The following is a 56,778-nucleotide window of genomic DNA, read 5'->3' on the forward strand; positions in this document are numbered from 1 at the left end:
CGACCGCGGCGGCGCTGGGGGTCGAGCTGGGCCTCAGCCCGGCAGGCGTGCGCCGCCACCTCGACGCGATGTTCGCCGAGGGCCTGGTCAGCGCACGCGAGCAGGTGATCCGCGGCCCGCGCGGCCGGGGACGCCCCGCCAAGGTCTTCTCACTCACCGACACCGCCCGCGACGGGCTCGGCCGGCATGCCTACGACGGCCTGGCCACGGCCGCGCTGCGCTGGATCGCCGAGCGCGGCGGCGAGCGCGAGGTGGCCGCCTTCGCCGCGGCCCAGATCTCGGTGCTGGAGCAGCGCTGCGAGGCGGCCGTACGCGACTCGGGTGACGATCCTCTCGCCCGCGCGGAGGCGCTCGCGGAGGCGCTGACCGCGCAGGGATACGCTGCGAGCGCGTCCACGATCGCCACCGGCGGGCAGCTGTGCCAGCACCACTGCCCGGTCGCGCACGTCGCCGCCGAGTTCCCGCAGCTGTGCGAGGCCGAGACCGAGGTGATCGGTCGCCTGATCGGCACGCACGTGCAGCGGCTCGCGACGATCGCGCACGGCGACGGGGTGTGCACCACACACATACCTCCGAAAGTGTTCCGTCCCGGAGCGCCGCCTGGCGGCGCTCCGGCTCCGGCGGGACGAACCGAGCTTGTTCAGATCCACGATGGCGTCACGATGAGGACGGACTCATGACCGAGCAGATCACCACGACCGAGGACCAGCTCGCTGGCCTGGGCAAGTACGAGTACGGCTGGGCCGACCCGGACCTGGCCGGCGTCAACGCGCGACGCGGTCTGAACGAGGCCGTGGTGCGCGACATCTCGGGCAAGAAGAGCGAATCCGACTGGATGCTCGACCTGCGGCTCAAGGGTCTGCGGCTGTTCGGCCGCAAGCCCATGCCGAACTGGGGCGCGGACCTGTCGGGCATCGACTTCGACAACATCAAGTACTTCGTGCGCTCGACCGAGAAGCAGGCGGCGAGCTGGGAGGACCTCCCCGAGGACATCAAGAACACGTACGACAAGCTCGGCATCCCCGAGGCGGAGAAGCAGCGCCTCGTGGCGGGTGTCGCCGCGCAGTACGAGTCCGAGGTCGTCTACCACGCGATCCGTGAGGACCTGGAGCAGCAGGGTGTGCTGTTCCTGGACACCGACACGGCGCTGAAGGAGCACCCGGAGCTGTTCAAGGAGTACTTCGGCACCGTCATCCCGGTGGGCGACAACAAGTTCGCCGCGCTGAACACCGCGGTGTGGTCGGGCGGCTCGTTCATCTACGTGCCGCCGGGCGTCAACGTGGAGATCCCGCTGCAGGCCTACTTCCGGATCAACACCGAGAACATGGGCCAGTTCGAGCGGACCCTGATCATCGTCGACGAGGGCGCGTACGTGCACTACGTCGAGGGCTGCACCGCGCCGATCTACTCGTCGGACTCGCTGCACAGCGCGGTCGTCGAGATCATCGTGAAGAAGAACGCGCGCTGCCGGTACACCACGATCCAGAACTGGTCGAACAACGTCTACAACCTGGTCACCAAGCGCGCCGTGTGCCACGAGGGCGCGACCATGGAGTGGGTCGACGGCAACATCGGTTCCAAGGTCACCATGAAGTACCCGGCCGTGTTCATGGTCGGCGAGCACGCCAAGGGCGAGGTGCTCTCGGTGGCGATGGCCGGTGAGGGCCAGCACCAGGACGCGGGCGCCAAGATGGTGCACGCGGCCCCGCACACCTCGTCGACGATCATCAGCAAGTCGATCGCCCGGGGCGGCGGCCGCACCTCGTACCGCGGCCTGGTCCAGGTCATGGAGGGCTCGCACCACAGCAAGAGCACGGTCAAGTGCGACGCGCTGCTGGTCGACACCATCTCCCGCTCGGACACCTACCCGTACGTCGACATCCGCGAGGACGACGTGTCCATGGGTCACGAGGCGACGGTCTCCAAGGTGAGTGACGACCAGTTGTTCTACCTGATGAGCCGGGGCCTGTCCGAGGACGAGGCCATGGCGATGATCGTGCGCGGCTTCATCGAGCCCATCGCCAAGGAGCTCCCGATGGAGTACGCCCTGGAACTGAACCGACTGATCGAACTGCAGATGGAAGGCGCCGTCGGCTGATGAGCACCGAAGTTATCGCACCGCCCAAGACCAAGTCGCAGGCGTTGCGCTCGTTCCACGTCGCCGACTTCCCGGCCCTGACCGGTCGCGAGGAGGAGTGGCGCTTCACTCCGCTCAAGCGGCTGCGGGGCCTGGCGGCCGGCGACCTCGCGGCCTCGGCCGCGCCCAAGCACGAGTACGGCACGCTGCCCGAGGGCCTCACCGTCGCCACGGTGCCGACCTCGGACTCCCGGATCGGCGGGGTGCTGACCCCGTTCGACCGGATCAGCGCCTGGGCCTTCGAGAACGCGGCCGACGCGCTGCTGGTCGAGGTCGCCAAGGAGACCGTGCTGGCCGAGCCGTTCACGCTGCGGCTGGCCGGGCTCGGTGCCGAGGGTGCCGCGGCGGCGCACACCTACCTGTCGGTGGGGGCGTACGCCGAGGCGACGATCGTGCTGGAGCAGACCGGCAGCGTGACGCTCGCCGACAACGTGGAGATCGCGGTCGCCGACGGCGCGAAGCTGACCCTGGTCACGGTCGCCGACTGGGCCGCCGACGCGGTGCAGGCGCAGCACATCAAGGTCAAGCTGGGCCGCGACGCGAAGATCCTGCACGTGCAGGTGTCGCTCGGCGGTGACCTGGTGCGCCAGTTCACCAGCGTCGACTACACCGGCCGCGGCGGCGAGGCCGAGCTCTACGGGCTCTACTTCGCCGACGGCGCGCAGCACATCGAGCACCGCCTGCTGGTGGACCACTCGGTGCCGGACTGCCGCTCGTACGTGGGCTACCGGGGCGCGCTGCAGGGTGAGGGCGCGCACACGGTCTGGGTCGGCGACGTGCTGATCCAGGACCAGGCCACCGGCACCAGCACCTACGAGGTCAACCGCAACCTGCTGCTGTCCGACGGGGCGCGGGCCGACTCGGTGCCGAACCTGGAGATCGAGACCGGCGAGATCGTCGGCGCGGGCCACGCCTCGGCGACCGGCCGCTTCGACGACGAGCAGCTGTTCTACCTGATGGCCCGGGGCATCCCCGAGTCCGAGGCGCGCAAGCTCGTGGTCCGCGGTTTCTTCGCCGAGCTGCTCGGCAAGATCCCGGCCGAGGACCTGCGGGAGCGCCTGGGCACGGCCATTGAGGAGCGGCTGGAGAAGGCGGGCTCATGAGCGAGCGCAGCGAGCGAATCATGACGCCCGAACCCGCCGCCGACGAGCGCAGCGAGGAGAAGGCGTGACCGATTTCGTCAGGGCTTGTGCCGCCGACGACGTCGCCAAGGGCGCGGCGCTCGCGGTGGACCTCGCCGGCACCCCGGTGGTCGTGGTGCACGCGGAGGACGACGGCTTCTACGCCGCGTACGACGAGTGCTCGCACGCCGCCGTGGCGCTGTCGGAGGGCGAGGTCGACGGCTGCACGCTGGAATGCTGGCTGCACGGCTCGCGTTTCGATCTTCGTACCGGTGCGCCGACCGGCCTGCCCGCCACCGAACCTGTTCCCGTCTTTCCCGTCGACGTCCGTGACGGCGACGTCTACGTCAGCCTGACGCCAAGCAATGGAGTAACCCGATGAGCAAGTTGGAGATCCGCGACCTTCAGGTGTCGGTGAAGCTGCCCGAGGGCGAGCTGAAGCCGATCCTGCACGGGGTCACGCTGACCGTGGAGTCGGGCCAGACGCACGCCATCATGGGCCCGAACGGGTCCGGCAAGTCGACCCTGGCCTACTCGATCGCGGGCCACCCGAAGTACGAGATCACCGGTGGCACGGTGACCCTGGACGGCCAGGACGTGCTGGCGATGACCGTGGACGAGCGCGCCCGCGCGGGCCTGTTCCTGGCCATGCAGTACCCGGTCGAGGTCCCCGGCGTGTCGGTGGCCAACTTCCTGCGCACCGCGAAGACCGCGATCGACGGCGAGGCCCCCAAGCTGCGCACCTGGGCCGGCGAGCTGAAGGGCTCGATGGAGAAGATGGGCATGGACCCCGCCTTCGCCCAGCGCAACGTGAACGAGGGCTTCTCCGGCGGTGAGAAGAAGCGGCACGAGATCGTGCAGCTGGAGCTGCTCAAGCCGAAGATCGCGATCCTCGACGAGACCGACTCCGGCCTCGACGTCGACGCGCTGCGGGTCGTCTCCGAGGGCGTGAACCGGGTCAAGGAGAACAACGACAGCGGTGTGCTCCTGATCACCCACTACACCCGGATCCTGCGCTACATCAAGCCGGACTTCGTGCACGTCTTCGTCGCCGGCAAGATCGTCGAAGAGGGCGGCCCGGAGCTGGCGGACAAGCTCGAGGCCGAGGGTTACACGCGCTACGGGGCGGACGCCGACGCGGCCGTCGCGGCTGCCTGAGGGAGCTGAGCAGACGATGACCGCATTGACCATCCCGGCCGGGATGCCGCAGTACGACGACAAGCCGCGCTTCGACGTGGAGCGCGTGCGCGCCGACTTCCCGATCCTCGGCCGGGAGGTCAACGGTCATCCGCTCGTCTACCTCGACAGCGGCAACACCTCGCAGAAGCCGCGCCAGGTCATCGACGCGGTCGCCCGCTACTACGCCGAGCACAACGCCAACGTGGCGCGCTCGGTGCACACGCTGGGCACCGAGTCGACCGAGGCGTACGAGGGCGCGCGGGCCAAGGTCGCCGCGTTCATCGGCGCGCCCAGCGTGGACGAGGTGGTGTTCACCAAGAACGCCACCGAGTCGCTGAACCTGGTCGCGCACGCGTTCGGCCCGCACGCGCGGGACCCGCGCTTCCGGCTGGGCCCCGGCGACGAGATCGTGATCTCGGAGATGGAGCACCACTCCAACATCGTGCCGTGGCAGTTGCTCTGCGAGCGCACGGGCGCGACGCTGCGGTGGTTCGGCCTCACCGAGTCCGGCCGGCTGGACGAGTCGAACCTCGACGAGCTGGTCAACGAGCGTACGAAGATCGTGTCGATCGTGCACATGTCGAACGTGCTCGGCACCGTCAACGCCACCGCGCGCATCACCGCGCGGGTGCGCGAGGTCGGCGCGCTGCTGATGCTCGACTGTTCGCAGTCGGTGCCGCACCTGCCGATGGACGTCGTCGACTACGACGTGGACTTCATCGCGTTCACGGGGCACAAGATGCTGGCCCCGACCGGCATCGGCGTGCTGTGGGGGCGCGGCGAGCTGCTCAACGTCATGCCGCCGTTCCTGGGCGGCGGGTCGATGATCGAGACGGTGAAGATGACCGGCTCGACGTTCGCCCCGGCCCCGGCCCGGTTCGAGGCGGGCACCCCGCCGATCGCGCAGGCGGTCGGGCTGGGCGCCGCGATCGACTACCTGAACGCGGTCGGCATGGACGCGGTCGCCTGGCACGACAAGGAGCTGACGGCGTACGCGCTGGACGCCCTGGACACCGTGCCCGGCCTGCGCATCTATGGCCCGAGGGTGCCGGTGGGACGCGGCGCGACCATCTCGTTCACACTGGACAAGATCCACCCGCACGACGTGGGTCAGGTGCTCGACTCGCTCGGTGTGCAGGTGCGGGTCGGCCACCACTGTGCCAAGCCGATCTGCGACCGTTTCTCGGTGCCCGCGCTCACCCGGGCCTCGTTCTACCTCTACACGACGACCGAAGAGGTCGACGCGCTCGTGCGCGGCCTGGATCAGGTGCGGAAGGTCTTCGCTTAGCCATGCAGCTCGACCAGCTCTACCAGGAGATAATCCTGGACCACTACAAGCGCCCGCAGGGGCGCGGGTTGCGCGAGCCCTTCGCGGCCGGCGTGCACCACGTGAACCCCACCTGCGGCGACGAGATCACCCTCCGGGTCGCCCTGGACGGGGAGACCATCAGCGACATCTCGTACGACGGCCAGGGCTGCTCCATCAGCCAGGCGTCCGCGAGTGTGCTCTACGAGCTGCTGAACGGCCGCAAGGTCGACGACGCGTTCGCGGTGCACGCCGCGTTCGTCGAGCTGATGGGCGGCAAGGGCCAGATCGAGCCCGACGAGGAGGTGCTGGGGGACGCGGTCGCGTTCGCCGGCGTCGCCAAGTACCCCGCGCGGGTCAAATGCGCGCTGCTGTCCTGGATGGCGTTGAAGGACGCGGTCGCGCAGGCCGTCGCCCTCGAGAAGGAGGAAGTGTGATGAGCGAGACCGACATCGTCGACAGCGCCGTGGAGTCCGCGCCCGTCGAAGCCGCGCCGGTCGAGGCCGCCGCGCCGAAGGCCGGCAAGAAGGCCGAGGTCGACGAGGTACGCGAGGCCATGAAGGACGTCGTCGACCCCGAGCTGGGCATCAACGTGGTCGACCTGGGCCTGGTGTACGGGGTCCACATCGACGACGAGAACACGGCCACCCTCGACATGACGCTGACCTCGGCGGCCTGCCCGCTGACCGACGTCATCGAGGAGCAGACCCGTGCCGCGCTGTGCACCGGTCCGGGCGGCGGCCTGGTCAACGACATGCGCATCAACTGGGTGTGGCTGCCGCCGTGGGGCCCCGACAAGATCTCTGACGACGGCCGCGACCAGCTGCGCTCGCTCGGCTTCAACGTCTGACCGACGTCTTTCGAAGGGCGTCCACCCCGCGGGGTGGACGCCTTCGCGCTTCCCGGCTCGAGGTCACCCGACGCGCGGGATAATGCGGTTGATCGACTCCCGGCAGGCGGAGGAGGCTCGCGGTCATGCACATCGCCACCCTCGACCAACGACCCGACCTGGTCTCCGCCCTGTGGGACATGCCCACGGCCTGGCCGGAGTTCATGCTCCACGACCCCATCTCGAACCTCTACTACGGCCTGGCCGTCCAGGAGTGGCCGGAGTACATCCTGGTCGCCGAGGACCCGGACGAGCCCGGCAGGCTCGTCGCCAAGGCCCACAGCGTGCCGTTCATGCTGCCCGAGGGCGACGAGCTGCCGCTCGACGGCTGGGACGGCGCCCTGCGCCGCGCCCTGCAGGCCCGGGTGGCCGGCGTGAAGCCGAACCTCGTCTCCGCGATCGAGATCGCGGTGCGCCCTGACCGGCAGGGCACCGGGCTGTCCGCGATCATGCTGGCCGCGATGCGGGACAATGCGGCCCGGCTGGGCTTTTCCGACCTGGTCGCGCCGGTGCGGCCGAACGGCGCCAAGGACCCCGACGAGCCCATGACGTCGTACGCGTACCGCACGCGCGCCGACGGCCTGCCTGTGGACCCGTGGCTGCGGGTGCACGTACGGGCGGGCGGCGTCATCGAGAAGATCGCTCCCCGCTCGATGGTCATCCCGGGCACCTGCGCGGAGTGGCGGGAGTGGACCGGGCTGCCGTTCGACACCACCGGGCCGGTGCACGTGCCCAAGGCGCTGACGCCGGTGCACAACGACGCCGAGCACGACTGGGCCGTGTACGTCGAGCCCAACGTGTGGATCCGGCACCGTACCGGGGCCTGAGACATCGACCGGAAAACAGGTCGCGGGCAGGACGGCGGCGGCCCAGAATGTTCCGCATGACGACTACCTGCCTGCGCCTCGCGCCCCTGTCCGCTTCGGCGGAAGGACGGCGTCGACAGCAGCGTGGGCCCGTGGCCGGAACGAGCCGCCCGCAGTCGTGACCGCCGCCCTCGTGGCGGGCGTGCTGGCGGGTTACGGCGTAGCCGTGCCCGTCGGCGCGATCGCACTGCTGCTGATGAGTCTCACCGCCCGCACCTCGCTGCGGATCGGCGCCGCCGCCGCACTGGGCGTGGCGGCCGCCGACGGGATCTACGCCCTGATCGCCGTGCTCGGCGGAGCCGCCCTGGCCCGCTGGATCGAACCGATCGCCACGCCGCTGCGCTGGATCGCCGTGGTCGTGCTGCTGTACATCGCGGGACACACCGCGGTGGGGGCGGTGCGCCACTACCGCGACCCGGCCCGGGCCCGCGAGACGAAACTGCTGGACACCCCGGGCCGGGCCTTCCTGGCGCTGCTCGGGCTGACCCTGCTCAACCCGATGACCATCGTGTACTTCGGCGCGCTGGTCCTCGGCGGGCGGCAGGCGATGGACGGGCTCACCGGCCCGGAGGGCGCGGTGTTCGTGACCGCCGCGTTCCTCGCCTCGGCCAGCTGGCAGCTGACCGTCGCGGCGGGCGGCGCGCTGGTGGGCCGGGTGCTCGCCACACCCCGCGGACGCCTGGTCACCGCCCTGGTGTCCAGCCTGGTGATCTCAGTCCTCGCGGTGGCGCTCGTCGTGGCAGAGTAGGCGCCATGCTGCCTACCCCCACTGCTCTGCTGCTCGACTTCGGCGGGGTGATCGTCGAGTCCGGACGGTCACCCCGGCCGGAGGACTCCACATATCGGCACGCCGCACTCGTCCAGCGCGTCCACCGGCTCACCGGCGGCGTGGTCGGCGAGGACCAGATCCGCCACGCGCTGGACGAGGCGAAGAAATCCCGCGCGCAGATGCGCGAGAACACCGAGGAGTGCCTGGAGATCAGCCATGAGCAGCTCTGGGGGGAGCTCATCGCCGTCGAGTGGCCGGCGGTGGCCAGGGCCACGGTGCTGGTGCACGCCAGCGACCTGACCCGGCAGTGGGCGCGGCGGCCCGACTGGCGGCTGCGGCCGGGCATCTCCGACCTGCTGGACTTCACGGTGGGCCGGGGCATGCAGGTCGCCGTCGTCAGCAACACCCCCTGCGGCCAGGCCCACCGGGAGGCGCTCGACGAGTTCGGGCTGACCGGCGCGATCGCCGTCCAGGTGTACAGCGACGAGCTGGGCGTGTACAAGCCGCATCCGAGCATGATCTGGGCCGCCGCGCGGGACCTGGACGTGCCCGTGGCCGACTGCTGGTATGTCGGGGACCAGCCGCACCGCGACATCGTCTGCGCCCGGCGGGCCGGAGTGGGCGCGGCCATCCTCATGCCCGAGGGCGAGCCGCGCGAGGTCGGCGAGAACACGCCGGACGCCGTCGTCGCCGACGGCACCGAGCTGCTGGCGCTGCTCCGGCAGGCGCTGTAGGCGGGTCACCGGGCCGCCGCCGGATCCGGCACGCTAGTGGGGAGCGGTCGGGTGGCCGTGGCGCCGGGCCCGCCGCTCCGCCGCCGCCTGCATCAGGGGCATCAGCGCCAGGAGCGGCAACGCCAGGTTGGCCAGGAACAGGGCGGCGATCAGCGTGGCCACCATGGCGCTGGTCGCGATCACGCCACGGCGCACCGACCGCTGCACCGCCTCGGCCCGGCCGGGGCGCTGCAGGGGCACCCGGTCGCGGATGCGCAGCGACAGCAGCAGGCCGCTGAACGCGATGAAGACCAGGTTGGCCATGTACAGCAGGGTCGCGCCGCGCCCCTGGTCGACCTCGTAGGTCAGCACCGCCGTCGGCACCGGCAGGAACACCACGCCCAGCAGCCACAGGCTGTTCAGCAGCATGATGCCCTCGCCGGCGTCGACGAGGTTGTCGAAGACCCGGCGGTGCACCATCCAGAACAGCGACACCACCACGAAGGACATCACGAACGCGGCGAAGTCGCCGGCATGCTCGCGCACGAGGTCCCGGACGGTCTCGGTCTGCGCGTCCCGGGCGGTGTCGACCAGCGGCAGGATCAGCAGGGTCAGCGCGATCGCGACGACTCCGTCGGTGAACGCCGTCAGCCGGACCAGCGAACGGGACTCCTGCATCCCTATGGGGTACCACAACCGCCCTGGTCAGCTCAGGTGCTTGAGCGCTTCGCGGCGGGCCAGCCCGGACAACTGCGCCTGGTGTGCGGCCACGAGCGACGAGCCGGAACCGCCCGCGCCATGCCACCTCCTGCGTATTGGCCTGCGATGATCGCCCGTGGCCGGTGGAATACTGCCAATCATGGACAGTATCGACCTCGCCTCGCTGTGGTCCGCCGAGCCCGGCTACCTGAACACGGCCAGCTTCGGGCTGCCGCCGGACCGGGCCTGGGACGCCCTGCAGGTGGCGCTCGCCGACTGGCGGGCGGGTCGCACCTCCTGGGAAGGGTGGGGCGAGTCGACCGAGCGAGCGCGCCAGTCGTACGCCCGGATCATCGGGGTCGACGCGGCCGACGTCGCGGTCGGCGCGCAGGTGTCGCAGCTGCTGGCCCCGGTCGCCGCGGCCGTGCCCGACGGCGCGACCGTGCTGGTCCCCGAGCTGGAGTTCACCTCGGCGGTGTTCCCGTGGGCGGTGCACGCCGACCGCGGCGTGACCATCCGTACCGCACCGGCCGACCGGCTCGCCGAGCGCATCGACGCGAGCGTGGACGTGGTCTCGTTCGGGCTGGTGCAGTCGTCGGACGGGACGGTCGTGGACTACCCGGCGGTCGTCGCCGCGGCGCGCGCCGCGGGTGCGACGGTCGTCGTGGACGCCACCCAGGCGTGCGGATGGCTGCCCTTCGACGGCGCACTGGCCGATGTGGTGGTGACCGTCGCCTACAAGTGGCTGATGTCGCCGCGCGGCACGGGTTTCGTCTACCTGAACCCGGCGGTGCGCGAGCGCACCCGGCCGCTGGCGGCCAACTGGTATGCCGGTGAGGACGTGCACAGCTCGTACTACGGCATGCCGCTGCGGCTGGCCAAGGACGCCCGTGCCTTCGACATCTCGCCCGCCTGGCAGGCCTGGGTCGGCACCGCGCCCGCGCTGGAGGTCGTCGAGGAGATCGGCGTGCCGGCCATCCACGCCCACGACGTCGGTCTGGCCAACAGGTTCCTGGCGGGGCTGGGGCTGCCGCCGGGGGACAGCGCGATCGTGAGCGTGGACGTGCCCGGCGCGGACGCCAAGCTGGCCGCCGCGGGCATCCGCACCGCGGTGCGCAACGGCCGGATCCGGGCGTCGTTCCACGCGTACACCACGCCGGCCGATGTGGACGCCGCGTTGAACGCCCTGGTGGGCTGATGGTCGCCAAGCCCGCCGCGGGCGGGGGCCGCTGGGCCGACGTCGAACCGCGGCGACTGCGCCGCTGGCTGGACGGCTTCTACTCGCGCCACGACGGCGCGCAGGAGGAGGGCCTGAAACTGGTCGCCGCCAACGGCGACACCGCCGAGCTGATCCCGCCGCCGGGGCTGGGCGAGATCGCCGACGTGGACGGACTGCTGGCGGCGCTGGCCGTGCCGCGCCGGCTGGGGCTGCTACTGGCCCGGCGCAACGCGGTCGCGGTCGGGGTCGCCGACGGCGACGAGCTGATCAGTTCCAAGGTGGACACGTTCTACGTGCAGGGGCGCACCGCCGCGGGCGGCTGGTCGCAGCAGCGCTACGCCCGCCGCCGGGAGAACCAGGCGTCCGGCGCGGCCCGCGACGCCGCCGACATCGCCGCGCGCATCCTGCTGCCGTATGCGGAAAGCATGGCGGCCCTCGTCTGCGGCGGCGACCGCGGCACGGTCGACGAGATCCTCACCGACCGCCGCCTGGCCCCCCTGCTCCCGCTGCGCCACGAGCGCCTGCTCGACGTCCCCGAACCCCGCCACGCCATCCTGGTGGACGCCGTCACCGCCGCCCACGACGTCCGCATCCACCTGGTCCCCTGACCCGCAAAAGATCATCCGACCTGCCTGGCAGCTGTGCGAATCTTGAACCGTGATACGCCCGATTGCCTGGCAAGTCGGATGATCTGGAGCCCGTCCGGTCAGCTGGCGAAGGTGTTGCACTGGCGGGGGTCGCCGGTGGTGTAGCCGCGGTTGAACCACTGCTGGCGCTGCTCGGAGGAGCCGTGGGTGAAGGCCTCCTGGTTGATGTGGCCGGTGGCCTTCTGCTGGATGGCGTCGTCGCCGACCGCGGCGGCCGCTTCGAGGGCCTGGTCGATGTCCTGCTGGGTGATGGACTTGAACAGCGGCTGGCCGGTCGCGTCGGTGGTCTTGGCGGCCGAGTTGGCCCACACTCCGGCGTAGCAGTCGGCCTGCAGTTCCATGGCCACGGAGTACTTGTTGGCGTTGGCCGGGTCGCGCTGCTGGGCCCGGCGCACCTGCGCCTCGGTGCCGAGCAGGGTCTGGATGTGGTGGCCGTACTCGTGGGCCAGCACGTACGCCTGGGCGAACTGGCCCTTGGCGCCGAACCGGCTGGCCAGCTCGTCGTAGAAGCTCAGGTCGATGTAGACGTGGTTGTCGCCGGGGCAGTAGAACGGGCCGACACCCGCGGTGGCCGGGCCGCAGGCGGTGTTGACCGAGCCGGTGAAGAACCGGGTGGTCGCCGGCTGGTACGGCTGGCCGAGGTACTGCGGCATGGCGGAGCGCCAGTATGCCTGGATCGAGTTGATGTAGAGCAGGTTGCGGCAGGCCGGGTTGTCGAACCGCTTCGGGTTGGACTTGTCACACTGCTGCGCCAGGGCGCTGCTGTTGACGTCGTTGGGGCCCGGCTGCTGGCCCTGCCGCTGCTCGGGGGTCAGCCCGCCGACGCCGCTGAACAGGCTGGAGCCGCCGCCGGTGCAGATCAGGAAGCCGACGCAGAGCGCGCCGACCAGCAGCACCGCCATGCCGATCTTGCTGCGCATGAGCAACGGCAGCAGCCCGGCGAGGCAGCCCGCGCCGCCCATCCCGCCGCCCCCGCCGCCTCCGCCGCCCATGGGCGGGAAGTTGAAGCCGCCGCCGCCGCGCCCGCCCCCGGCGCCACGCATGTCCTCGACCTGTGACGGGTCGAGTTCGGCGTTCTCGTTGATGCTCACGTTCGCCAGCGTAGGCAGTTTTGTGGCGAATCACACCCAAATCAGGCCGTCCCAGGGGTAAATGCCATGGCAGGGCGGGTCGGGGTGCTCGGTAGACTGAAGGCTCCTTCCCGAAGCCACCCGGTGGCCCACCCCTGACCTGGGAGCAATTCATGATCACGGCCACCGGTCTGGAACTGCGCGCGGGCGCGCGCATCCTGCTGGGGGACACCACCCTGCGCGTGCAGCCCGGCGACCGTATCGGTCTCGTCGGGCGCAACGGGGCTGGCAAGACCACCACGCTGAAGGTCCTCGCCGGCGAGGGCACCCCGTACGCCGGCAAGATCGACACTCGCGGGCCGGTGGGTTACCTGCCGCAGGACCCGCGCACCGGCGACCTCGGCATCACCGCCAGTGACCGGGTGCTCTCGGCGCGCGGCCTGGACGTGCTGCGCAACGAGATGAAGGAGCTGGAGAGCAAGCTCGCCGACGACGAGCGCTTCATGCGCCGCTACGGCCAGCTCGAGGACCAGTTCTCGGCGCTCGGCGGCTACGGCGCCGAGGCCGAGGCGGCCCGGATCTGCTCGAACCTCGGCCTGCCCGACCGGGTGCTCCAGCAGACGGTGGGCACGCTCTCCGGCGGCCAGCGCCGCCGCGTCGAGCTGGCCCGCATCCTGTTCCGCGACGCCACCGAGACCGGTGGCGGCATCCTGCTGCTCGACGAGCCCACCAACCACCTCGACGCCGACTCCATCACCTGGCTGCGCGGCTTCCTCGGCGGCCACAAGGGCGGGCTCATCGTCATCTCCCACGACGCCACGCTGCTGGACGCCGTCGTCAACAAGGTGTGGTATCTCGACGCCAACCGCTCGGTCGTCGACGCGTACAACATGGGCTGGAAGACGTACCTGGAGGCGCGCGAGACCGACGAGCGCCGCCGCAAGCGCGAGCGGGCCAACGCCGAGAAGAAGGCCGGCGCGCTCATGGCGCAGGCCGACAAGCTGCGGGCCAAGGCCACCAAGACGATCGCGGCGCAGAACATGGCCAAGCGCGCCGAGAAGATGATCGCCGGGCTCGACGAGGTGCGCGCCTCCGACCGGGTCGCCAAGGTGCGCTTCCCGACCCCGGCCGCCTGCGGCAAGACCCCGCTGACGGCCGAGGGTCTGTCCAAGTCGTACGGTTCGCTGGAGATCTTCACCGACGTCAGCGTCGCCGTGGACCGCGGTTCCCGCGTGGTCATCCTGGGCCTCAACGGCGCGGGCAAGACGACCCTGCTGCGCATGCTCGCGGGCATCCTGGAGCCGGACACCGGCGAGGTCAAGGCGGGCCACGGCCTGCGGCTGGGCTACTACGCCCAGGAGCACGAGACCCTCGACGTCGAGCGCACCATCCTCGACCACATGCGCTCGGCCGCCCCCGAGCAGACCGACACGGAACTGCGCCGCATCCTCGGCGCGTTCCTGTTCAGCGGGGACGATGTGGACAAGCCCGCGGGTGTGCTGTCCGGCGGGGAGAAGACCCGGCTGGCGCTGTCCACCCTGGTCTGCTCCGGCGCGAACGTGCTGCTGCTCGACGAGCCCACCAACAACCTCGACCCGGTCAGCCGAGAGCAGGTCCTCGACGCCATCGCCCGTTACCCCGGCGCCATCGTCCTGGTCACCCACGACCCCGGCGCCGTCGCGGCCCTCAAACCCGACCGCGCCATCCTCCTGCCCGACGGCGACGAGGACGCCTGGTCCGACGACCTCCTCGAACTCGTCGAACTGGCCTGACCGCCCGCCTTGCCCTTCGCAACTCTTAAAAAGTCGCGGCCATCGGCACTCGCCGAGGCCGCGACTTTTTAAGAGTTGCCGCGCTTGAGGGGCCGCGGCGCGGGGGAGCGCGGCGCTTGGGCCGCCGGCGTTGGGCTACCAGGGCGTCGACAGCACGGCTTCGAGGACCATCGCCGAAAGCGCGCCGATGCCGACGAGCAGCACCGGTGCGGGGACCGGGTCGCCGCCGGGGCGTTCCGGGGCCACCGCGGCGATGGTGAGCCAGGGGAAGTACGGCAGCCAGGCGTGCTCCACGCCGCCGCGGGCCAGCCCCGCGCCGACCGAGAACAGCACCGCGCCGGACGCGCCCACCAGGAACGGCCAGCCGGGGGTGTTGCGCACCTTGCGCAGGCTCGCGTAGATGGGCGGCCCGGTCGCCAGCAGCAGCGCGCACACGCTGATCAGGCCCCACCACAGCGCGGAGCGATGTGGCTCGATGCGCTGGGCGAAGTCGGCGTACGCGGTGCCCAGCCCGTCGGTCCACGCGAAGCCGATCCGGGCCGCGCCGAGCAGCGGCAGCAGCGCCCCGAGCCCGGCGAACATGTTCAGGGCGGCCCGGCGGCGGGCGAAGTTCAGGAACACCACGGACAGCCCGAGCCACGCCACGGCGTACGAGAACAGCGCCGCCGTGCCCAGCAGCAGCCCGGCCAGCACCGCCCAGGCCGCGGCGCGCCAGCCGTGGCGGCGGGTGGCCCGCACCCCGGCCAGCGTCATCGCCGCGCCGATGGTGGCCACGACGGCGTCCATCGACACCGCGGTCCACACCGCGTACGGGGCGAGCGCCAGCACCGGCGCGTACGGCCGTGCGGCGGCCTCGCCGCTCATGTCGCGCACGGCCGCCAGCACCATCGGCACCGACAGCGCCCCGACGGCGGTCACCAGCAGCGCCAGCGCGAGATGGTCGGTGACCCCGAGGCGCTGCACGGCCCACAGCAGCAGCACCGGCGCGGGCGGATGCCCCCGGGTGGCCGCGGTGTGCTCGGCCGAGCGGCCGGTGAAGCTGCGCAGGTACGCCAGCGGGTCGTCGCCGACCTCCTGCACGTCGCCGAGGTAGCTGTCCGGGGTCAGCGAGCGGGTCAGCCCGTCGGCGCCGTCGACGAGGGCGAGCGAGACGGCCCAGGCGAAGAACGCCACCGTCGCCCCGCCGCTGACCGCCCACCACGGCAGTCGATGGATCCAGCCGCGCCAGGCGGCGCCGAGCACGGCCGTCGCGACGATGGGCGCCAGCAACGACATCGGCGACAGTTCGAGGCGATAGCGACCCAGGAACGGCGCGCTCGCGGTGCCCAGCCGGGCCCCGGCGCGCACCGCCAGCCAGGTCGCGAGCAGGCCGATGCTCACCAGCACGAACCAGCCGAACAGGTCTCGCCGTTCGCGGTTGCGGGTGCTCAGGGGGTCGACGGTGGTCACGGCGAGACACGCTATCGGGTACCCGACAGCACCGTGCGTGTCGGTTGGCATGGAATTGATATCTAGCGCATGATCGTCGGAGGCGGTCTAATAGGTTGGACCGCAAACCGCATCGTCCGGGACGTGAGGATTTCAACATGGCAGCCACCGGCACAGCTACCACCACCGAGAAGGGTCGCCGGATCGTCGGGACCGAACGCCAGACGCTCGCCAAGGACCTCGTGAAGCGCTACACGTCGGGTGAGTCCATCCGCGCGCTGGCCGCGTCGACTGGCCGTTCGTACGGATTCATCCACCGCGTGCTCACCGAGTCCGGAGTCGCGCTGCGTCAGCGCGGCGGAGCCCGTCGGCGCAAGAAGGCATGATTCACCCGCGCCACGCAGAGCTTGGGGAGCCGGTTGATGTCTGAGATGGCAGCGGCCGGCTTTCGCATCAGCCAGGACGGTCCGGTCGCGACGGTGACATTGGACCGCCCGGAGGTGCGCAACGCGCAGACCCCCGAGCTCTGGGCAGGTCTCGCGGAAGCCGCACGGGGGCTCGCCGGCGATGTGCGCGTCGTGGTCGTACGCGGGGAAGGGCGGTCCTTCTCCGCGGGCCTCGACCTGAAAGTGGTGCAGGGCGGCGAGTTCCAGCAGCTCGCCACCGTCAGCCCGGAGGAGTGCGCGGACCGGATCGCCGGTTTCCAGCAGGCCTTCTCCTGGCTCCGCCGGCCCGACCTGGTCACCATCGCCGCGGTGCAGGGCCACGCCATCGGCGCGGGCTTCCAGCTCGCGCTGGCCTGTGATCTGCGGATCGCCGCCGACGACGCCCTTTTCGCGATGGCGGAGGTGACGCTGGGGCTCGTGCCGGACCTCACCGGCACCAAGCGCCTGGTCGAGCTCGTCGGTTATGCCCGCGCGCTGGAGCTGTGCGTGACCGGCCGCCGGGTCAACGCCGCCGAGGCGGACCGGATCGGCCTGGTCAACCTCGTGGTGGGTCGCGACGAGCTGGATGCGGCCGCGGCCGATCTGGCCACCGCGGTGCTGGCGGCCCCGCGCGACGCGGTCGTCGAGATCAAGGCCCTGCTGGCCGCCGCGAGCGGCCGGGGCTTCCCCGAGCAGGAGCGCGCGGAGCGCGAGGCGCAGACGCGCCGCATCCGCGACCTGGCCGGCCTGGGCGAGTGATTTTCCGGCGGTATCGGTTCGCCATCCCTTTCCCGCACCGTGAGCCACTCTTTCGGGCGTCATACCAGTGGCTGATTCGTCATGGTGGAAAGACGGCCGTCCTCTCCTTTCCGGTGAGCGGGCGGCACCCGGTCGTGTGCCATTGTCTGCCCAGCGGAATAGTTAATGAGCCGGGCTAAGGAATTTTCGTCCGGCAGGGCACGTTAAGCGGCACGTCAGGTCTTTCACAGCGGGAGGTTCACCGGTGAGTTATCCGGGTGCGGGCGGGGGCATGGAGTCGCTGATGCGGTCCATGCGCCGGGGGCAGAGCGTCGAGAACCGCAAGATCGGCCGGCCCACCGCGAAGCGGATCCTCTCCTTCGCCGGGCCGTACCGCCGGGAGATCGGCTTCTTCCTGGTCACCATCGTGCTGGGTGCGGTCATCGGGGTCGCCACGCCGCTGCTGGCGGGCAAGGTCGTCACCGCGATCACCCCCGAGGACGGGGTCATGGCCCCCGGCGCGGGCCGGACCGTCGTCACGATCGCGGTGGTCATCGCACTGCTGGCCCTGGTCAGCGCCGGGCTGTCGCTGGTGGAGCGGTTCTACTCGGCGCGCATCGGCGAGGGGCTCATCTACGACCTGCGCACCCAGGTGTACGACCACGTGCAGCGCATGCCGGTGCAGTTCTTCACCCGGGCGCAGACCGGTGCGCTGGTCAGCCGGCTCAACAACGACGTGCTGGGTGCCCAGCGCGCCTTCACCTCGACGCTGTCCGGCGTCGTCGGCAACATCATCCAGCTCGTGCTGACCGTGGCCGTCATGCTGACCCTGTCGTGGCAGATCACCGTGCTGTCGCTGATCCTGCTGCCGGTGTTCATCCTGCCCGCGCGGCGGGTGGGCCACCGGCTGGCCGAGATCACCAAGGAGTCGTACGACCTCGGCGCGAAGATGAACGCCACCATGACCGAGCGGTTCGGGGTGGCCGGCGCGCTGCTGGTGAAGCTGTTCGGCCGTCCCGAGACCGAGTCCGGCCGCTTCGCCGAGCGGGCCGGGCGGGTGCGCGACATCGGCGTGCAGAGCGCGATGTACTCCCGCACCTTCTTCGCCGCCATGATGCTGGTCGCCTCACTGGCCCAGGCCCTGGTCTACGGGCTCGGCGGCTGGTACGCCGTGCAGGGCTCGCTGAAGGCCGGCGACGTCGTCGCCCTCGCGTTGCTGCTGACGCGCCTCTACGGCCCGATCACCGCGCTGTCCAACGTACGCATCGACGTGATGGGCGCGCTGGTCTCCTTCGACCGGGTCTTCGAGGTGCTCGACCTGCCGCCCGCGATCGCGGAGAAGGCCGGCGCGGTCGACGTGCCCCGGGGCTCCTCGAAGATCGAGTTCCGGGACGTGACGTTCCGCTACCCGACCGCCGCCGAGATCTCCCTGGCCTCCCTCGAGGACGTGGCGACGCTGGAGCGCACCGCGACCGCGCCGGTGCTGCGCGGCGTCACGTTCACCGTGGAGCCCGGCCAGATGGTGGCGCTCGTCGGCAGCTCCGGCGCGGGCAAGTCGACCACCTCGATGCTGGTGAGCCGGATGTACGACGTCACCGGCGGCACGGTGCTCGTCGGCGACGTCGACGTACGCGAGGCCACGCTGCAGTCGCTGCGCGACACCATCGGCGTGGTCACCCAGGACGCCCACCTGTTCCACGAGACCATCGCGGAGAACCTGCGCTACGCCAAGCCCGACGCCACCGACGACGAGCTGTGGGCCGCGCTGCGGGCCGCGCAGATCGAAACCCTGGTCCGGGCCACCCCCGACGGCCTGGACACCGTGGTGGGCGAGCGGGGCTACCGCTTCTCCGGCGGCGAGAAGCAGCGCATCGCCATCGCCCGCCTCCTCCTGAAGGCCCCGTCGATCGTCATCCTCGACGAGGCCACCGCCCACCTGGACTCCGAGAGCGAAGCCGCCGTCCAGCAGGCCCTGTCCACGGCCCTGGCCGGCCGCACCGCCCTGGTCATCGCCCACCGCCTGTCCACCGTCCGCGAGGCCGACCAGATCCTCGTCCTCGACGACGGCCGCATCGTCCAACGCGGCACCCACGAACAACTGCTCGCCTCCGGCGGCCTCTACGCCGACCTCTACCGCACCCAGTTCGCCACCACCGACTCCCCCCACCTAGCCGACACCCCCGCCTGACCCCCGCGTTCCACCATCGGGTTGATCATGAACTTATGGGCAGGTTCGACGGCGTGTCGTGTGCACAACTCCATGATCACCTGCGGCGGGTGGGGTGGGCCGGTCAGCGCAGGCGGTAGGTGAGGGTGCGGCCGCGCCAGCGGAGGAGCAGTTCGCCGGTGTGGAGGCGGGCGGCGGGGCCGCGGCGGGGGCGGGGTGCGGTTTCGCCGTCGTACGCCCACAGCAGCTCGCGGAGGGCGAGTTCGCGCGCGGCCGCCGCGTCGCGGGGCGGGTGGGCTCGGGCGTAGTCCCAGCCGTCGCGCAGCGAGCCCTGCGGCGCGCGTCCCGCAGCCCAGGCGGAGAACGTCCGCGCCCACTGTCCATGGCCCGCTGACGCGGCCAGCCGAGGCCACGTGCGCGCGACGTCCTCGGACCGCTTGCGCAGCAGTGCGGTCTGCGTCGCGGCGACCGCTCCGGCGTCGAAGCCCGTGGGCACACCGGCCCCGGCCACCAACGCGCGGACCAACTCCTCCTGCCGCCGCGCGAGACCTCCACCGACCGTGGCACCGCGAGGAGCAGTGCCGACCTCCCCGGCACCGTGCGGAGCAGTGCCCGCATTCGCGGCGTCGTGAGCAGCAGCGCCGACCTTCGCGGCGCTGTAAGGAGCAGCGCCGGCATCCGTGGCGCCGAGGTCCGTGCCGCCGGTCATCTGGCCGGGGTCCCGGTGATCGCGGGGTAGCCGGTTGCGGCGGACAGGGCGTCGAGTTCCGCGCGCAGGGCCGCGGCGGGCGGGTAGTGGCCGTCGCGCTCCAGCAGGATCGCGGGCGGGCGCTGCCGCGCGCACAGCTCGCCCAGCAGTTCGAGGACCTCGCCGGGCACCGGGTCGGTGTGCGTGTCGTGGTAGCGGCCCTCGTGCAGGCGGCCGCCGGCGACGTGGACGTACGCCATGCGCTCCAGCGGGAGCCGGGCCAGCAGATCGGCGGGGTCCTCGCCGCGGTTGAGCGCGTTGGCGTACACGTTGGCGATGTCGAGCAGCAGCAGCGCGTCGGTGCGTTCCAGGATCTCGGTGAGGAACTCGGCCTCGGTCAGCTCGTCGTCGGGCCACTCGAACAGCGCCGCGATCGGCTCCAACGCCAGCGGCACGTCGAGTTCGGCGGTGGTGCGGGCGACGTTGGCGACCACCGCGTCGACGGCCTCGCGGCTACGCGGCAGCGGCAGCAGGTGACCGGCCTCGACGCCGCCCGCGCGTACGTACGCGATGTGCTCGCTGACCAGCGGCGCGTTGACGGCGCGGGCCGCCTGGGCCAGGTGGTCGACGCGGTGCGGGTCGACGGGCTCGGCCCCGCCGAGGGACAGTTTCACACCGTGCGGCACCACGGCGACGCCCGAGGCGAGCAGCTTCGCCAGCGCCTCGGGCGGTGCGCCGGAGTGCGGCAGCGACTCGGCGATGACCTCGACGAAACGCAGGCCGGGCAGCTCGGCGACGAAGCCGGAGATCTCGGGGCGCCAGCCGATGCCGACGCCCCGCCCGGCCAGCGGGGTCATCCGCCGCACCCGCCTCCGCCGCCGCAGCCACCCCCGCCGCCGCAGGAGGAGCCGCTGCTGCACGAGGAGCTGCTGCCGCTGTCGCCGCTGCTCGAACCACCGCCGTCGGAACCGCCGTAGAAGGGGCCGTAGGCGCCTGCGCCGGAGGTGTCGTCGCGCTCCGGGACGCCGCTCTCACCGGCGAAGGCCGGGTCGGCGGCCCACAGCACGGCGGTGCCGAACAGGCCGACGGCCAGCGCGGTCTGCGCCGGTCCGTAGGTGTTCCAGGCCGGGCGGGAGGCGGGCCGCAGGTGGTTGAAGTGGCGCTTGGCCTGCAGCAGGGCGCGTTCGGCGGCCTTGGTGCGCCGCGGCTTGCGCAGGAACGTCACCAGGCCGACGATGCCGACCGGGATGGCCGCCAGCACCAGGAACGTGATCGGGCGGTCGTTGCTCACGCCGGCGATGATCCGGACCACGGCCAGCACGAACAGGGCCAGCAGCAGCAGCGGGCCACGCCGGGCGCGGGACAGCACGTCGGGGCCGACGGTGAGGCCGCCGCGGCGCAGCTCCTCGCTGACGGCGTCGAGCGCCCCGGCGACGGAGCGGTCCGTGTGCAACTGGCTGGTGCGCAGGCCGTTGCCCACGGCGTGCAGCACGGCGGCGTCCAGCGGGGTCGCGCCCGGGGGCAGCCCGCCGGTGCGGGTGAGCCGGCCGGTGTCGTCGGCCGCGACGACCTGGTGCTGGCGCAGGAAGGTCAGCGACGAGTACACCGCCAGCGCCGCGCCGCCGTTGAGATAGGCCGTGTGCTGCGGCGACAGCTGGTCCACCCGGACCTGGGCGGGGCCGGCGAACAGGCGGGCCCGGTGGATCAGCGTGCCCACCAGCACGACCGCCGCGGCCACCGCGAACAGCATCAGGAAGGTGGGGCCAGGGATGCCCCAGGTGTCCGCCATGGGAGCTCCTTCGACGAGGGAGCCCTCATGATGGACCATCGCCGCAATCAGCGGGAGACCAGGACGCTCAGGCAGGTGACGCAGCCTTCGAGCTTCTCGAACTCGCCGATGTCCACCACCACCGGCGTATAGCCCAGATCGGCCAGCAGCTCCGCGGTGCGCGGCGCGGACGCGGCCAGCAGCACCCGGTCGCCGCCGAGCGGCACCACGTGGCAGCCGCCCTCCTCCTCGACCGGCCGCACCGCGGGGAACAGCCCGGTCGGCACCAGGTGCGGCAGGACCAGGAAGGTGCCGTCGGGCAGCGCGGTCACCGCGGACTTCAGGTGCAGCACCTCGCCCAGCGGCACCGGGACGACGGTGCGGCCCATCGGCGCGAGCAGCGCCCGCAACTGCCGGATGCCCTCGGCGTTGGTGCGCCCGCCGCGTCCGACGTAGACGGTCGTGCCGACCTGGAGCACGTCGCCGCCCTCCAGGGTGCCCGGCTCGGCGATGCGCGCGGTGCGCAGGCCCAGTTCGAGCACGGCCTGCTCGACGCCGCTGATCTCGCCGCGGCGGGCCGGGGCCCCGGGGTGGGTCAGCACGGCGAGGTCGTCGACCACCACCACCGCGTCCTCGACGAAGACCGAGTCCGGGCAGTCGTCGGCGGCCGGGGCCGGGTAGACCTCCCAGCCGGCCGAGGCCAGCGCGTCGGCGTACGCGACGTGCTGGGCGCGGGCCAGGGACAGGTCGATGTCACTGCGGCCGAGGTGGGTGACGATGCCGTCGGCGAGCCGGGAACTCGGCTCGCGGACCAGGGCGGTTCTCATCTCTTACGTAGTACCAGGAACAGCACCAGCGCGACCACCACCACGGTGGCGCAGCAGACGGTGCTGCCGAGGATCAGATGCCAAGGTTTGAGAGCGCCCATGGGGCGGCACTGTAGCGCCCGAAAGCTCGCTTGAAAATATCTTGTCGATGCGTGGATCTCGTGACTAATGTCGGCGGTACACGGGAAAGGAGGTGGTCCAGCTTTGAGTAGCTACAGGACACGTGAGGTGGCTGCCCGCTAGGCGGCTGTCATCGACTGCACTTCTGTCGATACCTGAAGGTTCGACTGGAGCGTCGAGGCCGTGTGTCAGCGGCCCTGGCGAATCCATGGGAGCCACCCGATTCCCGGGGGGATGTCCGGTTTGTCCAGCCGGCCCGCGCACCCGCGCGGAACCCCCGGGTTTCGTCATGTTCAGGCCCGGAAATCCGATTCCGCGGTCAGCGGCGGCGCACGGTCTCCTCGATCAGGTCCAGCACCGGGCCGAAGTCGTCGGCCGAGCCGCCCATCGCCAGCCGCTTGACCAGCCCGTCGTACGCCAGCTCCAGGAAGTGCGCGAGCACGTCCAGCGGCACGTCCTCGCGCAGCACCCCCGCGCCCGCCTGGCGCTGCAGGCGCTCGCGGGTCGCCGTGTCGATCGCCTCACTGTGCTGCGCCCACCGCTTGGCGAACGCCGGGTCGGTACGCAGCCGCCGGGCCACCTCCAGCTGCGTGCCCAGCCAGCCGGCCGCGTCGGGGTCCTGGGCGTGGGCCAGCAGGTCCCGCATCACCTGGACCAGGCCGTTCGCGGCGACGGTGGCGGCCATCTCGACCGCGTCGTCCTCGGCGACGGCCAGGAACAGCGAGTCCTTGTCGCGGAAGTGGTGGAAGATCGCGCCCCGGGACAGCCCGGTCGCCTGCTCCAGGCGGCGCACCGTGGCGCCCTCGTAGCCGTAGCGGGCGAAGCAGGCACGGGCCGCGGCGAGGATCTCGTGGCGGCGCGCGTCGAGCTGATCCTGACTCACCCTGGGCACATGCCGATCTTCGCAGGTCGGCCCGGCACATGCAATCCGTACGTACGGCTTGACACCTGGTAGGGGCCGGGCCACTGCCGATGGTGGCAGATCTACGACGCAATGCGCGCGTGACCGCCGCATGGAAGAATCCTCCGCGGCCGGCGTGCGTTGAGCGTCGGGGACAGTATGGCGACACCGCGCGAAACGTTGCAGGCCAACAGTCTGCGACCCGCCGGGGAGGAAACGAGCTGTGGACCTGGAACAGTTGACCGAGACCTGGGTGCCGACCTGGGTGATGGTGCTGGTGGTGTCGATCCTGACGATCTCCCTGCTGATCGGCGTGCCGCTGGCGCGCTCGGCCGGGCGGCGGCGGGGCGTCCGGCTGGCCAACCCGGGGGCGTACGCCACCCGCGCGGACAAGGCCAAGGACACCGGCCTGTTCCTGGCCGCGCTGATCCCGACGCTGCTGGTCTGGCTCGCCGTGATGGGCGTGTCCTTCATCGGCCTCACCGGCTTCGCCAACGACGTCATGGGCTGGAACCACTGGACCAACATCCTGGTGCCGCTGAGCCTCGACGGCATCAGCATCTCCTTCGGCGCGTGGGCCTTCGTGGCGGTCAAGCGGGGGCGGCACCCCGGCCGGGCATACAAGATCGTGCTCGCCGCCGCGACGGTGTCGGCGACCCTGAACTTCGTGCACGGCCGCGACAAGTGGTCCATCTGGGCGGGCCTCTACCTGGCGTTCCTGTCGTTCGCGGGCATGGCGATGTTCCACGAGCTGCTCGACCAGTTCATGGCCGGCTACGACGACGAGGTGGCGCTCAAGACCCGCTACCCGCGCTTCGGCCAGCGCTGGTTCTACGCGCCGATCTCCACGTTCTCGGCCCGGCGGGCCTGGATCGTGCACCCGCCCGCGGAGGGCCTGCGGCCCAGCGTGCGCAACGCGCTGACGCACCTGGAGGACACCCGCGAGGCCAAGCGCCAGCGCCGCCTGTACGGCGCGCAGTTGGTGCGCGAGGAGCAGCAGGCGAAGCTGGTCGAGGTGCACGCCCGCGCCGAGGTGCGCCGGGCCCGCTCGGCCGGCTGGCGCTCCGGCGGCGCCACCGCGCCGCAGGTGTCCCACCAGCCGATGGCGCACCAGCCCATGCCGCACCAGCCCGTGCCGCACCAGAACGTGCCGCACCAGCCCATGCCGCACCAGAACGTGCCGCATCAGAACGGACATCAGAACGGGCACCAGTCGTTCCCGCCGCAGTCGGTGTACCAGCCGACGCCGCAGCCGGTCGTCGCGCCCGAGCCGCCGCCCGCTCCCCGCGAGCCGGAGCCCGTCCCGGTGTCCCAGGAGCTGGCGCCCGAGCGCGACGAGCGCGGCACGGTCCTGGGCCCGGATCTGCGGGCCACCCTGGAGTCGGTGTGGAGCGCCCCGACCGGCCGCGAGGCGATGGGCCACCGGCCGCTGTCGGACACCAGCGAGATCACCTCGCGCGGCATGCTCAACCACATCCAGGAGCCGGTCCAGCAGATGATCGTCGAGGTGCTGCGGCGCGGCGAGGAGGTCAGCGTGGGCTTCGTCCGCGAATGGGCGACCCGGGAGTACGGGCGCACACCGAGCGACAACTGGGCCCGCAACCAGATCAAGGCAGCTAGGCAGCGGGACACCATCGGCGTGGACGCGGATCTGGCGTGACCAGGCATCGATTTCGTTTCCGCGACGTTTCCCGCACAAAGGGGGGCTTCACCAGCGTGTCCTGAGTCACGTAAGGTGCCCGCGTGCCTCTGTTGCTGTTGGACCTCGACAACACACTGGTCGACCGCGAGGGCGCCTTCCGGATGTGGGGTACTCGGTTCCTGTCCGAGATCAGCGCCCCGCCGTACGACATCGACTGGCTGGTGGACGCCGACGCGGACGGCCTGACCTCGCGCTGGGATCTTGCTGACGCGATCCGTGACCGCTATCGACTGCGCAACTCCGTCATCGACCTGGTCGAGGAGTTGCACGAGGGGCAGATCGAGGCCACCCGGCTGGATCCGATGGTGGGCGCCGCGCTGCGGATCGCCGCCGAGGCCGGCTGGGTCCCGGTGATAGTCACCAACGGTGAGACCCGCCAGCAGGAAGCCAAGATCCGGCGTACCGGCCTGGACCGCTTCGTGGCCGACTGGGTGGTCTCGCAGGAGGTCGACTGCCGCAAGCCCAACCCGCGCATCTTCGAGATCGCCGCGGAACGGGCCCGCATGCGGCTGCGCGGCGCCTGGCTGATCGGCGACAGCCCCGAGGCCGACATCGGCGGCGCGACCACGATCGGCATCCCCAGCGTCTGGATCCACCGCGGCCGCCAGTGGACCGAACGCCGCTTCGGCCCCACCCGCATCGCCGAAGGCGCCATCCAGGCCGTAGCCGCCGTCCTCGCCGCCGACCCACCCCACCGCATGGCCCGCTGACGCCTTCTCGCGTTGTTCATGAACTTATGGCACGGGTCGACGGAGTGTCGCTGCCACAACTTCATGATCATTTCGTGTGGGCGGGTGTGACGCGGGTCGCTGGGGAAAATCGGTTGACAGGAAGTGGGGTCGGCGGAAGACTCGTCCGCGTTGTGCGAGATCCCGGAACTGATCCGGGTCGGGAGAGAAGGGGGTTGAGCCGAATGGTTGCCGTCGCTGTGCGCTGCGCACTTTCCGCCTCTTACTTCTTCTCTCCGACCGAGGAGCTTTTCCAGTGCGAGAGCACGACTTTCCGCGCGCCGGCCGCGTCAACCGCCGGAACCGTTTCGACGACGACGAACTGACCTTCGAGAAGTCGCACGCCGAGGAAGTCGAGTGGGACGAGACCCCCGACAAGCCCGAATTCGGTGACCGCTGGTCCACCTGGGACCTGTCGACGCCCACCGAGCGCGGGCCGTTGCCCCACCCCGACTGGCTCGTCACCGAGCTGGCCGCGGTCGACGTGGAACGCGGAGTGCTGAAGACCGGCAAGGAAGCCGACGTCTTCCTGCTGCACCGCCACGTTCCCGGCACCGACCGCGGCTGCCTGCTGGCGGCCAAGCGCTACCGCAGCCACGACCACCGCATGTTCCACCGCGACTCCGGCTACCTCGAAGGTCGCCGCGACAAGGAGTCCCGGGTCAACCGGGCCATGGCCAACCGCAGCGCGTTCGGCAAGGAGGCCATCGCCGGGCAGTGGGCGGCGGCCGAGTTCGGTGCGCTGGCGCGGCTCTGGGAGATCGCCCGGCAGCTCGACGTCGCTCCGTTCACGCCGTACCCGGTGCAGATCCTGGGCACCGAGGTGCTGCAGGAGTTCATCGGCGCGCCCGACGGCACCGCCGCGCCGCGGCTCGCGCAGGTGCGCACCGATGAGGCCGGTCTGGCCGACCTGTGGTCGCAACTGGTGCTGGGCCTGACCGTGCTGGCCCGCGCCGGGTACGCGCACGGCGACCTGTCGCCGTACAACATCCTCGTGCACGAGGGGCGGCTGGTCATCATCGACCTGCCGCAGATCGTGGACGTGGTGGCCAACCCGCAGGGCAAACGGTTCCTGGCCCGCGACGTGCACAACGTGGCGACCTGGTTCACCGCCCGCGGCCTGTCCGGGTTGGACGAGGCGGCCCTGACCGCCGAGCTCCTCGCCGAAGCGGGCATGCGTACCTGACCCGCGCACCCGACCGGTCGCGGCCGGTCCGCGCACGGCGCACGGCGCACGGCGCACGATCGTTGGACTTGCCTGGCAATCGGGCGAATGGGCGTTCAAGATACGCCCGAATGCCAGGCAAGTCGGCGGATCATGACGCCGCGCCCCGCCGGGGCGGGGTTGCGGTGGGCCGGGTCGCGGGATGCAGCGCCAGCTCGGCGAGGCGCCGCCGACCTTCGGGCCGCCTTCGGCCTGATCAGACCCGTGCGGGGCAGGCCGACGCTGGGCCTCGGCCGGGTCGTCCGGTCCCGCGGCGGCAGGTGGGTCAGCGGCGGCGGCCTCGGGGCTTGAGCTGGGCGTTGGGCAGGACGGGTGCCGGCAGTGGCGCGCCGTCGTAGCCGATGACCTCGCCGAAGCGCGGGTCGGCCGCCATCCACTGCTCACGCGCGGCGACCACGTCGTCGTGGCTGCGCCCGACGAAGTTCCACCACATCACGATCTCCTCCTCGAACGGCTCGCCGCCGAGCAGCAGCACCCGCGCCGGTGCGTCCGTGGCCAGGTCGAGCGAGGTCCGCTCGCGGCCGAGGTAGAGCAGCGTGCCGGGCTCCAACGGCACGCCGTCGACGCGCGCGGTGCCGTCGAGCACCAGCGCCGCGTACTCGAAATCGCTTCGCAGCGGCAGCGTGATCTCCGCGCCCGCGGCCAGTGCGGCTTCCGCACCGACCAGCGGGGTGTACGCCGTCGCGGGCGACACCGCCCCCGCCAGTTCGCCCATGATCACCGTCAAGCTGGCCCCCGACAGCTCGACGACGGGCAGATCGGGGTGGTGCTCGAAGGCCGGGGCGACCGAGCGGGCCACGTCGGGCAGCGCGACCCACAGCTGCACGCCGTGCAGCGGCGCGGTGCGCGGGACGGGCGACTCCTCGGAGTGCGAGATCCCGTGCCCGGCGGTCATCAGGTTGAGCTGGCCGGGGCGGATGTACGCCTCGCTGCCGAGGCTGTCGCGGTGCAGCACCTCGCCCTCGACGAGCCAGCTGACGGTCTGCAGACCGGTGTGCGGGTGGGGCGCGACGCGCATGTCGTGCTCGGCGGGGCCGTACTGGTCGACGAAGCACCACGCGCCGACCATGCGGCGCTCCTTGTGCGGCAGCGTACGGCTGACCGTCATGCCGCGCGGCCCGCCGAGCACGACCTCGCGGCCCGGGAGCCGCTCGTGGGCCGGCCCGTCCGGCACCGTCTCGTGCCCGCAAGCGGTCTCGACGGGCGCGGTCTCATCGTTGCTCATTCAACTAACTTACCCGCCTGGCCACGCCGAGCCTCGCTCCAGTCGCCCGCTACGCCCCAGCTCACAGCGCCGAAACAGAAGGAAGGGCACCTTCCACAACGCATAGCGTTAAGAAGGTGCCCTTCCGTTGGTCCTTGCGCGGGACGGGTCAGCTCGCGAGCATCCGGCGCAGGACGTAGTGCAGGATGCCACCGTGGCGGTAGTAGTCCGCCTCGCCGGGGGTGTCGATGCGGACGACCGCGTCGAAGGTGACACCCGTGTCGGTGGTGACCTTGACCGTCTTCGGGGTGGTGCCCGAGTTGAGGGCCTCCACGCCGGTGAAGGTGAAGGTCTCGGTGCCGGTCAGGCCGAGCGACTCGGCGGTGTGCCCGGCGGGGTACTGCAGCGGCAGCACGCCCATGCCGATGAGGTTCGAGCGGTGGATGCGCTCGTACGACTCGGCGATGACGGCCTTGACGCCCAGCAGCGCGGTGCCCTTGGCGGCCCAGTCCCGTGACGAGCCGGAGCCGTACTCCTTGCCCGCCAGGATGACCAGCGGGATGCCGGCGGCCTGGTAGTTCTGGCTGGCGTCGTAGATCGTGCTGACCGGGGCGTCCGCGACGGTGAAGTCGCGGGTGAAGCCGCCCTCGGTGCCGGGCGCGATCTGGTTGCGCAGCCGGATGTTGGCGAACGTGCCCCGGATCATCACCTCGTGGTTGCCGCGGCGGGAACCGTACGAGTTGAAGTCCTTGCGGTCCACCCCGTGCTCGGCCAGGTACTTGCCCGCCGGGGAGTCCGCCTTGATGGAGCCGGCGGGGGAGATGTGGTCGGTGGTGACCGAGTCGCCCAGCTTCGCCAGCACCTTCGCGCCCGCGATGTCGCTCACCGGACCCGGCTGCGCCGCCATGCCCTCGAAGTAAGGGGGCTTGCGCACGTAGGTCGAGTCACCGGCCCAGGCGAACGTGTCACCGGTCGGCGTCGACAGGCCCTGCCAGCGCTCGTCGCCCGCGAACACGTCGGCGTAGTCCTTGGTGAACATCTCCGCCGAGATGGACTTGTTGATGGTGTCCTGGACCTCGGCCGGGGTCGGCCAGATGTCGCGCAGGTACACCGGCTGCCCGTCGGCGTCGACGCCCAGCGGGTCGCTGGACAGGTCGATGTCCATGGTGCCGGCGATGGCGTACGCCACGACCAGCGGCGGGGACGCCAGGTAGTTCATCTTGACGTCGGGGTTGATCCGGCCCTCGAAGTTGCGGTTGCCGGACAGCACCGACACCACCGCGAGGTCGGCCTCGTTCACCGCGGCGCTGATCTCCTCCGGCAGCGGGCCGGAGTTGCCGATGCAGGTCACGCAGCCGTAGCCGACCAGGTGGAAGCCGAGCTTCTCCAGGTACGGCACGAGGGCGGCCTTGTGGTAGTAGTCCATGACGACCTTGGAACCGGGCGCCAGCGTGGTCTTCACCCACGGCTTGGCGCGCAGGCCCCGCTCGACGGCCTTCTTGGCCAGCAGCGCCGCACCCAGCATGACCTGCGGGTTCGACGTGTTGGTGCAGGAGGTGATCGAGGCGATCACGACCGCGCCGTGGTCGAGCTGGTACGTGGTGCCGTCGGCGGCGGTGACCGGCGTCGGCTTGCTGGCCCGGACGACGCTCTGCGCGGGGGAGTCCGAGGCCGGGAAGCTCTCCTTGCCCGCCTCGTCGTCGTCCTCGTCGTCGACGTAGTCCGGCAGCACGGCCCGGAACGCGGTCTTGGCGTTGGTCAGCTCGACGCGGTCCTGCGGGCGCTTCGGGCCGGCGATGCTCGGGACCACGGTCGCCAGGTCCAGCTCCAGGTACTCGGAGTAGGACGGCTCGATCGACGGGTCGTGCCACAGGCCCTGCGCCTTGGCGTACGCCTCGACCAGCGCGATCTGCTCGGCCGAGCGGCCGGTCAGCTCGAGGTAGGCGATGGTCTCCGCGTCGATCGGGAAGATCGCGCAGGTGGAGCCGAACTCGGGGCTCATGTTGCCGATGGTGGCCCGGTTGGCCAGCGGCACCGTGGTCACGCCGGGGCCGTAGAACTCGACGAACTTGCCGACCACGCCGTGCTTGCGCAGCTGCTGGGTGATGGTGAGCACCAGGTCGGTGGCGGTGGTGCCCGAGGGCAGCTCGCCGAACAGCTTGAAGCCGACGACCTTGGGGATCAGCATGCTGACCGGCTGGCCGAGCATCGCGGCCTCGGCCTCGATGCCACCGACACCCCAGCCCAGCACGCCCAGGCCGTTGACCATGGTGGTGTGCGAGTCGGTGCCGACCACGGTGTCCGGGTACGCCTGGCCGTTGCGCGGCATGATCACGCGGGCCAGGTGCTCGATGTTCACCTGGTGCACGATGCCGGTGCCCGGCGGGACGACCTTGAACTCGTTGAACGCGGTCTGGCCCCAGCGCAGGAACTGGTAGCGCTCCTGGTTGCGGCCGTACTCGATCTCGACGTTGCGCTCGAAGGCGTCCTGGCGGCCGAACACGTCGGCGATGACCGAGTGGTCGATGACCAGCTCGGCCGGGGCCAGCGGGTTGACCTTCGAGGCGTCGCCGCCCAGGTCGCGCACGGCCTCGCGCATGGTGGCCAGGTCGACGACGCAGGGCACGCCGGTGAAGTCCTGCATGAGGACGCGGGCGGGCGTGAACTGGATCTCCACGCTGGGCTCGGCGGTCGGGTCCCAACCACCCAGCGCGCGGATGTGATCGGCGGTGATGTTGGCGCCGTCTTCGGTGCGGAGCAGGTTCTCCAGCAGGATCTTCAAGCTGAAGGGCAGCCGCTCGTGGCCCTCCACCTTGGTGATCTGGAAGATCTCGTAGCCCGCGTCACCGACGCGCAGCTCACTCTTGGCACCGAACGTGTCGAGGCTCGCCACGTCGTACTCCTTCACAGCGGGTCTGTTACAACCTGAAGTCTTTCGCAGAGGCTGGCACGCAAGCAGGTAAGGCAAGGCTTACTGGCTGCGCCGCCGTCACTCAAACCGTACGTCCGTCTTGTTTGACGCGCAAGTCCGTGCCAGACTCCGGGATGTGATTCACCACGTACAGGTCGCCTGCCCGCGGGGCAGCGAGGACGTGCTGCGCGGCTTCTACGTCGGCGTCCTCGGCATGACCGAGAAACCCAAACCCCCGGTGCTCGCGGTCCGCGGCGGCTGCTGGTTCGTCGACGAGTACGGCAGCGAGCTGCACCTCGGCGTCGAAGACGACTTCCGCCCCGCCCGCAAGGCCCACCCCGCCCTCCTCCGACCCGACCTCGACGACCTCGCCGCCCACCTCACCGCCGCCGGCTACCCGGTGACCTGGGGCGACGACGAGGTCCCCGGCATCCGCCGCTTCCACACCGAAGACCCCCACGCCAACCGCCTCGAATTCGTGCTCGTCGAGCAGTAGGCGGGCGGAGGGCCACCGGGTGTGGATTGGTGCTCCACCACGGGCATCAGGCGGTGAAACGATCCGGTCATGATCTCAACGGGCGCGGTCCTCGGGGTGTTCGCGGTGGCGCTGGCCATGGTGCTCACCCCGGGGCCGAACATGATGTATCTCGTGTCACGCAGCATCACCCAGGGTCGGCGGGCGGGGCTGATCTCGCTGGCCGGGGTCGCGGCGGGCTTCCTCGTCTACCTCACGGCCACGAACCTCGGGCTGTCCGCGCTGTTCGTGGCGGTGCCGTCGCTCTACCTCGCGGTCAAGCTCGCCGGTGCCGCATACCTCGGCTGGTTGGCTTTCAAGACCTTGCGACCCGGCGGCGTATCGGTGTTCGAGCCCACCGCGCTGCCGCCCGACTCGAACCGGCGGCTGTTCACGATGGGGCTGGTCACCAACCTGCTCAATCCGAAGATCGCCATCATGTACCTCTCGCTGATTCCCCAGTTCATCGAGCCCGAGGCGGGGCACGTGCTGGCGCAGGGGTTCGCGCTCGGCGCGGTGCAGATCGCCGTCGCGGTCACCGTCAACGGGCTGATCGCCCTGGCCGCGGGCACGATCGCGGGCTTCCTCACCGGCCGCCCGGTCTGGCTGCGCGTCCAGCGTTACCTGATGGGCACGGTCCTCGGCGCCCTCGCCCTCCGCATGGCCACCGACCACGCCCGCCCCACGCCCGCCTGACCACCCCCGCCCGGGGTGATCATGAAGTTAGGGCAGCGACACGCCGCCGAACCTGCCCATAAGTTCATGATCAGCGCGGAGGGCGGGGGGGGGAATGTTGGTGGATCGTTGACTGTTCAACTATTGTCAGGGGAACGAGCTAGTACAGAGGAGGGCGTCATGCCTGCCGTTACCGTCGATGACCTGTTGGTGCTGCCCCGGGTGCCCGTGCCGGGCGAGGCCGCGGTCGAGCGGAAGGTCACGTCGGTGACCGCCGCGCCGTCGGGGTTCGAGGGGGAGGGCTTCCCGGTGCGCCGCGCGTTCGCCGGTGTCGACCTGAAGGCCCTGGACCCGTTCATTCACATGGACCAGATGGGCGAGGTCGAGTACGCGCCGGGTGAGCCGAAGGGCACCCCGTGGCACCCGCACCGGGGCTTCGAGACGGTCACCTACCTGCTCGACGGCATCTTCCGGCACCAGGACTCGCACGGCGGCGGCGGCTTGATCTCCGACGGCGACACCCAGTGGATGACCGCGGGCAGCGGCCTGCTGCACATCGAGGCTCCGCCGGAGGAGCTGGTCATGTCCGGCGGTCTGTTCCACGGCTTCCAGCTGTGGGTCAACCTGCCCGCGAAGATGAAGATGTCTGCGCCGCGCTACCAGGACATCCGGGCCGGCCAGGTGTCGCTGCTCAGCTCGCCCGACGGCGGCGTGCTGCTGCGCGTCATCGCCGGCGACGTGGCCGGGCACCCGGGGCCGGGCGTCACGCACACCCCGATCGCGCTGGTGCACGCCACGCTCGCGCCGGGGGCGCAGCTGCGGCTGCCGTGGCGGCCGGACTTCAACGCGCTGGTGTACACGCTGGCCGGATCCGGTTCGGTCGGCGCGGACAGGCGGCCGGTGAAGCTGGGCAACCTGGCCGTGTTCGGGGCCGGTGACGTGATCACCATCGAGGCCGACGCGTCGCAGGAGAGCCGCAACGCGGCCGGCATGGACGTGCTGATCCTCGGCGGGCAGCCGATCCGCGAGCCGGTGATGGCGTACGGCCCGTTCGTGATGAACACGAAGGCCGAGCTGGTCCAGGCGTTCGAGGACTACCAGGCGGGCAAGCTGGGCGTCATCCCGAGCGAGCCGCGCCGGGTCGACGTGGGCGACGGCGACCACCCGGGCCACGACGTCCTCTGAGCAGGGCCTTCGGGCCTCATGAGTGAGGAAGGGCACCTTCTTGACGCTGAGCGTCAAGAAGGTGCCCTTCCTTCTGTCCGGGTTCAGGGGACCGGGGGCAGGGGTGGGAGGGGGACGGGGAGTTCGGGGAGGCCGGGGATCGGGGGGAGGCTCGGGTCGACGGGCAGGCCGGGTGCGGCGCCGCCGAGCACGATGGAGATCAGGCTGGCCAGCAGGTCGTTGATGCTGGTCAGCAGTTCGGTGATGGCATCCACGGGATCCACCTTCCGTATGCGGTCGTGGAGGTGTACGACCGATTAGGACCATTTGATAGCTAATACCCGACATGTGGCAAGGGTTGACCCGCTTCCGGAGGACCACGGGCGGGGGAGGGTGCTGGCGGCGATCTTTCAGGTCTCTGCTGCCAACACGTCAAAGATTGCAAGGCCTTGCGGAAACATTTCAGTTACCCGTATGTTGCGGCTGTTGCTCGTGTGACGCCCCCGACACTTCACCCCTCCCGGAGAAGGCCCATGGCAGCCCTACGCGCCCTCGTGCGCCCGGCACTTCGCAAAGAGTTGAGAACCACCCGGACCCTCCTGATCGGACTGCTCGCCCTGGTGTTGGCCGCGGCCCCGTTCGCGGTGGTCCGCGGGCTGACCGGCGGCGGCCCCGCGCAGTGGGTGCAGGCCGGTGACACCTACTGGGCCGACGAGCCCGCGGCGGCGGCGCTCGCCGCGGCCGGTGCGCCGCAGCGCAAGGCGGAGCAGTTCTACTTCGTGCTGCCGGACCGCTTCGCCAACGGAGACCCCCGCAACGACAAAGGCGGCCTGTCCGGCGACCGGCTCAAGACCGGCCTGGACAAGACGGACAAGGGCTTCTACCACGGCGGCGACCTGGCCGGCCTGATCGACAAGCTGGACTACGTCGAGGGCCTGGGCACCACCGCGATCTGGCTCGCGCCGGTGTTCCAGAACCGGCCGGTGCAGGGGGTCGGCGCGGACGCCTCGGCGGGCTACCACGGCTACTGGATCACCGACTTCACCCAGGTCGACCCGCACTTCGGCACCAACGCGGACCTGAAGAAGCTGGTCAAGCTCGCGCACCAGCGCGGCATCAAGATCTACCTCGACGTCATCGTGAACCACACCGCCGACGTCATCGCGTACGAGGAGAACCAGTACTCCTACGTGGACAAGAAGACCAGCCCGTACACCGACGCGCAGGGGCGGGCGTTCGAGGACGTCAACTACGCCGACGGCAGGAACGGGTTCCCGAAGACGGACGGCACGTCGATGCCGTACACCCCCGTCTTCAAGAGTCCTGCCGACGCGAAGGCCAAGACGCCCGCGTGGCTGAACGACCCGACGATGTACCACAACCGCGGCGACTCCACCTTCTCCGGTGAGAACAGCACGTACGGCGACTTCTTCGGCCTGGACGACCTGTGGACCGAGCGGCCCGAGGTGGTCCGCGGCATGACCGAGGTCTACTCGGACTGGATCGAGTCCACCGGCGTGGACGGCTTCCGCCTGGACACCGCCAAGCACGTGAACATGGAGTTCTGGCCGCAGTTCAGCCAGGGCATCGCGGTCAACGCCCGCAAGGCCGGCAAGCCGGACTTCTTCATGTTCGGCGAGGTCTACTCGGCCGACCCGACGGTCATGTCGAGCTACGTGCGGCAGGGCCGCCTGCAGGCGACGCTGGACTTCGGCTTCCAGGCCGCCGCGCAGGGCTTCGTCACCGGCGGCTCCGGCCAGGGTCTGGCCGACGTGTACGCCGCCGACGGCATGTACACCTCGCCCGGCACCGACGCGTCCACCCTGCCGACCTTCCTCGGCAACCACGACATGGGCCGCATCGGCACGTTCATCCGCAACGTCGAGGCGGACGCCGCGGCCGCGCTGCAGCGCGACAGGCTCGCGCACGAGCTGATGTTCCTGACCCGCGGCCAGCCGGTCGTCTACTCCGGTGACGAGCAGGGCTTCACCGGCAACGGCGGGGACAAGGACGCCCGGCAGGACATGTTCGCCAGCCAGGTCGCCGACTACCTCGACGACGACCTGCTCGGCACCGACCGCACCCACGCCTCCGACTCCTTCGACACCGCGCACCCGCTCTACCGCGCGATCGCCGAGCTGGGCGCGCTGCGCAAGGCGCACCCGGCGCTGCGCGACGGCGTGCAGGTGACCCGGCACGCGGGCGACGGCGTGTTCGCCTTCTCCCGCATCGACCCGGCACAGCGTTTCGAATACCTGGTGGCCTCGAACAGCGGCACCGCACCGAAAACCGTCACCGTGGACACCGCGACGGCGGGTGCGGCGTTCGGGCAGCTCTACCCTGCGGTGGGCGACGGCGCGACAGCCGGCGCGGACGGCAAGGTCACCATCACGGTCCCGGCGCTGTCCAGCATCGTGCTGCGCGCCGGCCGGGCCCTGCCGAGCGCGGGCGACCCGCAGGTCGCGATCACCTCCCCGGCGGCGGGCGCGAAGGTGGCCACCCGGGCCGCCGTCACCGCCCGCGTCACCGGCGACCCCCTGTCCACGGTCACCTTCGCGGCGCAGGTCGGCGACGGCCCGTGGAAGCTGCTCGGCACGTCGAACGCCGTCGGCGAGCACACCGTGCACCACGACCTGACCGGCCTGGCCGGCGGCACGACCGTCACCTACAAGGCCGTCGTGCGCGACAGCACGGGCCGCACCGCGTCGACGACCAGCGCCATCACCGTGGCCTCGCTCGCGCAGGCCGCGCAGCGCGAGTACGTGCTGGTGCACTACCAGCGCGGCGACGGCGACTACGACCCGTGGGGGCTCTACACCTGGGGCGACGTCGACGGGTCGATGCAGCACCCGTGGCCGCAGGGCCAGCCGTTCGCCGGGCAGGACTCCTACGGCCGGTTCGCCTGGGTGAAGGTCAAGCCGGGCGCGACGAACGTCGGCTTCCTCGTGGTCAACGGCTCGGGCGGCAAGGACGTCGAGGCCGACCGCAGCGTCGACCCGAGCCGGGTCGGCGAGATCTGGCTGAAATCCGGCGACGCGGCCGTCTACACCTCGCGCGCCGCGGCCACCGGCAAGGTCGACATGCACTACCGCCGGACCGACGGCAATTACGCGGGCTGGGGCCTGCACCTGTGGGGCGACGGCCTGGCCGCCGGGGCGGGCACCGACTGGTCCGCGCCCCGCCAGCCGGACGGGACGGACGCTTTCGGCGCACACTGGAGTGTGCCCGTCGGCGACGTGACCAAGCCCGTGAACTTCATAGTGCACCAAGGTGACGCGAAGGACCCGAACGCCGATCTCGCCATGGACATGGGCGTCGGCGAGGCATGGATCGCGTCCGGCGACGCCACCGTGCACCCGACCCGGGCCGCTGCCGAGCACACCGCGGTGCTGCACTACCGCCGGGCCGACGGCAACTACGACGGCTGGGGCCTGCACCTGTGGGACGGCAACGCCAACCCGGTCGAGTGGGGCAGCCCGATGCTGCCGACCGGCACGGACTCCTTCGGCGCGTACTGGCGGATCCCGCTGGTCGACGGCGCGACCGGGGTCAACTACATCATCCACAAGGGTGACGAGAAGGACCTGCCGACCGACCAGCGGCTGAACCTCGCCACGTTCGGCAACGAGGCGTGGATCCTGTCCGGGCAGCAGGCCTACCTGCGGCCGTCGGTCAAGGGCGCGGCGCTGGACATCGACCTGACCAGGTCGTCCGCGCAGTGGCTGGACCGGGGCACCATCGCCTGGCCCAAGAAGGACCCCGACGGCAAGGTGTACGACCTGGTCGTCGCCCCGAACGGCGGACTGTCCGTGGTGGACGGGGCGCTGGCCGGCGACTTCACCAAGATCCGGCTGTCGGCGTCGGGCGGCCTGTCCGAGGCGCAGCGGCAGAAGTTCCCGCACCTGTGGGCGTACGGCGCGTTCGACGTGAACGCCACGCTGGCGAGCATCAAGAACGCGCTGCGCGGGCAGCTCGTGGTCGCCGAGAGCGACCACGAGGGCAGGCTGTTGTCGGCGACCGGGGTGCAGATCCCGGGCGCGCTCGACGACGTCTACTCCGCCGCGACCAAGGCGGTGCTCGGCCCGGTGTTCGCCAAGGGGCGGCCCAGCCTGGCACTGTGGGCGCCGACCGCGAAGGACGTGAAACTCCAGCTGTTCGACACCCCGTCGGCGACGCCGCAGACCGTGTCGATGCTCCGCGATGACAACACCGGCGTGTGGAAGGTCACCGGGTCCGGCGACTGGACCGGCAAGTACTACCGGTTCCAGGTCAGCGTGTGGCAGCCCGCCAAGGGGCAGGTCGTCACCGCGTCGGTGACCGACCCGTACGCCGTCGCGCTGTCGGCGAACTCGACGCACAGCCAGCTGATCGACCTGGCCAAGCTGCCGGGCGCGGCGGTGAAGGCCCCGTCCTACACGGGCCGGGCGCAGATCCAGGAGCTGTCGGTGCGGGACTTCTCCGTCGCGGACAGCACGGTGCCGCAGGACCGGCGGGGTACGTACGCCGCCTTCACCGACCCGCAGACCGCGGGCATGCGGCACCTGAAGTCGCTGGCCGACGCCGGGGTCTCGCACCTGCACCTGCTGCCGGTGTTCGACTTCGCGACGATCCCCGAGAAGCGGACCGACCAGCAGCAGCCCGCCTGCGACCTGCCGTCGCTGGCCCGGGACTCGTCCCAGCAGCAGGAGTGCGTCGGCGCGGTCGCCGCGACCGACGGCTACAACTGGGGCTACGACCCGCTGCACTACACCGTGCCCGAGGGCGGCTACGCGACCGATCCGGAAGGCAAGGCGCGCAACGTCGAGTTCCAGTCCATGGTGGACGGCATCCACCGGGCCGGGCTGCGGGTGGTGCTGGACGTCGTCTACAACCACACCTCGGCCGCGGGCGACGACCCGAAGTCGGTGCTGGACCGGATCGTGCCCGGCTACTACCAGCGGCTGCTGGAGGACGGCACGGTGGCCAACTCCACCTGCTGCGCCAACACCGCGCCCGAGAACGCGATGATGGGCAAGCTGGTGGTGGACTCGCTGGTCACCTGGGCGAAGACGTACCGGGTGGACGGGTTCCGGTTCGATCTGATGGGTCACCACCCCAAGCAGAACCTGCTCGACGTGCGGGCGGCGCTGGACAAGCTCACCCTGGCCAAGGACGGGGTCGACGGCAGGGCGATCCTGCTCTACGGCGAGGGCTGGAACTTCGGCGAGGTCGCGAACGACGCCCGGTTCGAGCAGGCCACCCAGGCCAACATGGCGGGCACCGGCATCGCCACGTTCAACGACCGGCTGCGTGACGCCGTGCGCGGCGGCGGGCCGTTCGACGACAACCCGCGGGTCCAGGGCTTCGCGTCCGGGCTGTTCACCGACCCCAACGGGGACGCGGTCAACGGCACGGCCGCGCAGCAGAAGGCGCGGCTGCTGCACCAGCAGGACCAGATCAAGGTCGGTCTGACCGGCAACCTGGCCGGGTTCACCTTCACGGACTCGGCAGGCAACAAGGTCAGCGGCGCGGAGGTGGACTACAACGGCGCGCCTGCCGGATACACCAAGGCCCCGGCGGAGGCCATCACGTACGTCGACGCGCACGACAACGAGATCCTGTTCGACGCGCTGGCCTACAAGCTGCCCGCGGCCACCCCGGCGCTGGACCGGGCCCGGGCGCAGGTGCTGGCGCTGTCGACGGTGGTGCTCAGTCAGGGCACCGGGTTCGTCACCGCGGGCTCGGACCTGCTGCGCAGCAAGTCGCTGGACCGCAACTCGTACAACTCCGGCGACTGGTTCAACGCCATCCGCTGGGACTGCGCGAGCGGCAACGGGTTCGGCCTCGGCCTTCCCCCGGCGGCCGACAACGAGAGCAAGTGGGCGTACGCCAAGCCGCTGCTGGCGGATCCGTCGCTAGTGCCCTCCTGCGAGGCGATCAACCTCGCCGGGGAGCGGTTCGCGGAACTGCTGCGGGTCCGTGCGTCCAGCCCGCTGTTCTCCCTGCGTACGCAGGCCGAGGTGCAGCAGGCGGTGTCGTTCCCGCTGTCCGGGGCGGCCGAGACCCCGGGCGTGATCACCATGGTGATCAAGAAGGACGGCAAGACGGTCGTGGTGGTCTTCAACGCCACGACGTCGAGCACCACGCAGACGGTCGCGTCGCTGAAGAACGCGCGGCTGGGCCTGCACCCGGTGCTGGCCGCCTCGGTCGACCCGCTGGTGCGCCAGTCCGGGTACGCCCCGGTCACGGGCGCGTTCACGGTGCCGGGCCGTACCGTGGCGGTGTTCGTCACGAAGTGACGCGGAGTGGGGGCGGACCGTCGTGTGCGGTCCGCCCCCACCTGTGTTCAGGGCCGGATCAGGGGCAGCCGGGTCCCGTGGACGGGCGGATGCACGTGTCGGTGCCGGTGCCGCCGTCATTGGTGTTCGTGCCGTCGCCGCCGTTGAGCAGGTCGTTGTTGGCGCCGCCGAACTGGCTGTCGTTGCCGCCCCCGCCCAGCAGGTAGTCCTCGCCGTTCCCGCCGATCAGGACGTCGGCGCCGGCGTCGCCGCGCAGGTAGTCGTTGCCGTCGGCCCCTTCGAGGGTGTCCGCGCCGTCGCCGCCGACGAGGTAGTCCGCGCCCGCGTTGCCGCACAGCAGGTCAGCGCCGCCGCGGCCGTCGATGTAGTCGTTGCCGCCCAGCCCGAAGATCACATCGACGCCCGGGGTGCCGACGATGTAGTCGGCGCCGTTGGTGCCGACCCTGGTCGGCGTGGCCGTCGCACAGGTCACCAGGGCCGACGCGGCCTGCTGCCCGGCGTTGGACCCGTCATCGGGGACCAGCGCGCCGGCCGTGGTCGGCCCGGCCAGGCCGCCCGCCAGCATGCCGGCCGCGACCATCAATCCGGCCGCCGCCGCGCGCGTCCATCCACGGCGACCTTGGAACACACTCTTCGCGAGCATCGCTCACCCCCGGGCGGACCGTTCACGCCGGGCGGTGACCTGCCCCGTGCAGGTCGGCGTGTGTCTTGGCCGTCCGATGTGCTCCAACGCGAAGCCTCTGACCAGGTTACGGCCATGATCTGGACGTATGTCCGGGCGAGACGGCGCGCCGGGTCACGGGTTGTGGGTTGGCGGCGGCATGACGGAGCGGGGCGGGGGAAGGTGCGAGCCGTCGACCAGCGGGCGGTCGCCGACCGGTTCGGCCAGTTCCAGCCGGTAGGGCGTCGCGGGCATGTCCGGGCACCTGGAAAGTCCGTCGACCCTCGCGATGCGGATGACGACCACGATCCGGTCCGGCAGGTAGTCGACCTCCGGAGGCTGAATGCGGTCGGTGACGGGTGCGCCGCCCGAGCAGCCGCGCTCGCTGACCAGGATGTCGATGCTCGTCGCGGCCGGATCCGGCGGCTCGGCCGAGGCGGCCCGCCACGGGGCCATCGGCTCATCGGGCTCATCGAACTCAGGGAACCCGCAGCCGACCAGCGTGGTGAGCACCGCCGCCAGCAGCAGCCCGGTCAGTGTCCTTCGCATCTGCCATCCTTCCCGCACGAGCAGGGCGGGCGCCCCGTGTGGGACGCCCGCCCTGAACATCGAACCCTGCCCTTCAGACGCAGCGGAGCGCCCGGGCGGATGCCATCGATCATGAAGTTGTGTCAAGGACACGCCGTCGAGCCGTGCCATAAGTTCATGATCGACGCGGGGTGGGTGGGGTGGGTCAGCCGGGGAGGCGGGGGCCCTGGTCGCGTTGGGTGGCGAACCAGGACTCGACCTCGGTGGAGGTGCGGGGGAGGCCGGCCGAGAGGTTGACGGCGCCGTCCTTGGTGACCAGGACGTCGTCCTCGATGCGGATGCCTACGCCGCGGAGTTCGGCGGGGACCAGCTCGTCCTCGGGCTGGAAGTACAGGCCGGGCTCGACGGTGAGCACGTAGCCCTCGTCCAGCGCGCCGTCCTTGTACTTCTCGTGCCGGGCGTGCGCGCAGTCGTGCACGTCGATGCCGAGCATGTGGCCGAAGCCGTGCAGCGTCCACCGGCGGTAGACGGTGGACTCCTTCGACATCGCCTCGTCCACGCTCACCGGGAGGATGCCCAGGTCGTGCAGGCCCTCGGCGAGCACCCGCATGCAGGTGGTGTGCACGTCGGCGAACTTGACGCCCGGCTTGATGAAGTCCATGCCGGCCTGCTGCGAGGCGTGCACGATGTCGTACACCTGGCGCTGCAGCGGGGTGAACGTGCCGCTGACCGGCAGGGTCCGGGTCACGTCGGCGGTGTAGAGGTTGCGGTTCTCCACGCCCATGTCCAGCAGCAGCAGCTCGCCCGGGGTGGTGCGGCCGTCGTTGCGGATCCAGTGCAGCACGGTGGCGTTGCCGCCCGCGCCGACGATCGAGCTGTACCCGACGGTGTTGCCGTCATGGCGGGCACGCAGGCCGAACACGCCGTCGATGAGGCGCTCGGAGATCGCACGGTCGGCCGGGATGACCCGGGCCACGTCCTCGAAGCCGCGGACGGTCGCGTCGATCGCGTCCTGCAGCTGCGCGATCTCCCACTCGTCCTTGACCAGCTTCATCTCGGAGATGGTGTACGACAGCTCGCGGTCGCGCTCCGGGGTGGTGGCCCGGACCAGGCCGTCCACGTGAGGGTCGAGGTTGCGCAGCACCCGGGTGCGGCCCGGCGCGAGGTCGTTCAGCACCTCGGCCAGCGTGTCCAGGTGGGCGGTCTCGACGCCCAGCTCGGCGGACTTCTCGCGCAGCGTGTGGCGGCGGCCGATCCACAGCTCGCCGTAGCGGCGGTCCTTGAAGAACTCGTCGGTGTCGCGCGGGGAGCGCGGGCGCACGTACAGCACCGCGTCGTGGCCCGAGCCGTTGGGCCGCATGACCAGGACGCTCTCCGGGTCGTGCTCGCCGGTGAGGTAGACGAAATCGCTGCCCGGACGGTACGGGAAGTCGGTGTCGTTGGCCCGCACCATCTCGCGCCCGGACGGGATCACCAGCGTCTCGCCGGGGAACGCCGCTGACAGCGCCGAGCGCCGCTTGGCATGGTTCGGGGCCTCCGCCCGCAGGGTCACCGGGAGCTCGGTGTCGCTCCATCCGGTGCGCATGAACTGCAGGAACTTCTCCGGGTACGCAGGGTCGTGCGACTCGGTGCCCTTCTTCTCTTCAGTCATATTGCCGCCTCCGAGCATGGTCTTCGTGTGTTCCGAGCCTATCGCCCGCTGGTAGCTGGCATGATTGCCCACGTGTGTGGACTTTTGGCCTTTTTCAGTAGTCAGGGCACGGTTGATGCGTACTCGGGCCCCCTTCGCGAGGCCCTGGAACGGATGCACCACCGGGGTCCCGACGACACCGGCCTGGACGTCGTCGACACCGACGCGATCTTCGCGCACAAGCGGCTGGCGATCATCGACGTCGAGTTCTCCAAGGAGCCGCTGCCCTGGTCGCCGCCCGGCCCCGACAGCGCGGACTCGGCCGAGGCCCGCTACCTGCTCACCTTCAACGGGGAGATCTACAACTACGTCGAGCTGCGCCAGGAGCTGATCGACGAGCACGGCGCGAAGTTCGCCACCCAGGGTGACGGCGAGGTCATCGTGGCGGGATACCACTACTGGGGCGAGGCGGTGCTGGACCGGCTGCGGGGCATGTTCGCCTTCGTGATCTGGGACCGGCAGGAGCGGCTGGCCTTCGGCGCCCGCGACGGCTTCGGCATCAAGCCGCTGCACTACCTGCAGACCGTGGACGGGCTGTTCCTGGCCAGCGAGAAGAAGGCGCTGCTGCCGTTCGCGCCCAGCGCCGCGGCGGGCAACGCGGGCATCGACCCGGTGCAGTTGTCACACCTGCTGACGTTCCAGTACGTGCCGGAGCCGCACACCCTGCACTACGGCATCGAGCGCATCGGCTCGGGCGAGTGCCTGACCTGGCGGCCGGGCCCGGCCGGCGAGCGCACCGGCGGGGAGCTGACCAAGCGGCGCTGGTTCCGGCCGGTGCTGCGCCCGCAGCTGTCGGTCGACGACCCGCGGCGGCTGTTCGCGCAGATCCACGAGACGCTGCGCGAGAGCGTACGGCTCCACATGCGCTCGGACGTGCCGGTCGGCGCGTTCCTGTCCAGCGGCATCGACTCCACCGCCGTGGTGGCGCTGGCCCGGGAGTGGAACCCGAACATCCTGACCTTCACGGTCGGTTTCGACGTGCCCGGCTACTCCGAGATCGACGTGGCCCAGGAGTCGGCCCGGCACCTGGACGTGACCACCATCCCCACCAAGATCGGCGCCAAGGAGATGATGGAGGCGCTGCCCCGCATCATCTGGCACCTCGACGACCCGGTCGCCGACCCGTCCCTGGTCCCGCTCTACCACGTGGCGCAGACCGCGGCGAAGCACGTCACGGTGGTGCTGTCGGGTGAGGGCGCGGACGAGTTCTTCGGCGGCTACGGCATCTACCGCGAGCCGCTGTCGCTGGCCCCGCTGACCCGGCTGCCGCACTCGTTCCAGCGCGGCCTGCGGGCGCTGTCCAAGGCGATCCCGCGCGGCATGCGCGGCAAGAGCTACCTGGAACGGGGCACCATCCCGCTGACCGAGCGCTTCAGCGGCAACTCGCGGATCTTCACCGAGGACGCCGAGATCCGCCGCCTGCTGCGCCGCCGGGAGTCGGTCGAGGCGGCGGCCCGCTTCACCGACGTGACCGCCCCGCTGTACGCCGAGGCGGCCGGCGACGGCCTCGACGACGTGGCCACCATGCAGTACGTCGACATCCACACCTGGCTGCGCGGGGACGTGCTGGTCAAGGCCGACCGGATGTCCATGGCGCACTCGCTGGAACTGCGCGTGCCGTTCCTGGACCGCGAGGTGTTCGCCGTCGCCTCGAAGATCCCGCTGGAGCTCAAGGTGCCGCCGCGCTCCAACGCGACGAAGTACGCCATGCGCAAGGCCCTCGAACAGGTCGTGCCGCCGGCCATCGTGAACCGGCCGAAGCTGGGCTTCCCGACCCCGACCCGGGTCTGGCTGGCGGGCGAGATGTACGACTGGGCCCGGGAGATCCTGCACACCTCCGGTGCCGACGACCTGCTCGACCTGTCCTATGTCGACGGGCTGCTCAAGGAACACCGGGCCGGGGGGGCCGACAACTCCCGCAAGATCTGGACGGTGCTGGTCTTCTGCGTGTGGCACTCGATCTTCGTGGCCCGCACCCTGGACCCGGGCGTCGGCCGCAACGAATCCGCGCTGCTGACGAAACCTGTCGTCGGCTCGATGGTTTCCTGACTGTTACCACCGTGCCATGCTGGCTCTGACATCCATCGCCGACGCCGATGTCCGCGGCGGTCCGCTCTCCAGCGGGTCGCCCGTTTCGGCGGTCGGGGAAGCGGTCAGGGGAGGCGGGATGGCACAGGCGGTCCTCTGTGGAGTCTCGTCCCTGTTGAGACCCGACGCGCTCGTGGCCGCGCGAGGGCTCTGGCGTACGCCGGGGCCCTCGCGGCTGTTCGACGCCGGGGTCACCGGCATGCCGGACTCGGCGCTGCCCTGGCTGCGGGAACTGGTCGAGGAGTTCTGCCGGGACGCCGATCTGACCGTGCTGGGCATCGCCGACGTGACCCGGCTGTTCGGGCCGGTCCCGCCGCTGCGGGCGGCGCGGCGGCTGCGGGCCATGGGCCGTGGCGCGGTGCTGCTGGCGTGCGGTCCGGCCGTGTCGGTCCTGATCTGTGACGACCCGGGCGGCAGGCCCCGCGCGGACGGCCCCACGGACATCCTGATCGGACTGCCGGTAACGCCGACGTTACCGAACCTGCAGGCCGCGCTGGGTTCCGGCGGTGTGCCGTGGGACGCACCGGGCTGGTTGGATCTAGCGGAGAAGGCCGCTGCGGCCTAAGGTGCCATGGTGCCCCTCGTACCTGACACGGACAACGACGACACCGCGCCCGAAAGCCTCTTCGCCGTATTGCGCCACGCGGTGCTGGACGGTCCCGGATCGACGCCGTCGCGGGTGCGCCACGTCGTCGCCCACGCCAAGCTCGACGAGGTCTCCCACGAGTTGCGCGGCTACGTCGACACGATGCGCGAGCACGCCTGGCGCAGCACCGACGAGCAGGTGCGCGACCTGCTGACCGTGGGCTGGTCGGAGGACCAGGTGTTCGAGCTGACCGTCGCGGTGGCGCTGGGCGCCGGGCAGCGGCGGCTGGACGCCGGGCTGGCCGCGATCGCACGGGCGCAGACCCGGCAGGCGACCGAGCCCGTCACCGCGGTCCCCGCCCAGGCGGCGGCCTGGCCGGTCGCGGAGGTGACGCGGCATGCGGCTGCCTAGCCTGAGCCGGTCCTGGCGCTTCAGCGACCGGGTGAAACTGAAGATGATCCGGATCGCCAGCGGGCGGCCGCCGGCCGACATCCTCAAGATCCTGCACTACCGCCGGGAGTTCTTCGGGGAGCCGTTCACCGCCTGGGTGCACCAGGTGCTGCGCGGCCCGTCCGAGTGGAGCATCGGCGAGCGCGAGCTGATGGCCACCTTCGTGTCGAACCTCAACGAGTGCCGCTTCTGCGCGGGCAGCCACGGCGCGATCGTCGACGCGACGCTGGGGCCGGAGTTGACCGCCGCGGTGCTGGCGGACTGGCGCACCGCGCCGCTGCGGGCCCCACTGCGAGCGGCGTTCGCGCTGCTGGAGACGCTGACCCTGCAGCCGGGAGAGGTCGGCCCGGAACTGGTCGAGGCCGCCTACGAGCACGGCGTCACCGAGCAGGGGGTGCGCGACGTGGTGCACGTCTGCGCGATCTTCTGCACCATCAACCGGATCGCCGACGCGGTCGACTTCGCGATCCCGGACGACAAGGGCTTCCAGGGCGACGCCTACCAGCTGCTCAAGCGGGGCTACGCGATCAGCTGAGCGAGCGCAGCGAGCGAATCATGAGGTTCGAGGCTGCTCATGCCGCCGACGAGCACAGCGAGGAGAAGGGCAAGAGCTCAGCCGATGGTGTTCGGCGTGGCGGCGTCCAGCTGGGCGTAGCCGCGCCGGACCGCGTGCTCGGCCTCGCGCAGCCCGGCCTCGCCCCAGCGGGCGAGTGAGCTGGTCGCGGCCACCTTGACCACGTCGCCGCTGTCGCGGTGCGCCTCGCGGATCAGCCAGTCCAGGGCGGCCAGCTCGCCGTGGGCGATGGTGAGGAACTCGGCGTCGACGGGTTCGCCGTGGCCCGGCACCACCACCGTGTCCGGCCCGACCGTCCGGGACAGCGCCAGCAGCGTCTCCGGCCAGTCCAGCGGGTACGAGTCGGCGAACCCCGGCGGGGCGCCCTCCTCGACCAGGTCCCCGGCGACGAGCACGTCGTCGACGCGTACCACCAGGTCCCCGGCGGTGTGGCCGCGGCCGTGCCAGGACAGGCGCACCAGCCGCCCGCCGATGTCGATCAGGTCCTCGCGCTCCACCGCGCTGTCCGGCACGCGCAGCGTCACCCGGCCCAGGTCGCGGGCGATCTGCTCGTCGTCGGCCAGCAGCTCCTGCTCCCAGGAACGCTGCCACTCGCGGCCGTGCTCGCGCAGCTCGCGAATGCACTCGCGGTGTCCCCAGATCGGGGTGGCGGGCCCGGCCAGCGTGCCGTTGCCGAAGCAGTGGTCGAAGTGGAAGTGCGTGTTCACGATGCCCAGCGGCTTGGTGGTGACCCGGAGCACCGCCTCCTGCAGCTCACGGGCCTGTGACTCGGTGGACAGCGTGTCCACCAGCAGCGCACCGGTCTCGCCCGTGATCAGCGTGCAGTTCACCCGCAGGTACGGGTACACCAGCACGAACACCCCGTCGGCGATCTCGGTGAACTCGGTCATGACGTCGTCGCCTTCTCCACGAAGCGGTGCCGGTCCACCAGGACCCGCTCCACCCGACCCTCCGCCGCCACGGTCTCGCCGTCGCGCACGGTCACCTCGAAGGTGAGCTTGCGGCCGTCGACCTTCGTCAGCAGCGCCTCCGCCACCACGGTACGGCCTACCGGCGTCGCCGACCGGTGATCCAGCTCGACACGCACCCCGACCGTGGTCTGCCCGGACTCCAGCACCCGCGCGGTCGTCGCGACCGTGGCCGCCTCCGCCAGCGCGACCACCCGCGGTGTGCCCAGCACCGGGACGTCGCCCGAGCCCAGCGCCTGCGCCGTGTCCGCGTCACTCACCGTCAACTGCACCTTCGCCGTCAGGCCTGCCGTGAGCTGCTGCATGCGCCACAGCCTAGGCGCTCGCGGTGCCGCCCGCACGCTCCGCGCACCGCCGTCACCGCCCGCCGGACCGCCTGCCGCGACGGTGAGCAGGCCGCGCGCCGAGGCGGCCGGGCGGCGATGTCACCCCGGCGGGGCGGCGGAATCCGCGGTCGCGCGGCACAGTGGCGGTACACATTGGAGGTGCCCGTGCTGGTCGACTTCGACGGGGAGCGTCTGGAGGTGGCGGCGGCCGCGGGGCTCACCGCGTCGCACGCCGAGCAGATCCGGCAGGCGGTCTACGACGGGCGGTTGCTGCGCTTCCCCGACCCGGCGTGGCGGTGCGCCTACCTGGGCGCGGGCGAGGAGAAGGCGTGCTTCGGCGTACGCGACGCCGACGGGCGGATGTTCGTGCTGGAGGTCATCGACGAGCGCACCTACCTCAACGGGCGCTTCGTCGGCGGGACCTACTTCGGCGACCACCGGGTGCCGGGGCTGTCCGGCGTGCCGAAGTCCGCGCGGGCGACGATCGGGCTGCGGTTCACCGGCCTGGTCAAAGCCCGGCAGTGGGTGCACGGCCACGAGTGGGCGCGCTTCCCGTGGCGTTCGGACCGGCGCAGCCGTCTCGACGCACTGCTCAGCGCATACCTGCGGCTAGTCCTCGGCGGCCGGTACGACCGCTACCGACGGCAGTACTCCGACGTGCATGAGCGCAACGTGATGTTCGAGGTGCGCCCGGCCCGAGCCAGGGGAGTGCCGGTGCTCGCCCGGGAACTGTCGGGCCGGATCCGGCTCGTACGGGTCGGCCTGCAGCCGATCGACCTACGCTGAGCGGGTCAGGCCGCGGCGACCCAGTAGAGCTGCTTGTGCCCGCGGGCCTCCATCTCGGCGGCCAGCGCCTCGGCCTCCTCGCGGGTGCCGCACCGGCGCACCTCGTACCGGTTGCCGTTGTCGTCCTGCCGCCACACGATCCAGCGCTGCGGACCATCGGCAGTGTGCACGTGACTCCTCCCGCCGCGGCCTTCCTGAACCGCCGCCAGGCAGGGCAGTCAGAAGTATAAGTGCATTTATTATAAGTGGAGTCATACCGCGGCGGCGCGGGCAGCTCGGGCGCGGGTGGTCAATTCGTCGGCCCAGGTGAAGGCCTCGGCCAGCGGCCGGTGCACCGCCGCGGCCGGGGTGGACCCGGCGACGTCGACGTACACCGTGGCCAGGCCGAGGCGGCGCTGCCAGGGGCCCTCGGTGACCCGCACGCTCTGGATCCGGGCGTACGGCACCACGGTCAGCTGGCGGGTCAGCAGGCCGTCCACGGTGGCGAACGCGTGCTCGGTCAGCCCCGCGGCCAGCACCCGGCGGCGCAACGGGGCCAGCCAGCGGGCCCGCTCCGGCACCGGCGACAGGTGCAGGGCGGTGATGTCGAGGCCGGGCAGGGCCAGCGGCACGATCGCCCGGGCGGTGTCGACGGTCGCCACCGGCAGCAGCCGGTCGGTCTCGGCCCGGCTCTGCTGCCCGTCGGCGCCCACCGAGCTCTGCCCGGCGACCGCGAGGGTGACCCGCAGCCAGCCCTTGCCGCGCCAGAGCAGCGGCCAGGTCACCGTCAGCGACTGGATACGCCGCGGACCGACCACCTGGCTGCGGGTCTCCAACTTGCCGTGGCGGATGCGCAGGCGCTCGTCGGGGGCCCGCCCGATCCGGAAGTTCCAGAAGTTGAGGATGCGCATCAGGGGCGCGCCGATGGTGCCGGCGACGGCGGTGACCATGCTGGCGACCGCGAAGACGCCGAACTCGCTGTTGAAGACCAGCTGGCCGACGATGTAGAGGACGGCCAGCGGGGTGAACATGACCGGCGGGGTCAGGAACTGGCTGACCACCACGTCGTTGTTGTCGACCCGGTAGAGGTCGGGTTCCTCGGGCCGCTCCGCCGCGGCCGGCTCCGCCGGGGCGGTCCCGGCTACCGCCGCCGGGGCGCGGGTGGCCAGCGCCAGCAGGCGGGTGCGCAGCGCGTCGGCCTCGGCCAGGGGGAGGAACGCCAGCGGGGCCTCCGCCTTGCCCGCACCGGCCACGTCCAGTTTCAGCTCGGCCAGCCCGGCGGGCCGGGCCAGCACCGGCTGCACCACCTCGATGGCCTGGAGCCGCTCCAGCGGCACCGCGCGGGTGCGCCGGAACAGCACGCCCTCGTGGATGCGCAGCTCCCGGCCGATCACCTCGTAGCCGCTGAAGCGCCAGGCGACGGCGGAGTACACCAGCACCAGCGCCAGCAGGCCGAGCAGGACCAGCGCGTACTTGTCGGGGCCGAGATTCTGCACGCCGCGCCAGGAGACGGCGACGACGACTAGGAACAGTGTGCGCACGCTCTTGAGCACCGGGCTGAGCGGATGCAGCCGCTGCCGAGGGATCACCTGCGACGGGTGTGGCTGCCCCGGCCCGGTGGCCGGCTGCGGGCCGAACGTGTCAGGCCGGGCGGAGGGGTTCGGCTGCTCCGGCGGCGACGGTGACGGCGCGGTGGTCGGCAGCGGGTGCTCCGGCGGGGTGGCGGGTGTGGTCACAGGCCCTCACCGGCGTCCTCGCCGAGCGCCGCGAGCCGGTCACGCAGGCGGGCGGCCTCGGCCGGGTCCAGGCCGGGGATGGTCGCGTCGGAGGCCGCGGCGGCGGTGTGCAGCTGCACCGTGGCCAGGCCGAAGCCGCGCTCCAGCGGGCCGGCTACAACGTCGACGTACTGCATGCGGGCGTACGGCACGATCGACAGGTGCCGGACCATGCGGCCGTGCCGGACCAGCAGGTCGCGCTCCCGCTCGGCGTAGCCGTAGGAGCGGGCGGCGCGCACCGCCACCACGCCCCGCACCGCGGTGAGGACCAGCACCGCGACGGCCGCGAACAGGGCCCAGCCGGAGCTGGTGAAGAACCAGATCACGGCGCAGACGGCGAGCATCAGCGCGGTGCTGATGGCGACACGGGTGAGTTCCAGCGCCACCAGCCGCGACGAGACGGGCCGCCACGTCAGCTCGCCCGGCCACGGGTCGAGGGCGCTGCGGGCCGCGGTGGGCAGGGGTGCTTCCAGGCGCGGGTCGGTCACGTTTCGACGATAGACGATCAGGCCAGGGGCAGCGTCTCGCGCAGGAAGCCCCGCGCGGACAGGAAGTCGGCCAGGGTCTGGCGGTGCTCGTCGCACGCGAGCCAGGTCTTGCGCCGCTGCGGATCGTGCAGCTTCGGGTTGTTCCAGCGCAGCTCCCACGCGGCCGCGGCACGGCAGCCCTTGCGCGAGCAGATCAGGGGAGCCTCGGCCTCTAACACGTCGTGGAGCCTACCCGCGGGACAGAAAAGCCCGAGCTCGGCTCGGGCTGCGTGATCTCGTATGAAGTTGTTTGGGGATGTTTGGCGTGCCGGGCGGCCACGGGGGAAGCCGCCCGGCAACGCACGAATATTAACCACGTGCCGGGCGCGGAGGGAAGACCGTCGGAGCATCCGTTCGGATGAAATCAAACGCCGTGTCAAACAGGCTCGAACAGCCGAGGGTTTCGCCGGAATAACGGCACTATGCCGCATAAGTCGGCTGTTCATGCGAGGCTGAGGCAGGTCAGCAACCCGCCGGTAACGAGGAGCCGTGGTGCAGCCCATCACCTACGACAATGCCGCCGGTCCCGCGCCGACCGGCGCCGCCGACGCCGGCCCCGCCACGGTCGCCACCCCCGCGCAGGACGCCACGCTGCTGGAACGCGCCCTGTTCGAGGTCAAGAAGGTGATCGTCGGCCAGGACCGGCTGATCGAGCGCATGTTCGTGGCACTGCTGGCACGCGGGCACTGCCTGCTGGAGGGCGTGCCCGGGGTGGCCAAGACGCTGGCCGTGGAGACGCTGGCCACGGTGGTGGGCGGCTCGTTCGCCCGGGTGCAGTTCACGCCGGACCTGGTGCCCGCGGACATCGTCGGCACGCGCATCTACCGCACCGGCAGCGAGCGGTTCGACGTCGAACTGGGGCCGGTGTTCGTCAACTTCCTGCTCGCCGACGAGATCAACCGCGCGCCGGCCAAGGTGCAGTCGGCGCTGCTGGAGGTCATGGCCGAGCGGCACGTGTCGCTGGGCGGGGTGACCCACACCGTGCCGGATCCGTTCCTGGTCATGGCCACCCAGAACCCGATCGAGCAGGAGGGCGTGTACCCGCTGCCCGAGGCGCAGCGGGACCGCTTCCTACTGAAGGTGCTGGTGGGCTACCCGACCGACGTCGAGGAGCGGGAGATCGTCTACCGGATGGGCGTCGCGCCGCCGCGAGCGGTGCCGGTGCTCACCACCGAGGCGCTGCTCGGCCTGCAGGAACGCGCCGACCAGGTGTTCGTCCACAATGCTCTGATCGACTACTCGGTGCGGCTGGTGCTGGCCACGCGCGCCCCGGCCGACCACGGGCTGCCCGACATCGCGCGGCTCATCCAGTACGGCGCGAGCCCGCGCGCCTCGCTGGGCCTGGTGCGGGCCACCCGGGCGCTGTCGCTGCTGCGCGGGCGCGACTACGCATTGCCGCAGGACGTGCTCGACATCGCCCCGGACATCCTGCGCCACCGGCTGGTGCTCAGCTACGACGCGCTGGCCGACGAGATCCCCGCCGACTACGTCGTGGGGCGGGTGCTGGCCGCGGTGCCGCTGCCGTCGGTCGCCCCGCGGCAGCAGGCGACGTGAGCATGGCCGCGGCCGCACCGGAGCGAGCCGGTGGCGAGGCGGCGCTGCGGCGGCTGCAACTGCTGGTGAACCGGCGGCTGGACGGCCTGCTGCAGGGCGACTACCTGGGTCTGCTGCCCGGCCCGGGCAGCGAGGCGGGGGAGTCGCGGGAATACCGGTCGGGCGACGACGTGCGCCGGATGGACTGGCCGGTCACGGCCCGCACCACGGTGCCGCACGTGCGGCTGTCCGTGGCCGACCGGGAGCTGGAGACCTGGCTGGCCGTGGACCTGTCGCCCAGCCTCGACTTCGGCACCGCCCGGATGCTCAAGCGCGACCTGGTGCTGGCGGCGACCGCGGCGATGACCCACCTGACCGTGCGCGGCGGCAACCGCGTCGGCGCGGTGATCAACGCCGGTGGCCCCGAGCTGGTCCGCCGACCCGCCCGGCCGGGCCGCCGGGAGGCGCAGGGGCTGCTGCGCACGGTCGCCCGGCTGATCGAGGAGGGCGGCGCGGCGCGGGCCCGCCAGCGCCCCGCCGACAGCCTCGCGCCGCTGATCGAGGCCCTGAACAGCCCGCCGCGGCGGCGCGGACTGGCGGTGGTGATCTCGGACTTCCTCGACCCGCCCGAGCGCTGGGCCTGGCAGCTGCGCAAGCTCGCCACCCGGCACGAGGTCCTCGCCGTCGAGGTGCTGGACCCGTGCGAGCTGGAACTGCCCGCGGCGGGGGTGCTCGAACTGCGCGACCCGGAGACCGGCGCGCGGCACGAGGTGCAGACCGGCGACCGGGACCTGCGCCGCCGCTACGCCCAGGCCGCCCAGCGGCAGCGGGAGCTGATCGCCGACGCGGTGCGCACCGCCGGGGCGCGCCAGGTGCGGCTGCGCACCGACTCCGACTGGCTGCTCGACCTGGTGCGGTTCGTGGCCGCGCAACGTCACCGCCGTACCCGCGGGGGGAGCCGATGATCCGTTTCCTGGATCCGATGTGGCTGCTGGCGCTGATCCCGGTGCTCGCGCTGGCGGGCGCGTACGCCGCCCGGCATCTGCTGCGGCGTTTCCGCCGGGACACGGCGCTGCCGTTCAGCAACCTGGAACTGCTGCGCTCGCTGGTGCCCCGCGGGCTGGGCTGGCGGCGCCACGTGGCCGCCGGGCTCTTCCTGGCCGGGCTGTTCTCGCTGGTGGCGGCGCTGGCCCGACCGTCGATGGAGGTCGACGAGCCGCTGGAGCGGGCGACCATCATCCTGGCCATCGACGTGTCGCTGTCGATGCAGGCCGACGACGTGGAGCCGACCCGGATGGAGGCGGCGCAGCAGGCCGCCAAGCAGTTCGTGCAGGAGCTGCCCGCCTCGTACAACCTGGGGTTGGTGTCCTTCGCCAAGTCGGCGAACGTGCTGGTCTCTCCGGGCAAGGACCGCTCGGCGGTGAACGACGCGATCGACGCGCTGGAGCTGGCCGAGGCCACCGCGACCGGCGAGGCGGTGTTCACCTCGCTGGACGCGATCAAGGCGGTGCCCGACGCCGGGGCCGAGGGGCCGCCGCCGGCCCGGATCGTGCTGCTGTCCGACGGCTACCGCACCTACGGCCGAGCGATCGAGGACGCGGCCGCCGCGGCGGTCGAGGCGAACGTGCCGGTGACCACGATCGCCTTCGGCACCGACGCGGGCATGGTCGACATCGCCGGGCAGCTGCAGCGGGTGCCGGTGGACCGGCAGGCGCTGGCCGAACTGGCCGAGACGACGGGCGGCTTCTTCTACGAGGCGGCGTCGGCGGCCGAGCTGACCCAGGTGTACCAGGACATGGGCTCGTCGATCGGGCACAAGCGGGTGCCCAAGGAGGTCTCGCAGTGGTTCGCCGGGGCGGCGCTGCTGCTGGGCCTCGGCGCGGGTGCGCTCAGCCTGCTGTGGACGTCACGCCTGCCCTGACGGGCGACGGTGTGCGCCTGCTCTGCACCCGTCCGCGCAACCATCGAGGTGTTGCGCGGGCGGGTGCAGAGCAGAACCGGTGGGCACGGCACGCCGGCGGCGTCGCGGGCGTGCGCTGCCGGTGCCGCTCAGCGGGAGACCAGCAGGAAGATGGCTCCGACCCAGGTCGCGGCGAGGGTGAAGCCCAGCGGGGCGAGGTAACGGCTCATGACAACTCCGGTGACTGTGTTGTGCAGGCAACTACAGGGACACGCGGGTGAGTCATGACCAGGTCAAGGCACAGCCCTCCCAGCCGGCGGAAGCAGCACCGGCTCGGTTTTCGGCAGGAGGACGTGCGGGAATGCGAGATCAGGCGCGGGGATCAGCGCGTTGCGGCTCGCAGGACCCGGCCATGACTCGGAGGATCGCTATCTCGCATAGCGATCACCTCCTTAGGCCGAAATCCAGCTCGCAAACGTCGTGATCATACCGTATGGGCGATCGTGATCCGCATCAGCCGTACCGGCAGGGTTTCCGTGTCCACCCGGACGGGTTAATTGGCGGAACTCCACAAAGATTATAGTCGGATTTAGTCACGCCCCCGTACCCGCCGCCTTCCGGGCAGCGCCCTAGGCTCAGGCGGAACAACCTGATCGCGAAGGAGTAACCGTGTCTCGCACCGTCCTGGTCACCGGCGGCAACAGAGGTATCGGCCTGGCGATCGCGCAGGCGTTCGCCAAGCAGGGCGACCGTGTGGCGATCACCCACCGGGGCACCTTCGACCAGTCCGTCGCGCCGGAGATCCTGGGTGTCACCTGCGACGTCACCGACCCCGCGGCGGTCGACGCGGCGTTCACCACCGTCGAGAACGAGCTGGGCCCGGTCGAGGTGCTGGTCGCCAACGCCGGCATCACCGACGACACGCTGCTGATGCGCATGTCCGAGGAGCAGTTCGGCCGGGTGCTCGACACCAACCTGAGCGGCGCCTGGCGCTGTGCCCGCCGCGCCTCGACCAAGATGGTCCGGGGACGCTGGGGCCGCATGATCTTCATTTCCTCGGTGGTCGGCCTGTACGGCGGCGCAGGGCAGGTCAACTACGCGGCGAGCAAGGCCGGCCTGGTGGGCATGGCCCGCTCCATCACCCGCGAGCTGGGCACCCGCAACATCACCGCGAACGTGGTGGCCCCCGGCTTCATCGAGACCGACATGACCGACAAGCTCACCGACGAGCGCAAGGCCGAGATCCGCAAGGCCATCCCGGCCGGCCGGATCGCCGCGGTCGACGAGATCGCGGGCGTGGTCACCTGGCTCGCCGGCGACACCGCCGGTTACATCTCCGGCGCGGTCATCCCGGTCGACGGCGGCCTCGGCATGGGCCACTGACGGCCCTTCACCACCGTGCTCGACAAGAATCGAATGAGGAGTAGACGTGCTGCTCGAAGGTAAGCGCATCCTGGTCACCGGCGTGATCACGGAGCAGTCGATCGCGTTCAACGTCGCGAAGATCGCTCAGGAGCAGGGCGCGACCGTGGTGCTGACCGGCTTCGGCCGCATGTCGCTGGTGGAGCGGATCGCCAAGCGGCTGCCCGTCACCGCGCCGGTGATCGAGCTGGACGCGACGAACCCGGAGCAGCTGGCGGCGCTCGCCGACAACGTGCGCGGATACGTCGACGGGCTCGACGGCGTGGTCCACTCGATCGGCTTCGCGCCGGCGACCGCGCTGGGCGGCACGTTCCTGCAGACGCCGTGGGAGGACGTGGCCACCGCGGTGCACGTGTCCACGTACTCGTACAAGGCGCTGGCCATGGCCACCCTGCCGCTGATGACCAACGGCGGTTCGATCGTCGGCCTGACCTTCGACGCGACCGTGGCCTGGCCGGTCTACGACTGGATGGGCGTGGCCAAGGCCGGCCTGGAGTCCGCCTCCCGCTACCTCGCCAACTACCTCGGCGACCAGGGCATCCGCAGCAACCTCGTGTCGGCCGGCCCGCTGCGCACGATGGCCGCCAAGTCGATCCCGGGCTTCGAGAAGTTCGAGGAGTCCTGGACCGAGCGCGCCCCGCTGGGCTGGAACCTCACCGACACCGCGCCCACCGCCAAGGCCGTCTGCGCGCTGCTGTCCGACTGGTTCCCCGCCACCACCGGCGAGATCATCCACGTCGACGGCGGCTACCACGCCCTCGGCGCCTGACGCGCCCGACGTATCCACAGCTCAGGCCGCTTCCCACACCGGGGTGCGGCCTGAGCCCGTCCACGGGCTGTGACATGTCTGGGACGCCGGGTGGGCGATGTGTGGGCGGTCCGGGTGGGGTTCTAGCCTTTTACGCATGTACGACGCCTTCCTGCTGTTGTCGTTCGGCGGTCCGGAGCACCCCGACGAGGTGCTGCCGTTCCTGCACAACGTGACGCGGGGGCGCGGCGTGCCCCCCGAACGGCTGGCCGAGGTGGCCGAGCACTACCTGCGCTTCGGCGGGGTGTCGCCGATCAACGAGCAGTGCCGGGAGCTGGTCGCCGCGATCCGGGCCGACTTCGCGGCCAACGCGCTGGACCTGCCGGT

General features: G+C 71.2%; 55 protein-coding genes (2 of these 55 only partly in view). 35 read left to right on the plus strand and 20 right to left on the minus strand.

Annotation, left to right across the window (positions count from 1 at the left end; translation table 11 throughout):
• The 11 genes from F9C41_RS12375 to F9C41_RS12425 all read left to right on the plus strand — a co-directional run.
• On the plus strand, window positions 1-680 hold the 3' portion of the coding sequence (locus F9C41_RS12375; protein ID WP_407924687.1) for a helix-turn-helix transcriptional regulator. Its footprint begins 97 nt before the window's first position; only the last 680 of its 777 coding nucleotides appear in the window; its start codon lies beyond the left edge, outside the window; it ends in the stop codon at window positions 678-680.
• Window positions 677-2,098: a Fe-S cluster assembly protein SufB gene (gene sufB, locus F9C41_RS12380; RefSeq protein ID WP_155386812.1), complete on the plus strand. Its 1,422-nt coding sequence runs from the start codon at window positions 677-679 to the stop codon at window positions 2,096-2,098. Before F9C41_RS12375 ends, sufB begins: the two co-directional genes overlap by 4 nt.
• Window positions 2,098-3,240: a Fe-S cluster assembly protein SufD gene (gene sufD / locus F9C41_RS12385; RefSeq protein ID WP_155386813.1), complete on the plus strand. Its 1,143-nt coding sequence runs from the start codon at window positions 2,098-2,100 to the stop codon at window positions 3,238-3,240. The genes sufB and sufD overlap by 1 nt, the downstream gene beginning before the upstream one ends.
• 64 nt (window positions 3,241-3,304) lie before the next feature.
• Window positions 3,305-3,640, plus strand: a complete 336-nt coding sequence (locus F9C41_RS12390) for a non-heme iron oxygenase ferredoxin subunit (RefSeq protein ID WP_155386814.1) — start codon at window positions 3,305-3,307, stop codon at window positions 3,638-3,640.
• Entirely contained in the window at window positions 3,637-4,416 is a 780-nt protein-coding gene (gene sufC, locus F9C41_RS12395) for a Fe-S cluster assembly ATPase SufC (protein ID WP_155386815.1), read from the plus strand. The genes F9C41_RS12390 and sufC overlap by 4 nt, the downstream gene beginning before the upstream one ends.
• Before the next feature lie 16 nt (window positions 4,417-4,432).
• Window positions 4,433-5,725 carry a cysteine desulfurase gene (locus tag F9C41_RS12400; protein ID WP_155386816.1) on the plus strand — a complete coding sequence of 431 codons (1,293 nt, stop codon included), beginning with the start codon at window positions 4,433-4,435 and terminating at the stop codon, window positions 5,723-5,725.
• A gap of 2 nt (window positions 5,726-5,727) precedes the next feature.
• Window positions 5,728-6,180 carry a Fe-S cluster assembly sulfur transfer protein SufU gene (gene sufU / locus F9C41_RS12405; protein WP_155386817.1) on the plus strand — a complete coding sequence of 151 codons (453 nt, stop codon included), beginning with the start codon at window positions 5,728-5,730 and terminating at the stop codon, window positions 6,178-6,180.
• A complete protein-coding gene (locus F9C41_RS12410) occupies window positions 6,180-6,593 on the plus strand; it encodes a metal-sulfur cluster assembly factor (protein ID WP_155386818.1) in 414 nt (137 codons plus the stop codon). Before sufU ends, F9C41_RS12410 begins: the two co-directional genes overlap by 1 nt.
• Window positions 6,594-6,718: 125 nt before the next feature.
• Window positions 6,719-7,459: an N-acetyltransferase gene (locus F9C41_RS12415; RefSeq protein ID WP_155386819.1), complete on the plus strand. Its 741-nt coding sequence runs from the start codon at window positions 6,719-6,721 to the stop codon at window positions 7,457-7,459.
• Window positions 7,460-7,616: 157 nt separating this feature from the next.
• Window positions 7,617-8,246 (plus strand): LysE family transporter, encoded by a 630-nt coding sequence (locus tag F9C41_RS12420; protein WP_155386820.1) that lies wholly within the window; start codon window positions 7,617-7,619, stop codon window positions 8,244-8,246.
• A gap of 5 nt (window positions 8,247-8,251) precedes the next feature.
• On the plus strand, window positions 8,252-9,001 hold the full coding sequence (locus tag F9C41_RS12425) for an HAD family hydrolase (protein WP_155386821.1): 750 nt from the start codon (window positions 8,252-8,254) through the stop codon (window positions 8,999-9,001).
• Between the two features lie 33 nt (window positions 9,002-9,034).
• On the opposite strand, the gene F9C41_RS12430 is transcribed toward F9C41_RS12425, so the two are convergent.
• Window positions 9,035-9,658 (minus strand): TMEM175 family protein, encoded by a 624-nt coding sequence (locus F9C41_RS12430; RefSeq protein WP_155386822.1) that lies wholly within the window; start codon window positions 9,656-9,658, stop codon window positions 9,035-9,037.
• 181 nt (window positions 9,659-9,839) lie between these two features.
• Here F9C41_RS12430 and F9C41_RS12435 point away from each other — a divergent pair, with 181 nt between their 5' ends.
• Together F9C41_RS12435 and F9C41_RS12440 are read left to right on the plus strand one after the other, a co-directional pair.
• Window positions 9,840-10,877, plus strand: coding sequence for an aminotransferase class V-fold PLP-dependent enzyme (locus F9C41_RS12435; protein ID WP_155386823.1), 1,038 nt, complete (start codon window positions 9,840-9,842; stop codon window positions 10,875-10,877).
• On the plus strand, window positions 10,874-11,506 hold the full coding sequence (locus F9C41_RS12440) for an acVLRF1 family peptidyl-tRNA hydrolase (RefSeq protein WP_230689544.1): 633 nt from the start codon (window positions 10,874-10,876) through the stop codon (window positions 11,504-11,506). Before F9C41_RS12435 ends, F9C41_RS12440 begins: the two co-directional genes overlap by 4 nt.
• A gap of 98 nt (window positions 11,507-11,604) precedes the next feature.
• Here the strand turns inward: F9C41_RS12440 and ypfJ are convergent, their stop codons facing one another.
• Window positions 11,605-12,636 (minus strand): KPN_02809 family neutral zinc metallopeptidase, encoded by a 1,032-nt coding sequence (gene ypfJ / locus F9C41_RS12445; protein ID WP_155386825.1) that lies wholly within the window; start codon window positions 12,634-12,636, stop codon window positions 11,605-11,607.
• Between the two features lie 152 nt (window positions 12,637-12,788).
• Here ypfJ and F9C41_RS12450 point away from each other — a divergent pair, with 152 nt between their 5' ends.
• Complete coding sequence (locus F9C41_RS12450; protein ID WP_155386826.1) at window positions 12,789-14,387, plus strand: ABC-F family ATP-binding cassette domain-containing protein; 1,599 nt, start codon at window positions 12,789-12,791, stop codon at window positions 14,385-14,387.
• 135 nt (window positions 14,388-14,522) lie between these two features.
• Here F9C41_RS12450 and F9C41_RS12455 read toward each other — a convergent pair whose 3' ends face one another.
• The gene (locus F9C41_RS12455; protein WP_230689518.1) at window positions 14,523-15,836 is read right to left on the minus strand and encodes a hypothetical protein; all 1,314 of its coding nucleotides are present in this window, start codon (window positions 15,834-15,836) and stop codon (window positions 14,523-14,525) included.
• Between the two features lie 137 nt (window positions 15,837-15,973).
• Here F9C41_RS12455 and F9C41_RS12460 point away from each other — a divergent pair, with 137 nt between their 5' ends.
• The 3 genes from F9C41_RS12460 (at window position 15,974) to F9C41_RS12470 (ending at window position 19,166) form a co-directional block, all read left to right on the plus strand.
• A complete protein-coding gene (locus F9C41_RS12460; RefSeq protein WP_120315961.1) occupies window positions 15,974-16,201 on the plus strand; it encodes a helix-turn-helix domain-containing protein in 228 nt (75 codons plus the stop codon).
• Between the two features lie 45 nt (window positions 16,202-16,246).
• Window positions 16,247-16,999, plus strand: coding sequence for an enoyl-CoA hydratase/isomerase family protein (locus tag F9C41_RS12465; protein ID WP_155386998.1), 753 nt, complete (start codon window positions 16,247-16,249; stop codon window positions 16,997-16,999).
• Between the two features lie 271 nt (window positions 17,000-17,270).
• Window positions 17,271-19,166 (plus strand): ABC transporter ATP-binding protein, encoded by a 1,896-nt coding sequence (locus F9C41_RS12470; RefSeq protein WP_196279739.1) that lies wholly within the window; start codon window positions 17,271-17,273, stop codon window positions 19,164-19,166.
• A gap of 103 nt (window positions 19,167-19,269) precedes the next feature.
• Here F9C41_RS12470 and F9C41_RS12475 read toward each other — a convergent pair whose 3' ends face one another.
• From F9C41_RS12475 to F9C41_RS12495, 5 genes are all read right to left on the minus strand, one after another.
• On the minus strand, window positions 19,270-19,671 hold the full coding sequence (locus F9C41_RS12475; protein WP_155386828.1) for a hypothetical protein: 402 nt from the start codon (window positions 19,669-19,671) through the stop codon (window positions 19,270-19,272).
• 179 nt (window positions 19,672-19,850) lie between these two features.
• A complete protein-coding gene (locus F9C41_RS12480; RefSeq protein ID WP_155386829.1) occupies window positions 19,851-20,690 on the minus strand; it encodes an MbnB/TglH/ChrH family RiPP precursor modification enzyme in 840 nt (279 codons plus the stop codon).
• Complete coding sequence (locus tag F9C41_RS12485; protein ID WP_230689519.1) at window positions 20,687-21,622, minus strand: TIGR04222 domain-containing membrane protein; 936 nt, start codon at window positions 21,620-21,622, stop codon at window positions 20,687-20,689. The genes F9C41_RS12480 and F9C41_RS12485 overlap by 4 nt, the downstream gene beginning before the upstream one ends.
• A gap of 47 nt (window positions 21,623-21,669) precedes the next feature.
• Window positions 21,670-22,428 (minus strand): dimethylargininase, encoded by a 759-nt coding sequence (gene ddaH, locus F9C41_RS12490; protein ID WP_155386831.1) that lies wholly within the window; start codon window positions 22,426-22,428, stop codon window positions 21,670-21,672.
• A gap of 439 nt (window positions 22,429-22,867) precedes the next feature.
• Window positions 22,868-23,440, minus strand: coding sequence for a TetR/AcrR family transcriptional regulator (locus tag F9C41_RS12495; RefSeq protein WP_155386832.1), 573 nt, complete (start codon window positions 23,438-23,440; stop codon window positions 22,868-22,870).
• Between the two features lie 232 nt (window positions 23,441-23,672).
• On the opposite strand from F9C41_RS12495, the gene F9C41_RS12500 reads away from it, so the two are divergent.
• The 3 genes from F9C41_RS12500 (at window position 23,673) to F9C41_RS12510 (ending at window position 27,065) form a co-directional block, all read left to right on the plus strand.
• Window positions 23,673-25,109, plus strand: a complete 1,437-nt coding sequence (locus F9C41_RS12500; RefSeq protein ID WP_155386833.1) for a DUF2637 domain-containing protein — start codon at window positions 23,673-23,675, stop codon at window positions 25,107-25,109.
• Between the two features lie 83 nt (window positions 25,110-25,192).
• Window positions 25,193-25,861: an HAD family hydrolase gene (locus F9C41_RS12505; protein WP_155386834.1), complete on the plus strand. Its 669-nt coding sequence runs from the start codon at window positions 25,193-25,195 to the stop codon at window positions 25,859-25,861.
• A 274-nt stretch (window positions 25,862-26,135) separates the two neighbouring features.
• Complete coding sequence (locus F9C41_RS12510; RefSeq protein WP_155386835.1) at window positions 26,136-27,065, plus strand: serine protein kinase RIO; 930 nt, start codon at window positions 26,136-26,138, stop codon at window positions 27,063-27,065.
• Window positions 27,066-27,369: 304 nt separating this feature from the next.
• Here the strand turns inward: F9C41_RS12510 and F9C41_RS12515 are convergent, their stop codons facing one another.
• Together F9C41_RS12515 and acnA are read right to left on the minus strand one after the other, a co-directional pair.
• Complete coding sequence (locus F9C41_RS12515) at window positions 27,370-28,329, minus strand: pirin family protein (protein WP_155386836.1); 960 nt, start codon at window positions 28,327-28,329, stop codon at window positions 27,370-27,372.
• 148 nt (window positions 28,330-28,477) lie between these two features.
• The gene (gene acnA / locus F9C41_RS12520; RefSeq protein ID WP_155386837.1) at window positions 28,478-31,216 is read right to left on the minus strand and encodes an aconitate hydratase AcnA; all 2,739 of its coding nucleotides are present in this window, start codon (window positions 31,214-31,216) and stop codon (window positions 28,478-28,480) included.
• A 139-nt stretch (window positions 31,217-31,355) separates the two neighbouring features.
• On the opposite strand from acnA, the gene F9C41_RS12525 reads away from it, so the two are divergent.
• The 3 genes from F9C41_RS12525 (at window position 31,356) to F9C41_RS12535 (ending at window position 33,593) form a co-directional block, all read left to right on the plus strand.
• A complete protein-coding gene (locus tag F9C41_RS12525) occupies window positions 31,356-31,715 on the plus strand; it encodes a VOC family protein (protein WP_155386838.1) in 360 nt (119 codons plus the stop codon).
• 69 nt (window positions 31,716-31,784) lie between these two features.
• Window positions 31,785-32,429: a LysE family translocator gene (locus F9C41_RS12530; protein ID WP_155386839.1), complete on the plus strand. Its 645-nt coding sequence runs from the start codon at window positions 31,785-31,787 to the stop codon at window positions 32,427-32,429.
• 159 nt (window positions 32,430-32,588) lie between these two features.
• Window positions 32,589-33,593 carry a pirin family protein gene (locus tag F9C41_RS12535; protein ID WP_155386840.1) on the plus strand — a complete coding sequence of 335 codons (1,005 nt, stop codon included), beginning with the start codon at window positions 32,589-32,591 and terminating at the stop codon, window positions 33,591-33,593.
• 83 nt (window positions 33,594-33,676) lie between these two features.
• Here F9C41_RS12535 and F9C41_RS12540 read toward each other — a convergent pair whose 3' ends face one another.
• On the minus strand, window positions 33,677-33,847 hold the full coding sequence (locus F9C41_RS12540) for a hypothetical protein (RefSeq protein ID WP_155386841.1): 171 nt from the start codon (window positions 33,845-33,847) through the stop codon (window positions 33,677-33,679).
• Window positions 33,848-34,105: 258 nt separating this feature from the next.
• Here F9C41_RS12540 and pulA point away from each other — a divergent pair, with 258 nt between their 5' ends.
• Window positions 34,106-39,850 (plus strand): pullulanase-type alpha-1,6-glucosidase, encoded by a 5,745-nt coding sequence (gene pulA, locus F9C41_RS12545; RefSeq protein WP_155386842.1) that lies wholly within the window; start codon window positions 34,106-34,108, stop codon window positions 39,848-39,850.
• Between the two features lie 58 nt (window positions 39,851-39,908).
• Here pulA and F9C41_RS12550 read toward each other — a convergent pair whose 3' ends face one another.
• The 3 genes from F9C41_RS12550 to F9C41_RS12560 all read right to left on the minus strand — a co-directional run bounded on the left by F9C41_RS12550 (window position 39,909) and on the right by F9C41_RS12560 (window position 42,690).
• A complete protein-coding gene (locus F9C41_RS12550; protein ID WP_155386843.1) occupies window positions 39,909-40,493 on the minus strand; it encodes a calcium-binding protein in 585 nt (194 codons plus the stop codon).
• Window positions 40,494-40,646: 153 nt separating this feature from the next.
• A complete protein-coding gene (locus F9C41_RS12555; protein ID WP_155386844.1) occupies window positions 40,647-41,060 on the minus strand; it encodes a hypothetical protein in 414 nt (137 codons plus the stop codon).
• A gap of 184 nt (window positions 41,061-41,244) precedes the next feature.
• Window positions 41,245-42,690 carry an aminopeptidase P family protein gene (locus tag F9C41_RS12560; RefSeq protein WP_155386845.1) on the minus strand — a complete coding sequence of 482 codons (1,446 nt, stop codon included), beginning with the start codon at window positions 42,688-42,690 and terminating at the stop codon, window positions 41,245-41,247.
• Between the two features lie 72 nt (window positions 42,691-42,762).
• Here F9C41_RS12560 and asnB point away from each other — a divergent pair, with 72 nt between their 5' ends.
• The 4 genes from asnB to F9C41_RS12580 all read left to right on the plus strand — a co-directional run bounded on the left by asnB (window position 42,763) and on the right by F9C41_RS12580 (window position 46,388).
• Window positions 42,763-44,778: an asparagine synthase (glutamine-hydrolyzing) gene (gene asnB / locus F9C41_RS12565; protein WP_155386846.1), complete on the plus strand. Its 2,016-nt coding sequence runs from the start codon at window positions 42,763-42,765 to the stop codon at window positions 44,776-44,778.
• 154 nt (window positions 44,779-44,932) lie between these two features.
• Entirely contained in the window at window positions 44,933-45,382 is a 450-nt protein-coding gene (locus tag F9C41_RS12570) for a hypothetical protein (RefSeq protein WP_155386847.1), read from the plus strand.
• A gap of 9 nt (window positions 45,383-45,391) precedes the next feature.
• Entirely contained in the window at window positions 45,392-45,814 is a 423-nt protein-coding gene (locus F9C41_RS12575) for a hypothetical protein (protein WP_155386848.1), read from the plus strand.
• Window positions 45,801-46,388, plus strand: a complete 588-nt coding sequence (locus F9C41_RS12580) for a carboxymuconolactone decarboxylase family protein (RefSeq protein WP_230689521.1) — start codon at window positions 45,801-45,803, stop codon at window positions 46,386-46,388. Before F9C41_RS12575 ends, F9C41_RS12580 begins: the two co-directional genes overlap by 14 nt.
• Window positions 46,389-46,465: 77 nt before the next feature.
• On the opposite strand, the gene F9C41_RS12585 is transcribed toward F9C41_RS12580, so the two are convergent.
• The gene (locus F9C41_RS12585) at window positions 46,466-47,317 is read right to left on the minus strand and encodes an MBL fold metallo-hydrolase (protein WP_155386849.1); all 852 of its coding nucleotides are present in this window, start codon (window positions 47,315-47,317) and stop codon (window positions 46,466-46,468) included.
• Window positions 47,314-47,700: a thioesterase family protein gene (locus F9C41_RS12590; protein ID WP_155386850.1), complete on the minus strand. Its 387-nt coding sequence runs from the start codon at window positions 47,698-47,700 to the stop codon at window positions 47,314-47,316. The genes F9C41_RS12585 and F9C41_RS12590 overlap by 4 nt, the downstream gene beginning before the upstream one ends.
• A 180-nt stretch (window positions 47,701-47,880) precedes the next feature.
• Between F9C41_RS12590 and F9C41_RS12595 the strand changes: the two genes are divergently transcribed.
• Window positions 47,881-48,507, plus strand: coding sequence for a hypothetical protein (locus tag F9C41_RS12595; RefSeq protein WP_155386851.1), 627 nt, complete (start codon window positions 47,881-47,883; stop codon window positions 48,505-48,507).
• Window positions 48,508-48,512: 5 nt separating this feature from the next.
• On the opposite strand, the gene F9C41_RS40645 is transcribed toward F9C41_RS12595, so the two are convergent.
• The 4 genes from F9C41_RS40645 to F9C41_RS12610 all read right to left on the minus strand — a co-directional run bounded on the left by F9C41_RS40645 (window position 48,513) and on the right by F9C41_RS12610 (window position 50,967).
• Window positions 48,513-48,677: a hypothetical protein gene (locus F9C41_RS40645; protein WP_196279726.1), complete on the minus strand. Its 165-nt coding sequence runs from the start codon at window positions 48,675-48,677 to the stop codon at window positions 48,513-48,515.
• Window positions 48,678-48,758: 81 nt separating this feature from the next.
• The gene (locus F9C41_RS12600; RefSeq protein ID WP_230689522.1) at window positions 48,759-50,222 is read right to left on the minus strand and encodes a PH domain-containing protein; all 1,464 of its coding nucleotides are present in this window, start codon (window positions 50,220-50,222) and stop codon (window positions 48,759-48,761) included.
• Entirely contained in the window at window positions 50,219-50,749 is a 531-nt protein-coding gene (locus tag F9C41_RS12605) for a PH domain-containing protein (protein WP_230689523.1), read from the minus strand. The genes F9C41_RS12600 and F9C41_RS12605 overlap by 4 nt, the downstream gene beginning before the upstream one ends.
• A gap of 17 nt (window positions 50,750-50,766) precedes the next feature.
• Window positions 50,767-50,967, minus strand: coding sequence for a hypothetical protein (locus F9C41_RS12610; RefSeq protein ID WP_155386852.1), 201 nt, complete (start codon window positions 50,965-50,967; stop codon window positions 50,767-50,769).
• A 310-nt stretch (window positions 50,968-51,277) separates the two neighbouring features.
• Here F9C41_RS12610 and F9C41_RS12615 point away from each other — a divergent pair, with 310 nt between their 5' ends.
• From F9C41_RS12615 to F9C41_RS12640, 6 genes are all read left to right on the plus strand, one after another.
• Complete coding sequence (locus tag F9C41_RS12615) at window positions 51,278-52,342, plus strand: AAA family ATPase (RefSeq protein WP_407924688.1); 1,065 nt, start codon at window positions 51,278-51,280, stop codon at window positions 52,340-52,342.
• A gap of 2 nt (window positions 52,343-52,344) precedes the next feature.
• On the plus strand, window positions 52,345-53,286 hold the full coding sequence (locus tag F9C41_RS12620) for a DUF58 domain-containing protein (protein ID WP_155387003.1): 942 nt from the start codon (window positions 52,345-52,347) through the stop codon (window positions 53,284-53,286).
• Window positions 53,283-54,242 (plus strand): VWA domain-containing protein, encoded by a 960-nt coding sequence (locus F9C41_RS12625; RefSeq protein WP_155386853.1) that lies wholly within the window; start codon window positions 53,283-53,285, stop codon window positions 54,240-54,242. The genes F9C41_RS12620 and F9C41_RS12625 overlap by 4 nt, the downstream gene beginning before the upstream one ends.
• A gap of 648 nt (window positions 54,243-54,890) precedes the next feature.
• Window positions 54,891-55,604 carry a 3-oxoacyl-ACP reductase FabG gene (gene fabG / locus F9C41_RS12630; protein ID WP_155386854.1) on the plus strand — a complete coding sequence of 238 codons (714 nt, stop codon included), beginning with the start codon at window positions 54,891-54,893 and terminating at the stop codon, window positions 55,602-55,604.
• Window positions 55,605-55,650: 46 nt separating this feature from the next.
• Window positions 55,651-56,412, plus strand: coding sequence for an enoyl-ACP reductase FabI (gene fabI / locus F9C41_RS12635; protein WP_155386855.1), 762 nt, complete (start codon window positions 55,651-55,653; stop codon window positions 56,410-56,412).
• Window positions 56,413-56,548: 136 nt separating this feature from the next.
• Window positions 56,549-56,778, plus strand: partial view of a ferrochelatase gene (locus tag F9C41_RS12640; protein WP_155386856.1) — the beginning only. Its footprint extends 811 nt past the window's final position; 230 of the gene's 1,041 nt are visible here — the first part of the coding sequence; its start codon is at window positions 56,549-56,551; its stop codon lies off the right edge, out of view.

It is taken from the genome of Catellatospora paridis, from assembly GCF_009720365.1.
GTDB lineage: Bacteria > Actinomycetota > Actinomycetes > Mycobacteriales > Micromonosporaceae > Catellatospora > Catellatospora paridis.

What these genes read in the sequence shown, in the direction of transcription:
- sufB (WP_155386812.1), top strand. Translation starts at nt 677, where the DNA reads ATGACCGAGCAGATCACCACGACCGAGGACCAGCTCGCTGGCCTGGGC.
- sufD (WP_155386813.1), top strand. Translation starts at nt 2,098, where the DNA reads ATGAGCACCGAAGTTATCGCACCGCCCAAGACCAAGTCGCAGGCGTTG.
- sufC (WP_155386815.1), top strand. Translation starts at nt 3,637, where the DNA reads ATGAGCAAGTTGGAGATCCGCGACCTTCAGGTGTCGGTGAAGCTGCCC.
- F9C41_RS12400 (WP_155386816.1), top strand. Translation starts at nt 4,433, where the DNA reads ATGACCGCATTGACCATCCCGGCCGGGATGCCGCAGTACGACGACAAG.
- sufU (WP_155386817.1), top strand. Translation starts at nt 5,728, where the DNA reads ATGCAGCTCGACCAGCTCTACCAGGAGATAATCCTGGACCACTACAAG.
- F9C41_RS12410 (WP_155386818.1), top strand. Translation starts at nt 6,180, where the DNA reads ATGAGCGAGACCGACATCGTCGACAGCGCCGTGGAGTCCGCGCCCGTC.
- F9C41_RS12415 (WP_155386819.1), top strand. Translation starts at nt 6,719, where the DNA reads ATGCACATCGCCACCCTCGACCAACGACCCGACCTGGTCTCCGCCCTG.
- F9C41_RS12425 (WP_155386821.1), top strand. Translation starts at nt 8,252, where the DNA reads ATGCTGCCTACCCCCACTGCTCTGCTGCTCGACTTCGGCGGGGTGATC.
- F9C41_RS12430 (WP_155386822.1), bottom strand. Translation starts at nt 9,658, where the DNA reads ATGCAGGAGTCCCGTTCGCTGGTCCGGCTGACGGCGTTCACCGACGGA.
- F9C41_RS12435 (WP_155386823.1), top strand. Translation starts at nt 9,840, where the DNA reads ATGGACAGTATCGACCTCGCCTCGCTGTGGTCCGCCGAGCCCGGCTAC.
- F9C41_RS12450 (WP_155386826.1), top strand. Translation starts at nt 12,789, where the DNA reads ATGATCACGGCCACCGGTCTGGAACTGCGCGCGGGCGCGCGCATCCTG.
- F9C41_RS12460 (WP_120315961.1), top strand. Translation starts at nt 15,974, where the DNA reads ATGGCAGCCACCGGCACAGCTACCACCACCGAGAAGGGTCGCCGGATC.
- F9C41_RS12465 (WP_155386998.1), top strand. Translation starts at nt 16,247, where the DNA reads ATGGCAGCGGCCGGCTTTCGCATCAGCCAGGACGGTCCGGTCGCGACG.
- F9C41_RS12470 (WP_196279739.1), top strand. Translation starts at nt 17,271, where the DNA reads ATGGAGTCGCTGATGCGGTCCATGCGCCGGGGGCAGAGCGTCGAGAAC.
- F9C41_RS12480 (WP_155386829.1), bottom strand. Translation starts at nt 20,690, where the DNA reads ATGACCCCGCTGGCCGGGCGGGGCGTCGGCATCGGCTGGCGCCCCGAG.
- F9C41_RS12485 (WP_230689519.1), bottom strand. Translation starts at nt 21,622, where the DNA reads ATGGCGGACACCTGGGGCATCCCTGGCCCCACCTTCCTGATGCTGTTC.
- ddaH (WP_155386831.1), bottom strand. Translation starts at nt 22,428, where the DNA reads ATGAGAACCGCCCTGGTCCGCGAGCCGAGTTCCCGGCTCGCCGACGGC.
- F9C41_RS12515 (WP_155386836.1), bottom strand. Translation starts at nt 28,329, where the DNA reads ATGAGCAACGATGAGACCGCGCCCGTCGAGACCGCTTGCGGGCACGAG.
- F9C41_RS12530 (WP_155386839.1), top strand. Translation starts at nt 31,785, where the DNA reads ATGATCTCAACGGGCGCGGTCCTCGGGGTGTTCGCGGTGGCGCTGGCC.
- F9C41_RS12535 (WP_155386840.1), top strand. Translation starts at nt 32,589, where the DNA reads ATGCCTGCCGTTACCGTCGATGACCTGTTGGTGCTGCCCCGGGTGCCC.
- pulA (WP_155386842.1), top strand. Translation starts at nt 34,106, where the DNA reads ATGGCAGCCCTACGCGCCCTCGTGCGCCCGGCACTTCGCAAAGAGTTG.
- F9C41_RS12550 (WP_155386843.1), bottom strand. Translation starts at nt 40,493, where the DNA reads ATGCTCGCGAAGAGTGTGTTCCAAGGTCGCCGTGGATGGACGCGCGCG.
- F9C41_RS12555 (WP_155386844.1), bottom strand. Translation starts at nt 41,060, where the DNA reads ATGCGAAGGACACTGACCGGGCTGCTGCTGGCGGCGGTGCTCACCACG.
- F9C41_RS12560 (WP_155386845.1), bottom strand. Translation starts at nt 42,690, where the DNA reads ATGACTGAAGAGAAGAAGGGCACCGAGTCGCACGACCCTGCGTACCCG.
- F9C41_RS12580 (WP_230689521.1), top strand. Translation starts at nt 45,801, where the DNA reads ATGCGGCTGCCTAGCCTGAGCCGGTCCTGGCGCTTCAGCGACCGGGTG.
- F9C41_RS12585 (WP_155386849.1), bottom strand. Translation starts at nt 47,317, where the DNA reads ATGACCGAGTTCACCGAGATCGCCGACGGGGTGTTCGTGCTGGTGTAC.
- F9C41_RS12590 (WP_155386850.1), bottom strand. Translation starts at nt 47,700, where the DNA reads ATGCAGCAGCTCACGGCAGGCCTGACGGCGAAGGTGCAGTTGACGGTG.
- F9C41_RS12620 (WP_155387003.1), top strand. Translation starts at nt 52,345, where the DNA reads ATGGCCGCGGCCGCACCGGAGCGAGCCGGTGGCGAGGCGGCGCTGCGG.
- F9C41_RS12625 (WP_155386853.1), top strand. Translation starts at nt 53,283, where the DNA reads ATGATCCGTTTCCTGGATCCGATGTGGCTGCTGGCGCTGATCCCGGTG.